The organism is Cetobacterium sp. NK01, assembly GCF_024506395.1.
In the GTDB taxonomy this organism is placed as follows: domain Bacteria; phylum Fusobacteriota; class Fusobacteriia; order Fusobacteriales; family Fusobacteriaceae; genus Cetobacterium_A; species Cetobacterium_A somerae_A.
Genome location: NZ_JANIBO010000005.1, coordinates 1 through 57671 on the forward strand (window position 1 = coordinate 1; position 57671 = coordinate 57671).

Genomic DNA, 57671 nt, shown 5'->3' on the forward strand with positions numbered 1-57671 from the left:
ATGAAAACAATAGCTTTTGTATGTAAAGGTAATTCTTTTAGAAGTATAATTTGTGAAAGGTTTGCAAAAGAATTGACGAATGACTTTATTGTTGTGAGTGCAGGAACATTTCCAGCTGATAAAGTAAATGAAGAGGGCGCTAAAATAATGGAAGACAAGAATTTATCTATGAAAGGATATAAGCCTCATTCTTTAGATCAACTACCTAAAGAAATTGATTATTTAGTTAAAATGGGCTGTGGAATAGAGTGTCCTTTAGTCTTAGCAAAAGAAACATTTGATTTTGCTATGGATGAATATCCTACAGATACTTATGAAGAAAAAAGAATAGTTGTAGAAATTTTAGAAGAGAAAGTTAAAAATTTTATTTATAAGATATCAAAATAAAAAAAGACTCTTTTATAGGAGTCTTTTTTAGAATTGAATAATAAATTAAATATATTATTTTATATTTTTAGCTTTTTGAGCTAGTTCTTTAGCAAATTCAGCAATATCCTTTTCAATCTCTTTCATTTGTGTTCTATTTTTTTCAATATCATATGTTTTTAATTTTTTATTTTCTACAACTATTTTACCATTAACAATTGTTGTATCTACATTAGATGAGTTAGCTTGGAAAACAAGAGTAGCAAAAGGATCATAGTTAGGCATCATGTTAGGTGATTTAGTTTCGATTATAATAATATCAGCTAATTTACCAGGTTCAATTGATCCAATTTTTTTATCTAGATTTAAAGCTTGAGCTCCACCAATTGTAGCCATTTTAACAACAACATCTGGAGTCATAATAGTTCTATCATTATACTTTAATCTTTGCATAGAAGAGGCATAACTTAAAGTTCTAAAAAGGTCTACTTGATTAGAACTCATAGGCCCATCAGTTCCAAGTCCAACTTTTATATTTTTATTTAACATTTCATAAGCGCTTGCTATTCCTGTTGCTCCTTTTGCATTAGCCATAGGATTATAAGCAATAGATGCATCTCTTTCTTTGATTATATCCAAATCTTTTTTATTTAAGTGTATAGCATGAGCTAATAAAACTCTATTATTTAAAACTCCAATAGAATCCATATATTCAATAACAGATTTATTTTTCAAATTTAACCTTTTATCTTCATCATCAAACTCTCCTACATGAATCATAATAGGGACATTATATTTTTTAGAAAGTTTGTTTATTTCCTGCATTTTTTCTTTAGAAACAGTATAAGGGGCATGAGGACCGAAAGCAGGGATAATTAAATCATCATTTTTGTATTCTTCAATAAAATTAACAGCATATTCGATACCACCATAAGGTTCTTTGGCATCAACTACAGGGAATTTAATAACAGTTTCGCCAAGCACTCCTCTAATTCCAACAGCTTTAGTGGCTTTGGCCATTTCATCCATATGATAATACATATCAGCATATGTTGTAACTCCAGAGAGTGCCATATCAATAGTTCCATGAATAGTAGCTTTATAAATTAAATCTCTATTTAGTTTCTCTCCTTCTAATGGGAAAAAGTAAGCGAATAATCTATTTTTTATTCCTTCTTCGCCAAGACCTCTAAAAGCAATCATAGGAAGATGGTTATGTGTATTTATCATACCAGGCATAATTATACCTTCTTGAGCATCTATTATTTTTTTAGCAGAATAACTTTTCAAAAGCTCTTCATTTCCAACAGAAATAATTTTGTTATCTCTAATTATAACCACTCCATTATTTATAACACTATTATTAGTATTCATAGTTAAAATTGTACCATTTTTAATAATGATACTTGCATTTTCCTTTTTTTCGCTTAAAGAACTGCAGCCAAGTAAAAATAATGATCCCAGTAAGATAGTATTTTTCAAATAATTTTTCACAAAATCCTCCCTAAAAAAATAAACAGTAAGCAAAAGCTCACTGTTTTTAGTTAACTTTCACTTATAGTACCAAATTTACGGTTTGGTGTAGAAACTTTTGGCCATATTCCAAATATATATAAGTTTTATATTTTTCTAAGAGAATTTTATCACATTTTATTTAAAGATTAAAGAGAAAACATTTTTTTATTTTTCATAACATTTTTTTTAATAGCTCAGAGTCATTGACTTTTATTATAAAAAAGATTATATTCTTTTCAAGATTTCTTCAAAGATAGTTATAACATCAGCAAAAAAAATATCGTTATTTGATACAAGATTTATATTAGAAAGAGATTCTACTGTAGTATCTTTTTTTCCAATAAAACTTATGCTTTTTATTTTATTTTTATTGGCTATCTTAAGAATATCAATAACAGATTCAGTTTCACCAGATTGAGAAAGAGTGATTAAGATAACATCTTTTGCAAAAGATGTTTCAAGTAATTGTATGTGTCCATTAGAAATACCTCTAATTCCAATAAGTGCTAATCGCTCATTCATATAAGAAGATATATTATTTGCTATTCCAGTAGATGTAAACATAAAAAGTTTATCTTTATTTTCTTTAAATAAAGTAATTGCTTTTTTAAATGATTCATTTTCTTCAAAAGAATATCCCTTAGAAATTAAAGAGCTATGATTTGTTTTTAAAAAATAGATAAAATTAGAATAACTTGTATACCCAATTTTATTCATGCATTTATAAATAACAGATGTAGAAGTAAAGTTCTCTATAGCTACATTTCTAATAGAAATTTTCTTTTTGTTTTGAATGTTTTCAACTATAAACTCTAAGATACTTTTTTCTAAAGTTGATAGTTTGTGTTTTTTACAAATATAATTTACATTAATCATTAATAATCACCAATAATATTATATATCATAAAGGAGAAAAAATGGAAAAGAAATTTTTACAAGACCCTTGGGCAAGAGTAACAACAAGAAATGGATTAATAGGAGATGAGGTTATTTCAGCTCTTCAAAAATCAATAAGAAGAGGTAAAGTTGAAGCAGCATGCGAATTTGCTTATGAGATGTATATAACTTCTCCACAAATGGAAGAAAAATTATGGAGAAGATTGGTTGCAATTTCTGTTGAAGATATTGGAATGGGAGATCCAATGGCAGCTATTTTGATAAATAACTTAAAAGAAATGAGAAAAGAGTATGCTTATGCAGATGGAGATAGACCAATATTTTTTATTCATGCAATTAGATATCTTTGTAATTGTGAAAAAGACAGATCAAGTGATTTATTAAAAAATATTGTTATTAAAGGATTTGCAATGGGATATGTTCCAGAGATACCTGATTATGCTTTAGATAAGCATACAACTAGAGGAGCAGAAATGGGAAGAGATTCTTTCCACTTTTTAAATGAAGCTAGTATGGTTATTCCACAGAAAGAAGTAGATAACGATTATAAAGAACAATATAATGAAATTTTAAAGAAGTATGACCCTAAAAAAGTAGTAGTATCAGCATTTAAATATAATCCGTGGCAAGAATAAGAGTTTGGGGGAAAAATGGAGAATAAATTTTTAAATAAATTAGAAAAAGTACTCTTACCTATAGGGGATAAGATTGGTAATCAAAAACATTTAGCTGCAATTTCAACAGGAATGATGATGACACTTTCTTTAATTGTTGTAGGGTCATTATTCTTAATAGTAGCTAATCCACCGATAAATGTAAATTTAGTAAATCCTGAAACACAGAATATAATTTTAAAGTTTATGTTAAATTGGAAAAAATTTGCTATAGAAAATTATGCAATATTGACAAAGCCCTTTAATTTTACAATGGGAATAGTAGGGTTAATGACATCATTTACTATAGCTTATGCATTATCAGGAAACTATAATCTTAATAAGTCAACATCAGGTTTAATATCAATGATTATATTTTTACTAGTAGCTGCACCAATTGAAAATAATTCTATCGTAATGACTTATTTAGGTGCTGATGGATTATTCATTGCAATTATTTTAAGTCTTTTAACAGTTGAAATAACAATGCTTATTGAAAAATTAGATTGGAAGTTTAAGGGTGAACATATTCCACCAGCAGTCCTATCTTTTATGAATGCATTAATTCCATTATTAGTGAATATAATTATAATTTATGGTTTAAGCATTGTAATTTTTGTATATACAGGAAAAGATATTCCAAGTTTAATAATGCTGATATTGACACCAGCATTAACAATTGGAAATAATATATGGGGTTATGTTGCAATTGTTGTTTTTGGAAATCTATTATGGTTGTTTGGAATAAATGGAACATCAATAATTTTTCCTCTTGTATTTTCTCTAGGAATTGCAAATACAGGAATCAATGCAGAACTAATAAAATCTGGACAAGAACCTCAAATGCTTATGAATTTGCAGATGTTTAGAGTGGCAATATTAGGTGGAGCAGGAAATACAATAGGATTAGTTATTCTTATGATGAGAAGCAGATCTCAACAACTTAAATCAATAGGAAAATTATCGTTTATTCCAGGAATTTGTGGAATAAATGAACCAGTAATTTTTGGGACACCAATTATATTAAATCCAATACTGGCTATTCCATTTTTATTTATGCCAATAGTTAGTTTATCATTAACTTATGTTGCTCAAAAAATAGATCTAATATCTATGGGTTACATAGTAGATCCATCATTTGCACCATTTTTTATACAAGGATATCTATCATCTATGGATATAAGAAATTTAATATTTACAATATTTATAGCTGGATTAAGTATTGTAATCTATTATCCATTCTTTAAAATCCATGAAAAGCATATGTTAGAAATTGAAAATTCTATATAAATAAAAAAATCTCAATCTAAAAAGATTGAGATTTTTTACAATTATTATATATTTAATGCAAGAGCTATACAACCTAATAATCCAGCATTGTCTCCAAGACCTGGATAAACAATATAATCATCAATATTATCTAAAATTTCTTTAGTCTGAACATAATTATTTAACATCTCTTTTACATTTCTTCTAATTAGAGGGAATAATTGAGATTGTTTCATAACTCCACCACCAAGAATTATTTTTTCTGGTGAAATAGTTAAAATATAATTTACAAGAGCTTGAGCAATATAGTATGCTTCAAGTTCCCAAGCTTTATGGTCAGCAGGAAGCTCATAAGCTTTTATACCCCATCTTTCTTCAATCGCTGGACCAGAGGCTAATCCTTCAAAACAATCTTTATGGAATGGACATTTTCCAATATATGAATCACTTTCATGTCTTCTAACAAAAATATGTCCCATCTCAGGATGAAGCATTCCATGCACTAATTTTCCTGAAACTAATGCTCCACCACCAATCCCTGTTCCAATAGTAAGATAAAGACAATTTTTTAAGCCTTTTGCAGCTCCCCAAGTAGCTTCTCCTAATGCTGCACCATTAACATCCGTATCAAAAGCCATGGGAATATTTAAATTTCTTTGCAATTCACCAATTAAATTGAAGTCACTCCAATATTTTTTAGGAGTTTTAGTTATATATCCATAAGTTTCAGAATTTGGATTTGGATCAATTGGACCAAACGAGCCAACTCCAATAGCCTCAACTCCCTTATTTTTAAAAAAATCATAAACTTTTTGTAAAGTGATTTCAGGTGTTTCAGTAGGAAAATTAACTCTTTCTAAAATATTACCATCTTCATCAGCAATTCCACAAACAAATTTTGTTCCTCCAGCTTCAATAGCTCCTAGTTTCATAAAATCCTCCAATTAAAATTTATAAAATTCTATCTTAGGTATAGTAAACAATATTTTACTTTTAATTTCAATACCTAAGTTGTTTTTATTTAGGTAGAGAGTTTAAATAAAGGCTTCTTCTCTATTTTTTATAAAAAATTAATTTCTACTTTTGAAGAAATACAATATTTTTAAAATTCAAAAAATAGAATTTGAATTTTTAGAAAGAAAAAGTGTAAAGAGGTTGAATAGTTGATAAATGAATTTATTAATATGGGAGGAGAAATTATGAAAATAATAAAATATCTTTTTTTGTTTTTATTGATGTATTTATCTAATTTTGCACAAGATAATAATTTTTTAGGAAGTCAGACTCTTTATGTAAAAGTAGATGAAAATTATACAAAAGTACCAGAGGGATTTATACCATTCTACATAAATCACTTAGGAAGACATGGAGCAAGATATTTGAGTAGTTCTAAATCTATAGATAAAATTCTTAATGAATTAATAGAAGCTAGTGAGAGAAAAGAGCTAACACCTTTAGGTGAGGAGTTATTAAAAGATGTTTTACAATTGAAAAATTCTGAAGAGGAAAAATATGGTCTTTTATCTCAAATAGGGAAGGATATGGAGTTTGGAATAGGAAAGAGGATGTATAAAAATTATCCTCAAGTATTTAAAGAAAATAGAGAAATTTTAGCTGAAGCAACTTATGTAAAAAGAACTCAAGAAAGTATGAATGAATTTTTGAAAACATTTAAAGAGAATATTTCAGAAGATAATGTAAAAACAAAAATAAATGAAAAAGCAGATCCAATTTTAAGATTTTTTGATTTAAACCTTGAATATATAGAATTTAAAGAAAATGGAGATTGGAAAACTATGTTAAATAGTTTTCAAAATAGAAGTAAAATATATCTTGAAATAACTAATAGAATTTTTAAGAGTAAAGATATGTTAAGTGCTAAAAATAGTTTGAAATTTACTACAGATTTATATGGGTTATATACAAATCAATATGATATAGGAGAAAATGTAGGGTTAAGTAAATACTTTACACAGGAAGAATTAAAATATTTTTGGGCTAATAAAAATTTATCAATGTATTTAGAAAAAGGACCAAGTAGTGTAGGACAAAATTTACCAATGGATATTTCTTTTGCTCTTTTAGAAGATTTTTTGTCAACATCAAAAAATGCTATTAAGAATGAAAATATAGCAGCAAATTTAAGATTTGCTCACGCAGAAACAGTGGTCCCTTTTGCAAGTTTATTAAAAATTGATTTTGCATCAAAGCAAACTAATGATTTAAATAACGTTGAAAATATTTGGAAAGATTATGAAGTTTCTCCAATGGGAGTTAATATTCAGTGGATTTTTTATAAAAATGAAAAAAATGATATTTTAGTAAAAATGCTTTACAATGAAAAGGAGATTAATTTTCCTATAGAAAGCAATATGAAACCATATTATAAATGGGATGATGTAAGAAAATATTATGAGAAAGTAATAAATGATTTAAAGATAAAAAAATATGATACAATAATCGATGAAGTTAAGTATTTTAAAGCATCATAGAATATAGAAAAAGGGGAGAGGTATGAGAACTGAAAGAGAAAAAATGATAGCTGGGGAAATGTATAATCCTAATGATGAACAGTTGGTGAAAGATAAAGAGGCTGCTAAGAGATTTTGTAGAGAATATAATTTAACAGATGATACAAACTATGATTTAAGAAAAAAAATGATTCAAAGCTTTTTAGGAAAAACAGGAAAGGATTTACATATTGAATCAAATTTTAGAGTTGAATATGGGTATAACATTGAAATTGGAGAAAATTTTTATTCAAATTATGATTGTTTACTCTTGGATATTTGTCCAATTATAATTGGTGCTAATGCTATGCTGGCCCCTGGAGTTCATATTTATTCTGCAACACATCCAATAGATCCAATGGAAAGAAATTCAGGAAAGGAATTTGGAAAACCAGTAAAAATTGGTGATAATGTTTGGATAGGAGGAAGATCTGTTATAGCTCCAGGAGTAACCTTAGGAAATAATGTTGTCGTAGCTGCAGGATCTGTTGTTACGAAAAGTTTTCCTGACAATGTTGTAATAGGTGGAAATCCAGCAAAAATAATAAAAAATATAGAGGTTAAATAAAAAAATAAAAAATTAATTTGACATAAAAATTTTCATATGTTAGTATACTTAAAAATAAATTTATAGGAGTGGTTGAGATGACGACATACAATTTAATATCAAAAACTACAATGATGAATATGATGATGCCTATGGGAGTTGGAACCAAAAATTAATTTTTAATTTTGGGACGAACTCATTTTTGCTTTACTAAATGAGAAGCTCCCAAGGAATAAAGTTGTTAACATAAAGCTTGGGATTTTAAATCTCAAGCTTTTTTTTATTAAATTTTCAAAATTCATAATATATTACAAGGAGGAACAGATGATACAACTAAAGAATATTATTAAAACTTATGAAAATAAAGGTCAAAGTATTGAAGCTTTAAAAGAGTTATCTTTTGATTTTAAGAAAGGAGAGATAACTGGAATAATAGGATATTCAGGAGCTGGAAAAAGTACTTTACTTAGATGTATAAATCTTTTAGAAACACCAAGCTCGGGAGAAATTATAATAGATGGAGTTATTTTAAATAAATTAGAATCTAAAGATTTAAGAGAAACTAGAAAAAAAATAGGAATGATATTTCAACATTTTAATCTTATGAGAAGTAGAAATGTTTTTAAAAATATAGCATACCCTCTTAAAGGTAGTGGCCTTTCTAAAAAAGAGATAGAAGAAAGAGTTGATGAACTTTTAGATTTAGTTGGATTAAAAGATAAAAAATACAGTTATCCATCTCAACTTAGTGGAGGACAAAAACAAAGAGTAGGAATAGCGAGAGCTTTAGCAAATAGACCAAATTTGATTTTATGTGATGAAGCTACATCAGCGTTAGATCCCGAAACAACAGTTTCTATTCTAAAATTACTAAAAAAAATCAATAGAGAATTAGGGGTAACAATAGTTCTTATCACTCATCAAATGGAAGTTATAAAAGAAATTTGTGATAGTGTTATTGTCATGGAAGAGGGTATTATCAAAGAAGCAGGAGATGTAATCAATATTTTTTCAAGACCTAAAGAGTCAATAACAAAGAGATTTTTATCATCTATTTTTAATACGGAGAAAATAAATAGTTACTTAGAAAATATGGCAGTTAAACAAAATGAAAAAATAATAAAACTATCTTATGTTGGAAATAATACAGAGGAAGCTTATATTTCAAGAGTTTCTAGGGAGTACAACATTGATGCTAGTATTTTATTTGGAAATATAGAGATTATAAAAGAGACTCCAATTGGAAACTTAGTTATAAAACTAGGAGGAGATGAAAAAAATATTATAGATTCAATAGAGTATTTAAATAAAAATCAAATATATGTGGAGGTTTTAAAAAATGGAAGAAAAATTATATAGTTATTTAGGAAATGTAATAAAGTATCAAGACGAAATGGTTCGTGCCATGGGAGAAACACTAACAATGGTTGCTATAGCAGGAACTGTTTCAACATTAATTGGAACAATTATGGGAATAGTTTTAGTTATAACTAGAAAAGGTGGAATTTTGGAAAATAGTTTAATTAATAATATTTTAGGAAAATTTATAAATATTTTTAGATCAATTCCATTTGTAATTCTACTGGCAGCTTTAATTCCTGTAACAAGGTTTTTTATGGGAACAACTATTGGTTTAAAAGGAGCAATTGTTCCTCTTATATTTGGGTCAGCTCCATTTGTTGCAAGACAAATAGAATCGGCATTATTAAGTGTTGATTCAGGAGTAATAGAAGCAGCCTACGCAATGGGATCTTCTCCGTTTGAAATAATTTATAGAGTATTATTGAGAGAAGCATTACCAGAGATTATTTATGCTCTTATTATAACTACAGTTAGTTTAATTGGATTTTCAGCTGTAGCAGGAACAGTTGGTGGTGGCGGTCTTGGTGACTTTGCTATTAGATATGGATATCAACATTTTAAAACAGATATCATGGTAGTAACAATTATAATTTTGGTAAGCTTGATAACTTTTATACAATGGTCGGGAGAAAAAATATTAAAAAAAATAAAACGTTAGAATAAAAAATTAAAACTATAGGGAGGAAAGAGTTATGAAAATATTAAAGATTTTAAAGGTAGTTATATTTTTGGTGTTATCAACAGTAGGATTTTTAGGATGTGGGAACTCATCAGATGATTCCTCAACAACAGAGAAAAAAGTAGTAAAACTAGGAATTAATGGAGATGAAAATGTAATCTGGGAAAATGTAAGAGACCAACTTGCAAAAGAGAATATAGAACTAAAGTTTATAAATTTTGCAGACTATATAAGACCAAATTTGGCTCTTCAAGATAAGGAAATAGATATAAATGCATTTCAAACAGAGATATATTTTGACAATTTTAAAAAGGAACATAAGTTATCAATAGTTAATTTAGGATATACAGTATTAGCTCCAATGGGGATTTATTCTAAAAAATTAACGGATTTATCTCAGTTAAAAGATGGAGCAGTAGTAGCTATTCCAAATGACAGCTCAAATGGTGGAAGAGCACTACTTTTACTTCAGGATGCAGGGCTTATAAGTGTAAATAAAGATGCAGGAGCTTTTCCAAGAGTTAAAGACATTATAGAAAATCCAAAGAATATAAAAATAGTTGAGTTAGTAGCAACTCAAATTCCAAGATCAATAGAAGATGTAGATGTTGCGGCTATAAATAATGGTGTTGCTGTTCAAGCTGGATATTCACCATTGGTAGATTCAATCTTTATTGAAGATTTTAAAAATGAGAGATTAAAGCCATATTTTAATATAATAGCTTCAAGAGATGATAATCAAAATAAACCAGAGATAAAAAGAGTTTTAGAAGTTTATCAAACTGCTGAAAATAAAAAAATAATAGATGATTATTATAAAGGGTCTTCAATAGCTGTATTTTAGAGTTAAAATTAAAAAAGATTAGATAACTTTTGGAGGGAATAAGATGGAAAAGAAAATAATAGATTTTTTAGATAGTAATAGAGATATTTTTATAGATCTTAGTCAAAAAATACACCAAAATCCTGAGATTGGAAACGAAGAGTATTTTGCAGCGGATTTATTAACAAAGTTTTTAGAAGAAAAAGGATTTGATGTTGAAAGAAATATAGCAGGACATGAGACGGGGTTTATAGCTAGAAAGCAATCTAAAAATGGAGAGTATCCTAAAATAGCTTTTTTAGCTGAATATGATGCACTTCCAAATCTAGGTCATGCTTGTGGTCATAATATAATAGGAGCAATAAGTGTTGCTGGAGCAGTTGGCTTAGGTGAGTTATTAGATAATGTTTCGGGTGAAGTTATCGTTTACGGTTGTCCTTCAGAAGAGGGAGGAGAGAATGGAAGTTCTAAGGGTTCTTTTGTTCGTGAAAATCTTTTTGAAGGGGTGGATGTTGCAATGATAATACATCCAGGAAGCGAGCATTCAATAACAAAGAAGAGTTTAGCAGTAAATCCTTTGGATTTTGAATTCTTTGGGCAATCATCTCATGCTGCAGGTTCTCCTGAAAATGGTAAAAATGCTTTAGATGCATTACTACATTTTTTCAACGGAATTGCAACACTTAGACAACATGTTAAATCAGATGTAAAAATTCACGGAATAATAACTCATGGAGGGGATGCACCAAATATAATTCCAGATTACACTAAGGCTAGATTTTATATTAGATCTTCGACAAAAGAGGGTTGTGATGAAGTTACAGAAAAAGTAGAAGCTATAGCTCATGGTGCAGCACTTATGACAGGATGTACTGTAAAAATTTCTAGTTTTCAAAATAGAGTTGATAATCTTATACCAACGAGATATTTTGATGAACTTTATGTAGAAACTATGAAAAAATTAGGAGTAGAGGTTTCTACAGATTCAAAAAAGGGGATGGGATCAACTGATGTGGGGAACGTGAGTCACATAATACCAACAATTCATCCAAATATAAAAATTTGTGATTGTAATGTTTTTGGTCATACCCATGAATTTGCAAAAGCAGCTGGGTCTATTAAAGGAGATGAAGCTGTTATATTAGGAGGAAAAGCTTTAGCTTTATTAGGGTTAGATTTAATTTTAAATAAAGAAAAATTAGAGAATATAAAAGAAAATTTTTTATCAAGATAAAATAAAAATTAAAAAGGGATATTATTATTTTAATAATATCCCTAAAATTTTAAGGTAAAAAACTTCTTAGATAATCAATATAAGCTTTTTTAGCTAAATTTCTAATATAATACGTATATGTTGGATATGCTTGTACAGAATTCATAACTTTATAAAATTTTACTTTATTTCCAATCATTAGTTGTAAGAAACCAATAATTTCACCAGCCCGTTCACCAATACATGTAGCGCCGACAATATTAAATCTATTATCACAAATAATTTTTAGAAAAAATGCTTTTTCAAATGTAATTAAACTTCTCTCATTATTTAAATCTAGAGAATATATATATGTTTTTTTATATTTTTTGTGAGCATCCTTCTCATTTAAACCAACTTTAGAAACTTCAATATCTCCAAAAAGTGTCCAAGGAATAAATGAATAATCTATCTTTTTCATAATATATGGGAAAAGAATATTTCTCACAACAATTTCTCCTTGGTAACCAGCCACATGTGAAAATTTGAAAGAAGAGGCTATATCACCAATTGCAAATATATTTTTTTCAGATGTTCTCATAAATTCATCTACAGAAATTCCTTTTGTATCATACTTAATTTTAGTTTTATCTAAATTAAGATTCTGTATATTTGGAGTTCTACCAGCAGAGATAAATATTTTTTCACTTAAAAAATCACCATTATTAGTTTTTATTAGAATATTATTATCTGTATTTTCAATCTCCATAGATGTGCAATTTAATATTAAATTGATTCCTGCTTCTTTTAATTTATCAAGATAAAAATCTCTCACTTCAGCTTCCATCATAGGTAGAAAAATATCGGATTTTTCAAGAATAGTTACATCTATATTTAATTTTTTAAGAGGAAAAGCTAGTTCTAAAGAGATTATTCCAGCACCAATTAAAGTAATACTTTTATAATCACCTTTTTCATAAAAGAAGTTATGATTTGCCAAGTACTTAACTTTATCTAATCCTTTTATATTAGGAATAAAAGGTGAACTTCCTGTAGAAATAACAATATATTTTCCAATATATTGTTGTCCATTAACTAAAATAGTATTTTTATCAATAAAAGCTCCTTCACCTTTTACAAAATCTATATTTTTGAAGTTAGAAATATGAGGGAGTTCACTATCGCCAATAGCATGAACATTTTTAAGAGCCATTTCTAGAGCTTCTGTCAAAGTTGAAGCAGTTTTAGATGCAGAGATAAAACTTTTAGATGGAACACATCCACCCCAAGTACATTCTCCACCTAAGTGATCTTTTTCAATTAAAAGAACCTTTTTTCCAGCAGAAGCAAGACCAATTGAAGTTGTAAGTCCACCTGCTCCACCTCCAATTACAATTGTATCATACATACTAACCTCCTCTATTGTTTTAATATAGTATATACTATGAATGTCGTATAATTGCAATATTATCTATAAGTTATTTATATATTTTATAAAGTATGTTATACTATAAGTCTAAGAAAATATTATGGAGGAAAATTTTATGAACGATATATTAATTAAAATTTCAGAAAAATATATAAAAAATTTAAAAAACCAAAGTCCAGAGGATAAAGAGAGTAATATAATATATGGAAAAATACTAAATATTTTAGAAAAAGATCCAACGCTTAATTTATTTGGACTTTTAACAGAGTTAAATAAAGGAAAAACATTTTATGAAAAAAATAAGGTTAGAAATAGAAGAGATAGACTTACAAATTTAGATATTTTAATTAAAAATGCTAATACAATTGTGGATAATCTTTTGGAAGATGATGAAGAGAGTTTAAGAAAAATAGAAAGAAGCTTAAATAGATCTGATATTTATAGAGATAGAATGGTTATGAATATACTTTTAGCAGAGTTTCCATCACTGCAATTTCATGATGTTTACTATACAATTAAAAATGATCAGTGTAAGAAGTTTTTATTAGAAGTTATAGATGAGATAAGAAAAAGCAAATAAAATAGGAAATCCTTATACAATTTTTGTATAAGGATTTTTTTTATTCGTATGTTGCTCTCATAGTAATTTGGCCTGTATATTTTCCAGGAGTTTGGTCAGCATCTAGTGTTGTAGAAGCAGCAATATGTAGAGTTGACTTTCCCATTGAAGTTAGGTTAATAAACTTATTTTCTTGATTTACTTTTTCATCAGAGTTAGTGCTACAATTGAAATATACCATAAAAGACTCATTAGAAGATCCATCTAATTTTAAAGGAACTTCAAAGTTATCTCCATCAGGTTCTAAACCATCAAAAGTTATTTTAACTTTAGAATATTTTTCACCATCAATAGTAAAACTAGATCTAGAAGTACCGATAGTACCTGGTAAAAGAGTTCCAAATTCCAAAGGTCCATTTGATTGAACTGTTAACGGTTTAATAATAGTAGCAGTTATATTCATAGTAGCTTCAGCGTCGTAACCTTCTTCAGATGAATAACTAAAAGATGATATTGCAAGTAAAAAACTACAAATTAAAATTTTTTTCATATTTCCTCCCCATATAAATAAAAAAACCAGATACACTAAAAATTAGTGCAACTGGCTGTCATTTTAAAGACCCTATAGCTTTGCGTCATAAAGTTTCCCTTATTTTGCCTCAGTTATTTATTTTATATAAAAATAATATAATAAAAGTTAAAAAAAGTCAACTATTCTTTAATTTGTATTAAAAATTTTATAAAAAGCAAGGAAAATTTTTTTTTAATGGTAAATAGTGTTAAATAGTATATGAAGTTATAGAAGGAGGAGAGCATTATGATTATTGCATTTATAGGTGGAATTGTTTTAGGTTTTTTATTTTTTTATAGTTTAGATTTTGGTGTTAATGAAAGTAAAAAGTTTAAAAATCCTTCATTGTTTATTTTCGTAACTTCTATCGTTAGAATTTTACTTTTATTAGTTGGATTTTATTATTTAGCTCAAAATAGTGGACAAAGATTTTTTGCCGCTTTAATCGGTGCAATTTTATCAAGAGTTTATATTGTTTATTTTTATAGAAATAAGAAAAAATAATATCAATATAATATATAGAAGATGTTTGAAGTATTCTTTTTTTATAAAATGATTGAAAAAAAAACATGTTAGTGATAATATACCCCTGTAATGGTTCTAAAGATTAAAAGGGAATTAAGTGAAAAGCTTAAACGGTCCCGCCACTGTAAAGAGGATGAAAGTATTAAAACCACTAAATTTTAAATTTGGGAAGGGATGCGAGTAGGATGAATCTAAGTCAGGAGACCTGCCATTATGAAAAATCTGCGAGGACGGAGAAGGGGAAACTCTTCTTCCAAATTTAAATTATATTTGGGAGGGTTATTTCTATGAAAAAATTATTATTGTCACTATTTTGTTTATCTACAGCTTTAGTTTTAGCACATGGAGAAGAAGCTTTTGAAGATGCAGAGTTTTATACGGGAGGAAAAAGTGCTGTTATAATGACACACTTTGGAACAACACATCAAGATACGAGAGCTAAGACTATTGATGCAATCAATCAGAAAGCTATAAAAGCTTTTGAAGGAAAAGCAGACGTATTTGAAGCATATACATCTAGAATTGTAACTAAAAGAGTAGCTGCAAATGAAAGTATAAAAAAATATAATCCAAGTGAAGTATTATTATCTTTAAAAAAACAGGGATATAAAAATGTTATTATTCAACCAACAAATATAATTGATGGTGTAGAAATGGAGTCAATAAAAAAAGAAGCTCAACTTCATACAAAAGATTTTACAAATTTAAGAGTAGGAGATGTACTTCTAAGTGATCCTCATCATTATGAAGATGTAATTAATGCTGTAATGAGAACAGTTGGACCTTTAAATAAAAAAGAAGCTGTAGTTTTAGTAGGACATGGAACATACAATTCAGCAACTTCTGCTTATGCAATGTTTGATTATATGGCTAAAGATATGGAGAAGCCAATTTATGTTGGAACAGTTGAAGGTTATCCAACTTTTGAAAATGTTGTAAAACAATTAAAAAAAGATAATAAAAAAGAAGTTACTTTAATGCCAATGATGTTTGTGGCAGGAGATCATGCTAAAAATGATATTGCAGGTGAATGGAAAGAGAAGTTAGAAAAAGCTGGATTTAAAGTTAATGTAAAGTTAGTTCCTCTTGGTGAAATATCTGAAATTCAAGATATGTTTGTAGGTAATGCAAAGTTTCTTGAAAAGCATAGAAGTATAGATATTATAGAAAAGAAAGCAGGATATGCAAAAAGTAAAGAGTTATAAAAAGTGGAAAACTACATCTCAAAATAGAGATGTAGTTTTATTTTATTCTATTTAAAGTTAGAGGTGGTTAAAATGGAAAATGTAAAAAATATCTATTTAGCAGGAGGATGTTTTTGGGGTGTAGAAGCCTATATGGAAAAGATCAAAGGTGTAATAGATACTGTTTCAGGATATGCTAATGGTAAAACACAAAATCCATCATATGAAGACGTTATTTATAGAGGAACTGGTCATGCAGAAACAGTTCGTGTAACATATGATGCTAATAAGGTTAATTTACAAACGCTTTTAAGATATTATTTTAGAATTATTGATCCAGTAAGTTTAAATAAACAAGGAAATGACCGTGGGACTCAATATAGAACAGGAATCTATTACGAAAAAAATGAAGATAAAGATATTATTGAAAAAGAGATTACTTTTCTTCAAAAAAATTATTCTAAAAAAATAATGATAGAGGTTTTACCTTTAATACGATTTGATGTAGCAGAAGATTACCATCAGGATTATTTGAAGAAAAATCCTCATGGATATTGCCATATAGATTTATCAAAAGCAGATTATATAATAATTGATGAAAATAAATACCATAAGCTATCAGATGAAGAATTAAAATCAAAATTAACAGAAAAGCAATATAAAGTAACCCAATTAGCAGATACAGAAAGTGCTTTTAATAATGAATATTGGAATTTTTTTGAACCTGGAATATATATAGATATAACAACAGGGGAACCTTTATTTTCATCGAAAGATAAATTTAAATCCCAATGTGGATGGCCAAGTTTTTCAAAGCCAATAGTTCCAGAAGTAATAAAATATCATAGAGATAATAGTTTTAATATGGAAAGAATAGAAGTTATAAGTAGAGTTGGAAAATCCCATTTAGGACATGTTTTTGATGATGGCCCTAAAGAATTTGGCGGACTTAGATATTGTATTAATAGCGCGGCCATAGAATTTATACCCTTAAAAGAAATGAAAGATCGAGGTTATGAAGATTTAGTGTCATCAATATCTTGAAATTAATAGAATATAATAAAAACTCCATCAATTAATTTTTAGATGGAGTTTTTTATTAAATAAATTATTCAGCTCTTAGGGCATCGATTGGATTGAGCTGTGAAGCTTTTTTTGCAGGAGTAACACCAAATATAACACCAATAAAAGTAGAAACACCTAAAGCTAAAGATATTGAAAAAATCGAAAAAACAGGAGGGATATTTACGAAATAACCAATGATTAGAGCTAAGGTAACACCAATTAATACTCCTACAACTCCTCCGATTCCTGTTAAAATAACTGATTCCATTAGAAATTGTATAAGAATATCTTTGTTAGTAGCTCCGATAGCTTTACGAATACCAATCTCTTTAGTCCTTTCAATAACACTAACAAGCATTATATTCATAACTCCAATTCCACCAACAAATAGTGATATACCAGCAACAAAAGTAATAAAAAGATTAAGAGTACTTAAAATATTATCAAAAGATGCGGCAGCGTTACTCATAGTTTCCACTTGATAAAGTCCTTTAACTCCAGTTATATCTTCTAAAATTGTATTAGCATTTTTCATATCAGCAGCGAGATTTTCAGGATTTTTAGATTCAACAATAATAGAGTTATATCCACCCTTTGAGAGATTATAAACTTTATCATAGGTATTTAAAGGAGTTCTCATAAATCTAGGAATTCTTCTTCCGCCCATAACTTTAATAAGTTCTTCAAGTGGATTTTTAAAAACACCCACTATCTTATAGGTGATAGGACTATTTTTTCTTCCAACTGCAAAAGACATCTTGTTTCCAATAGCTTTATCAGCACTTCCAAAGAGATCTTTAGCTGTTAAGTTATCAATAACTAAAATCTTTTCACCCTTTTCATATTCGAAAGGTAAAAATTCTCTACCAAAAATATACTCCGTTTTATCAATTTTTTCGTAGTCAGATGTAGTAGCAACAAGTTGAACAATCTCTCTTCTTTTTCCGAGTTCTAAAAATACACGAGTGCTTATATTAGCACTAACATTTTTGAAAATATTTGTTTCTTTTAAAGAGTCAACAATTTCAGGTTCTAAAAGATATTTCCATCTGAATTCCTCATCATCTTTATCAATAGATATAGTAAACTTTCCATATCCGCCTTCCTTTAAATCTCCAGTTATATTCTGTTGTCCACCCTTTCCTATGGCAGACATTGTTATAACAGATGAGATACCAATAATAATACCTAGCATTGTTAAAAATGATCTAACCTTGTTTCCTTTCAAGTTTTGGATGGCTCCTTTTAAGCTTTCTAAAAAATTCATGAATTTCTCACATCCTCTATTATTTCTCCATCTTTAAATCGAATAATTCTTTTGCAAGACTTACCAACTTCAGGTTCGTGAGTTACTATAACAATTGTTTTTCCTTGGTTATTTAATTCTTTAAAAAGTTCCATGATCTCTTTTTCAGAAGCACTATCAAGATTCCCTGTAGGTTCATCAGCTAAAATTATAGCAGGTTCATTGACAAGAGCTCTAGCTATGGCAACTCTTTGTCTTTGGCCTCCTGAAAGTTCGTTTGGTTTATGCTCTAATCTATCTCCAAGTCCAACTTTTTCTAGAACTTTTTTAGCTTTATATGCTCTTTCTTTATGATGAACACCTGCATAAACTAAAGGGAGTTCTACATTTTCTAAAGCCGATAGTTTTGATAATAGATTAAAAGATTGAAAAACAAATCCTATTTTTAGATTCCTTATTCTAGATAATTCTTCATCTTTAAGTTTTGAAATATCAATTTTATCAAGAATATAAGTTCCAGCAAAGGTATGATCTAAACATCCTAAAATATTCATCATAGTTGATTTACCACTTCCACTACTTCCCATAATTGCTACAAACTCACCTTTTTCTATAGAAAAATTAATATTTTTTAAAGCATGAAGTTTCATTTCTCCATTTATATAATATTTATTTAAATCTTTAATTTCTATCATAATTTGTTACCTTTTTTTTGTGAAGAGTTATTAGTAGATTCAGATATTGTAATTTCAATATTATCTCCAGATTTTAAATCATTATTAGGGTTAGCTATAAAAAATTCACCCTGAGAAAGTCCTTTTGTTATAATAATCTTGTCTCCTTTTAAATCTTTAAATTCAACAACTCTTTTTTGAATTTTACCTTTTTCATCACTAATATAAATAAAGTAATTAATATCATCAAAAAGTAAAGAAGTAGAAGGAATAATAATACCAGGTTCATCATTACCTAAATATATTCTTGCAGAAACTTTAAATCCAGGGACTATATGAGGAATTTCTTCAGTTGGCTTAACCTCAACTTGGAGTATATTTTCAGAAGTATTTTTAGAAACCTGTGAAACTCTAGAGATTTTAGTTATGATACCAGGATAAGATATCTTTTTTTCAAAAACTTCAGGTTTTATAGTTAATTTTTGATTAAGTTTAATATCTTTAACTTCGTATTCAGGTACTTCTAAAACAATTTTTATATCAGATAAATCTGTAAGCTCTAAAAGAGGATCATCAGTGTTAACAGAATAATTTTCTTGAGCATATAAAGTTGTAATTGTACCACTAACTGGGCTTTCAATTTTTTCTGCTGTTTTTTCTAAATCTTCTTTATAATAATCAATATTAATCTCTGAAGTTCGAATCTCTTCACTTAAATCTTTAACTGAGTTTGCAGAACTTCCTCCAATTTTATGTAACTCTTTTTCAACAGTATAATTTCTTTTTAATTTGGATAAATTAAGCTGCTCTTTTTCAAGATTTCTTTTTATATTATTTCTTTCTGTCTCATCAAAAGTCATTAAAATTTGACCTTTTTCAACAAAGTCTCCCTCTTGAACGAAAACTTTTTTCACTTTTAATTTTTTGTCTACGAAGATTTTTTTAGTATCGTTGGCTTCTACACTTCCATCTACGTCTATAAATCCGCTTCCTTTATCTAATTTTGCTTTTTCAGCAGTATATATTGTTTGTGATTGACTATTTTTATTTTTTTGTTCACAAGCTCCTAAAAAAAATAGTGCTATAAAAATTGTTAGTATTGAAAATTTCGTTTTCATTAAATTTCACTCCTTACTATAATCTGATAGATGTAGGCATTTAAAGAGTTTCTAGCTTTCTCTTTTGACACTTCAAGTTCTAGATAATTATCAAAAGCTTCCATGACTTCTGTATAACTAACTTTTCCAAGAGTATTTTCTAATTTTTTTATTTCATATTTAGATTTCTCTAAATCTGTTCTATTTTCTAAAACAAGATAATCTTTTTGTAAAGTATAATAGTTATCTTGAACTTTATATCTTTCTGCAATTACTTCATTTGCTTTTTGTTTGTAAATTACCTCTTTCTCCATAAGAGAACTTTGTTCGTTGGAAAGATCAATATCTTTATAAAAGATATCTTTAGAAAATTTAAAAAATACTCTATTTTCGTCATTTAAACTATTTCTTTCAACTCCTACAGAGATTTCAGGAACTTTATTGTCATATTTTAAATATTTAATATTTTCTTTTGTAATCTCTTTTTCAAGATTAAGCTTTTTCAAATCTTTTTCTCCAACTAAAGATATATATTTATCTAAATCACTTTTATTTGGAGCTAAGTCTGCTAAATTGGTTCCTTGAAGCTTTAAACCATAATCATAATAAAATCTTTCAATAATTTTATCTAATATATTTTTGATTTTATCAATTTCTAAACTAATACTATTGTAACTTACTAAAAGACTATCTAAATCAATTTTAGGTATGGATCCCATTTGATAAGATTTTTCTAAAACCTTTTTTTCTTTTTCTAAAGTTTGTAAAGCATTTTGTTTAAGTTTAAGTTCAAATTGATTATCTTTGTAATCTTTATATAGATTTATTAGAGATAATTTTTGAGTTTCAATTCCTTGCTTTAAATCAATTTTAGTTATATCTCTTGTCACTTTTAATTTATTTAATTCACTATCATCTTTGGAAAAAACTAAATCCTTTAAACTTCTTTTGGCTCCATAAATAACTTTATTTTCATCATTTTTAACTTTTTCACCTTGAACATAAAAATCACCATAGCCTATACTACTTTCAAATGTGTATCGATTTTCTTTGTCTTTATACTCAGTTCCACCATCAATTTTGACACCATTATATCTCCCTGTTTTATAATAATCCTCTTTAAAATTATTTTGATTATTTTTAATATTATATATTTGATTTTCATAAGAGGTTTTATTGATTTCATTAAGTAAATTATCTAAGCTAACCTCTTGAGAGTAAATGAGTTTACTCAGAAGTAGAGCTATCAATATATATTTTTTCATTCTCATCTCCTTGTAATAAAATTTTAAAAATAACAACTTTTTCATCAGTTTCGTAGTAAAAGTTATATTTTAAATTAAGATTTTTTAGTATTTCTGAAACAACAGAGAGTCCTAATCCAGTGCCACCATATTTTCTAACTTTTTTATCATTTTTTTTTGAAAAAGGTTTAAAATATTCCTCTAAATTATCACTTTTTAAAATTTCGCTACTATTTTTAATAATGATTTCTTTTGTATTTAAAATTATTTCGATATATTTTTCTGCATTGACATACGCAAGTGCATTAATAATTAGATTATTAAGACAACGATCTAAAAGTTTTTTGTCGCTATAAATTTCAACTTTTTCTAAAGAAGTTTTTAAATTTATATTATTTAATTTAAAATCAATATCATATCTTTTTAAAATATTTTTTATGGTTTCTTTTAAATCTATATAGTCCTTTTTTATTGGAATATATCCAGATTCCATTTTGCAATAAAAAAGTAGCTCTTGAATTAAAGCGTTCATATTAGAAGCTTCTAGATTAATATTTTTACAAATACTTGGAATTTCTTGAGGTTCTATAATACCATCTAGAATAGCTTCACTATAGCCATCAATTATGGCCACGGGTGTTTTTAATTCATGAGTGACATTGGATATAAAATTCTTTCTAAATGCTTCAGATTTTTTCTGCTTTTCTAACTCGTTTTTTAATTGAGCATTAAGTTCTAAAAGTTCAGATTCAATAGGACGCCCCATTTTTATTGAAAATTTGTAAGCAATATATAGATTTATTGGAATACTTAAAAAAATTATATAAATAAAAAATTTTAAAGTTGATTTTATAACATCAGTAATAGGAGCAATAGATGTAGTTACAATTAGCATTTTATTATCACTTAATTTTTTAGCTAAAACAATTCTTTTTATATTATCTCTTCCCATCTGAATATTGAGAACTTCTTTTCCATTTTTAACTTTATCCCAAAGTTCGCTTTCAACAATTTTCATAGGATGTGGCTTTATGTTCCTTTTATCACCAATATTTTTCTCTTTGTAGATTGAAACTTCTTTTATAAAAATAGCATTTATCTGTGCTTCTTCTTTAAGTTCCTCGTAATTTTGAGTTTTATATTCTTGAGCTAAAGAAGTAATCTCTTTCTTTTTTAAACTAATTTGATAATCTTCTAAGAAAAGATAATTAATAAGAACATATAAAGCTATAAATCCATAGGTTAAACAATTTAAAAATAAAAAAATTTTATATGATATTTTTTTCATTTTCTACCTCCTGAAATTTATAACCAATGCCTCGAATTGTTTTAATATAACCTTCACCAATTTTTTTTCTTAGTATTTTTATTTGTGTGTCAACGACTCTTTCATCAACTTCGAAATCTAGGGGCCAAATGTTATTTAAAATTTTTTCTCTAGTTAATACTAAATCTTTATTTAAAATGAAATACATCAAAAGAGCAAATCCTTTATTACCTAAATTTAATTCTTCTCCATTTTTAAGAACTTTATAATTTTCTTTGTCAATTTCTAAATCTCCAATTTTTTCTAAAGAACAGATTTTTTTTCTTTTTATCAGTGAATTAATTCTAGCTACTAAAACTTTAGGTTTAAATGGTTTTCCAATATAATCTTCGACACCTAATTCTAATCCTTTAACTTCATCATCTTCATCACTAAGAGCAGTTAGCATTATAATGGGAGTATCAGATATTTTTTTTATTTCCTTACATACTTCCCATCCTTGTATTCCAGGCAACATAACATCAAGTAAAATAAGTGAAAAATTATCTTCAGAAAATTTTTTCATTCCAACTTCTCCACTACTTGCTTCAACAACTCGGTACCCTTCTTTTTCAAGATATCTTTTTAAGATATCTCTTAAAAAATCTTCGTCTTCTATAATTAAAATTTTTTCCATAAAATCTCCTATAATTAAATTAAAATATCACTATATTTTATCTCAAATTATGAATATAATCTATTTTATTTTTTTTATGTGTATTTTATGTGTAATAAAAAAAAGTCTGTTAAAAACAGACTTTTAATATTATATTAAGATGATCCTTTAGTAAGTCCTGAAATAAGGTAATTTCTAAAAATAAAAGAAAATATCATAGGAGGAATTATGGTTAAAATTCCTGCTGCAGCCATTTGACTATAAAGTATAAGATCTTTTGAAGAAAACTCTGCAATTAAAATTGTCAGAGGTTTAATATTTCTAGAAGCTGCTAAAACTAAAGGAAGCTGATATTGGCTCCATGATTTTAAAAATATAATTAACATACTAGTTATTATTATAGGATATACATTTGGAATAATGATATATATTATAACTTTAAATTTTGTACAACCATCTATAAGAGCCATCTCTTCTATTTCAATAGGAAACTCTTTAAAATAATTCATAGTTATCCAGGTTACTAACGGAAGAAAGGATGAAGTATAGACTATACCTAACCAAAATAGATTATTTAAAAGATTATATTCTGAAAAAATTGTATATAATGGAATAATTGTTGTAAATAAGGGAATTATTAGCGTAGAAAATAATAATCCCATAAATATAGAGATAATTTTATCTTTAAATCTAGCTAGAGCATATCCAGTTGAAATAGCTAGTGGTGTACCTAAAACTACCGTTATAAAGCTTGTTAGAAGAGAATTTTTCATAGCTAAAAGAAAATTGTTACCCTCTTTTGTAGAAATATCAAGAAGTTTCTTATAGTTTACAAAGCTATAAGAGGAAGGAAAAAAAACATTTTTATTGTTGAAAATATCTTTTTCAGAACTAATGCTAATAATAAAACACCAGAGTATAGGACCCAATGTCAAACAAAGAAATATGGTCACACTTATCCAATAAATAATATTTTCTTTTTTATTTTTCATATGACTTCCACCTCTTGCTAAGATAAGTTATGTAAATAAAGCCTAAAAATCCACAAAGCATTGTTATAGTATATGAAATAGCACTTCCATAACCAATATTGAAAAATAAAAAAGTTTGATTATAGTTATATATCATAAAAGGTTCACCCAATTTACGAAATCCTATAAGAGCAACAACTTCATCAAAAACATTTATTCCTATCAATATAAGATTAGTTATAATTATAAGGAATGTAGGAAAAAGCATTGGTAGCATTATATTTTTTATTTTTTGAAAAGTTGAAGCTCCGTCAATCTCAGCAGCTTCAAATATTTCTTCTGGAATAGCTTTAATATTGGCAAGGAGTAGAATACAACAAAATGGAACTGCCCTCCAAGTTATAATAATGCCAAGTATTATAAGTGAACTGTAGCGAGAGTTTAACCAAAGTACAGGGTTATCAACAAAATTAAAGTAATAAAGAAATTTATTAATAAGTCCAAAATCAGGATAGAACATAAATTTCCATATAAGTCCATTAACAACAGGCGGAAGAGCCCAAGGAATTATAGCTATTGCAGTTAATAAGTTAGTTAGTTTATTTTGCTTATCAAGTATTAGAGCTATAAGAAAACTAAAAATAACTCCTAAAATTAATATAACGATAATGATAATTGAGCTATTGATAATAGCTAAATAAAACTCAGAATCTTTAAAAATATTTATATAATTTTGAAGCCCTATAAACTTTCGATCATAGGGCTTTGTAAGCTTATAATATTCTAAGCTATAAAATAAAGTTAAAACAATAGGATACAAAACTGTAGAAATCATAATAAAAAAAGATGGCAAAATTAAATAATAAGGGAATATTTTATTTTGTTTAATTTTTATTTTCATTATTTCTTTAAAAGGTCCTTAATTTTAGAATCAATTTCTTCTACAGCAACTTCAGGAGTGATATTTCCACTAGCCATTTTATTAACAGCATTATAAATTATATTGCTCATCTCAGCATAGTAAGATGGAACTCCATTTGGAAAAGGAGATTTTACTAATAGAGCAACTTCTTTCATAGCGCCTGGATTCTTTATTTCTCCAGCATCAATAACCTCATTTAAAACAGAAGTTCTAGTAGGAATAGCACTAATTTCTTTAAAGAAAGCTCTTTGAGTTTTCTTTGAAGTGTACCATTCTACAAATTTTTTAGCAGCTTCTTTATTTTCAGAAAGAGATGATACTCCAACTGCTTCAGTAAGAGCCATAGTTTGAGTAGCTTTTCCATCTTCTCCTGGAGGAAGAATAACCTCAATTTCTCCAATAACTTTAGATTGATTAGGATCAGTAGCTCTTGCAATAAACGAAGTTGGCCCAACCATAAATGCAGCATCTTTAGAAAGTAGTTCTCTATAAGTATCAATGGCACTCATTGTAAGATTAGCAGGATTAATAAGTTCTTTTTTAACCATATTATCTATAAAGTTCAATGTTTTAAGGGCATTTTCTTTATTAATAGTATTATCATTATTAAAAACTTTTCCATCTCTTAAGTAAGTTAACCAAATAAAAGATGTAGTTGTTCCTTCGTTAGCATTTAAAGGGAATGTATATGGATATTTAAGAATATTTTTTTCCTTTAAAATTTCCATGTTTTTAGCAACATCATTCCAAGTTTGGGGTTCTTTTAAATTAGAATTCTCATATAGTTCTTTATTATAATAAGCTATACGAAAATCATTTGCATAAGGAACAGCAAGTGTTTTCCCATTGACAATAAATGTAGATAAACTAGGTATATCATTTATATCTTCTTGAGTTAAATTTAAAGGCTCTAACCAATTAGCACTATTAAATTCTCCAACCCAAGACCAATCAACTTCAAAAACGTCTGCAGCAGCTTTTTTTCCATTAGCAGCAATAGCGATTTTATTTCTAATATCATCCCATGATACAGTTTCTATATTAACTTTAATTCCAGATTCATTTTGAAAGTCATCTAACATAGATTGAGGTGGAACTCCCCAATCTGGAATCATGAAAGTGATTTCTGTAGATTTAGGATTTTGTATATTCTTTTCAGAAGACTCTTTAGAACATCCTGTAAAAAATGAAATACTAGTCAAAGTGATAAGCGTTGTAGTTAAAATTTTCTTTTTCATAAGTTTAATCTCCTAATAGTTTAGTATTTTAGTTAAAATTTAAAAATTAAAGCATCTCAACAAAAGCTTCTAATCTTGTTCGTATTTGACCTTTATCTGATGTAGAGTAATCAGTTTCAATTGATATAAAAGGTATTTCAAGGTTATTTACATGTCTTTTTATATTTCTAGTTTCAATAGCATAAGTATGACAAGATTGTAAAATTATTTCTACAACACCATCAACTTTATATTCTTTAATAAGATTTGAAAGCATATCTTCTCTTCCTTTGTTAGGACTCATAACTGAACAAGGAATAGAAAGATATTTATCAGCAATAGCTTTCATAGGATCTTCATTTTCATCAACTAATTTTTCAGTGTTTTTTGTTCCACCACAATTTTCATATACAACTACAACAGCACCAACCTCTTCTAGTTGTTTTATAATTTTATCTGCAACCCCTCCAAGAGGACAACCAGTTATTAAAATTCTAGGAGCAGTTTTAGAAATTTTACATTCGTTGTTAGTATGTAATTCTCTAAGATTTTTTGTAATTTCATTAAGCTTTGCAATTTGTTCTTCTTTATCAAAAATATATAAAACGCCATTTAAAATTGTAAACATATCATATCCTGAAATAGGAGGAGGAATAAGTTTTCCTAATGAATAAAAATTTGAGAGACTTATTCTTTCTCTATTACATAAATTTATACTTTCACGTAGTTTTTCCTCTGTTATAGAAGTAGAAAATTTTGATTCAAGTTTTTCTTTAAATTTTATAACTTCATGCTTCCACATATTTTTAGCATATTCAGAATCTTGTGAGTGAGGTAATTGCATTACATATGTATCTTTTATTTCACCAAGCAATTCATACATTTTCTTTTTTCCATCACAAGTAGTCTCTCCTACAACTAAATCTGAAAAATACATATAGGGACATTTATCTGATATAGCATATCCATAGCTAGATTTGATTAATGGGCAAAGATTTTTAGGTAAATGAACTTCAGCAGCAGGAATTGTATCATTACTTACACCACAAAGCGTGACTGGAATAGCACCAGCAGCATAAACAATTTCTTTAGGTGTATATGTACAAAATGTACCGACTATATTAGCGCCTTGATCTTTTAATTCTTTTACTCTTAAGAAACCATTTCGTCTAGCTTCAGAAAATTCTTCAAAAATTTCATCCAAGTTTATTTTCATTTTTTTCTCCTTACAAATATTCTCTATAAAATTTTTACATACTAGATAATTATATACTAAAAATATGCTTAGCGCTAATTAAATTTAATACATTTAAGATTTATTTTCTAAAATAATATCTAAAAATATGATAAAATATTTTTGATAAAATTTATATAAATATGGAGTTGAAAAAATGTGTATAAGAATAGGAATTGATATTGGATCAACAGCTACAAAAATAGCAATATTTAAAGGAGATATATTAGAAAAGGTATTTTCAGTTCCAAGTGGTTGGAGTAGTGTAGAAACTTCTGAAAAAATAAAAAGTGATCTTGAAAATGAAGGATATAATTTTGAAGAATGTAAAGTAACAGCTACAGGTTATGGAAGAATTTCAGTTCCTTATGCTAATAAAACAGTTACAGAAATAACATGTCATAGTAAAGGAGCTCAGTATATTACACAGAAGAAAAATTTTACAGTTATAGATATAGGTGGACAAGATACTAAAATTATAGAGGTTTTCTCAGGAAATGTTGAAAACTTTATTATGAATGATAAATGTTCTGCAGGAACGGGAAGATTTATTGAAGTAATGGCTAACATTTTAGGGGTAAAATTAAATGAGCTTTATGAATTAGCTAGTCAAGGTAAAAAAGTGGAGATTTCTTCTATGTGTACTGTTTTTGCTGAAAGTGAAGTTATTAGTTTAATGGGAAGAGGAACTGCTAAAGAAGACATAGCTTGTGGAATTGTTGATTCAGTGGTTAATAAAGTTGCTGGTCTTGCTAGTAGAAGTAAATTAGCAGAAGAATATTTTCTTTCAGGAGGATTATGTTCAAGCTCATATTTTATAGAAGAACTTTCTAAAAAATTGGGAACAAAAATATCAACAGATGATTTGGGACGTTTTGCAGGAGCTATTGGTGCTGCACTAATGCAAAAAATATAAAACTATACTTTTTTACAAATATAAGATATAATAATATAAGGATTATTTTTTGTCAAAGTGTATATTTTAAAAATATAAAGTCTTTAAATGATTTATCATACAGCCTTGTAATTTGAACAAGGCTGTTTTATTTTTATTTGGTTATTTTATAAAATTTAAATCGGAGGTTTTATGAATTACGTAAAGAAACAAGAGTTAAAAAGGCAGTATAAGGTTGAAATATTTAAAGGGATACAAGTTATAAACAATGAAAACTATGACTTTATAGATTCAAGACAATTTTTTCCTACTCCAGAAGACGCAAGTAAATATATTGAAAAATTGAAATTAAAGCTAGAGAGTAACTGGGTTATTAGATATTTTAAAAGAAGCGAAGAAGATTGGGAGTTATTAGAGGTAATTAACTAAGGTTAAATTTATCTTGAAATTATTTTTATATAGTGATATTCTTAAAATAAATTTAAAAAGGATGTAGCTATGATTAAAAAAAAATCTGATTTAAAAACTAAAGAAATAGAAGCTTTAAAAGGTGGTAAAGGAAAGTTAAGAATGGTTGAAATACTTACTGAACAAGAACTAAAAGATGAAGGTAAACTTTTTAGTAGAGTGATTTTAGAGAAGGGATCATCAATAGGACTTCATAAGCATATAGATGATTTTGAAGTTTACTATATCTTAAAAGGAATTGGAAAAGTTTTAGAAAAGAATGGAACCTATTTAGTAAATGAAGGCGATGTAGTTTATACATCTCATAACGAAGAGCATTCTATTGAAAACCTAGGGGATGGCGAATTAGAGATGCTAGCAGTAGTAATCAATCATAAAAATTAGTAATTAAAAGATGAGATTAATTTAATTTCATCTTTTTTTTATTGAAAAACAAGGAAAATTTATAGATTTTTTCTATATAGTTCTAAATAAAGATTTTTAGGAGGAGCTTTTATGAAAGAAAAGAAAAAAGAAATTTATAATCGTGATTTAAGTTGGTTAGAATTCAATAATAAAGTTGTTTATGAAGCAAAATTAGGAAGGAATCCACTTTTAGAAAGAGCGATGTTTTTAGCAATAGCTTCAACTAATTTAGATCAATTTTTTATGGTTAGAATACCTAAAAAAAGAGAAAAGAAAGAAAGAGAAAAAATTTATAATAGCATAAAAAAAATGGTAGATAATATTTATACTGAATACAGTTTATATTTAAAAGATTTAAAAAAAGAATTAGATGTTGATATAAAAGAATATATAAATTTAAGTAAAAAAGAGAAAGAAATTGGAGATGATTATTTTAAAAGATTAATTCAACCAGTTCTTGAGATAATTGAAATTGACCCATTTCATCCGATACCAAGAATAGCATCTGGAAATTTAGTTTTATTAGGAATGATAGAAAGTAAAAGAACAAAAGATAAAAAAGTTATTATGATTGAATTAAGAGGAGAATTCGAAAGACTTATTAAAATTTCAGATGAAAAAAATCATTTTATTTTAATAGAAGAATTAATTAAAGGAAATTTAGAATCTCAGTTAATAGATTTTGAAATAAAGGAAGTTGGAATTTTTAGATTAACAAGGGATGAAGGAATTGAAATTTTAGAAGATTCAAAAGTAAATGAAGATATTATAAAAGAAGTTGAAGATCAGTTAGAAGAAAGAGAATGGGGAGAAGTAATTCGTGTTGAATATGATAAGAAATTATCTAAAGATATGAAATGTTTTATAACAAAAAATTTTAGTATTTTAACAACAGAAATCTATGAAATATCAGGACCTATAAATTTAGATTTTTTATGGGCTATCGAACAACTAAATGGATATGAAAAATATAAGTATGAACCATTAAATGAAAAATTTTTAAAAAAGATGAAGGGAGAAAATATATTTGAAACTTTAAAGAAGAAAGATAAATTGTTGCTTCATCCATATGAATCATTTGAAGCGGTTACAGAATTAATTGATACTGCAGCAGATGATCCAGATGTACTCGCAATAAAGCAAACTTTATATAGAGTAAAACATCATGATTCGCCGATAATCGATGCATTAGAAAAAGCTTGTAAAAAAGGAAAACAAGTTACGGTATTAGTTGAAGCAAAAGCTAGATTTGATGAAGGAGATAATATCGAGTGGGCTAAAAAATTAGAACATGTTGGATGCCATGTTATTTATGGAATAAAAGATTTAAAAGTTCATGGGAAAACTCTTCTTATTCTAAGAAAAGAGGAAAATAAAATAAAAAGGTATGTTCAATTAGGAACAGGAAATTATTATAAAGCTCCTTATGTTGATATATCTTTATTTACTGCTGATGAGGGAATCGGAGAGGATATTTCTAATTTATTTTCTAATTTAATAAGCCCTCAAGAAACTAATAAATGGAAAGAAATAGGAGTAGGTCCACAAGATCTAGAGGATAAATTTAAACAATTAGTGGATCGAGAGATAAGCAATGCTTTAAAAGGAAAAAAAGCTAAAATTATAGCAAAAATGAATGGTCTAACAGATACAAGTATGATAGAAAAATTATATGATGCTTCTAATGCTGGTGTAAAAATAATATTAATTGTAAGGGGAGCTTGCTGTTTGTTACCTGGAGTAAAGAATATGAGTGAAAATATAGAGGTTTATAGTATAGTTGGAAGATTCTTAGAACATAATAGAATTTATATTTTTGAAAATAATGGCATGAAAGAGTATTTTTTATCAAGTGCAGACTGGATGACACGGAATTTAGAGAGAAGAGTGGAGCTTATGTTTCCTGTCAAAAATAGTAAAAATAAAATTCAGTTAGATTCTTATTTTGAAAATATATTAAAAGATAATGTTAAAAGATGGAAAGAAAATGAAGATGGAACGTATTCTTTAGTAAAAACTTCCAAAGATGAAAAAGAGTTCTCATATCAAGATTATTATTTAAATAATAAATTCTGAAAAAGGAGGACTAAATATGAAGTATAAAAAAGCTATAATTTCATCCTTTATTGCAGGAAGTGCAGGCTTTGTTTTAGGTTACGATATGGGAGTATCAGGTGGAACTATAAATAATGTAGCTACACACTTTAATCTTAATTCAGCTTGGGAAGGATTTGCATTATCTGTTTTTATAGTAGGGGCAGTTTTTGGGAGTCTTTTTACTAAGAGAATAAATGATGATATGGGAAGAAAAAAAGCGTTAATTATAGGTACTATACTAATGTTAATTGGAGCAATTGGAGTATATATATTTGGTGATAAATTTAAACTATTTCTATTATATAGAGGGATAGCTGGAGCGGGAATGGGATTATTATTTTCTTCAGAACCATCATATGTAACAGAAATTGCACCTCCTAGTATAAGAGGAGGATTAGGATCGATACTACAATTTACAACGGGATTAGGAATAATTGTTGGTTATTTTATGACATTTATTATGTTAAATCATCAAAGTTTATCTCAAGATAACATTTGGATGTGGAAAACAATATATGGAACTGAGGTTATTGTAGTTATAATTTATTTAATTTTTTTATTTTTTATAGTAAATAGTCCAATTTGGTTTTTAATGAAAAATAGAGATGATGAAGCGAAAAAGCTTATGGAAGAAATATGGCCTGATATAGATAGTGATAAATTTATAGAGACACATAGTAAATATAATAGGAATGATGATGAAACAAAGAATATAGAACATCAAATGGAAAAAAGTGGAAAATTAAAAAAATTGATATTTATATCATTTTTTATGGCTGCTTTAACGGAACTTTGTGGTATTAATCCATTGATTTATTATTCATCAGATATTTTTAGAAAAATAATGCCCGAAGGTCCTGATACAGCTTTTTATCAAAGCATAATAAATGGGATATTTTTTACAATAGGCTCTTTAATTTCTATGCTTACAGTAGATAAATTTGGAAGGAAGACTTTGTTATTTATAGGTACATTTATTATGTCAGCTTCTTTATTTATAATAGGAATCCATATCTATATGGATGCTTATTCTATGCTTCTTGTTTATTTAGTTTATCTATTTATATTTTCTTATAACTTTTCAGCAGGAGCTATAAGATTTTTATATATAGGTGAATTATCTCCAACTCCATTAAGAGCATATAGCCTTGGTTTTGCGGGGATTATAAACTGGATGAGTGATTTTTTAGTATCATGGACGCTTCCTATAATAGCGAATAGTATTTTTTTAAACAGGATTTTTAAAGGATCTTCAATATTTTTTATTTATTCAGTTTTTGGATTTATTTTTTTTATTTTAGTTTTTACAATTCCTGAAACTAAAGGAAAATCACTGCATGAAATTTCAGAATACTGGAGTTTAAAAGATGGATAGGAGGAAAAAGTTATGGATAAAATCTCAAATGATGATTTATTGAAAAAATTAGAAACTGATGGAAAAAATGGATTATCAACTGTAGAAGCTCAAAAAAGATTGTCAAGAGATGGAAAAAATGCATTAGAAGAAAAAAAAGAAACTCTTTTAGAGAAATTGATGCCATATTTTTGGGGGCCAATTCCTTGGATGATTGAAGCTGCAATTGTACTATCATTAATAACAATGGATATAAAAGATTTTATAATTATATTGTTATTACTTTTACTAAATGCTTTTATTGGATGGAGACAAGATAAAAGTGCTCAAGATGCACTAGCAGCATTAAAAAATGATTTAGCATTAAAAGCTAATGTTTTAAGAGATTCTAAATGGCAAGAAATTCCAGCGTCAGATTTAGTTATGGGAGATATTGTTGCAGTAACTTTAGGAAATGTTGTTCCTGCTGATGCTCAAATTTTAAGTGGAGACTACTTAACAGTAGATCAATCAGCTTTGACTGGAGAAAGTTTACCTGTAACTAAAAATATACAAGATGTTATATATTCAGGTTCTATAGCTAAAGAAGGAAGTGTAATAGTCGTTGTAACTGCAACAGGAGTAAATACTTATTTTGGTAAAACAGCAAAATTAGTAGCCGAAGCTGGTGCTAAAAGTCAATTAACAGGTGAAATAACATCTGTAGGTAATTTTTTAATAATTGGTGCAATAATTTTATCTATAATTCTTGTAACATTCCAATTAATATTAATAAGACCTTTAGATCAAACTACTATTTTACGAATAGTAAAAACAGTATTAGTTCTAATGGTTGCAACAATTCCAGTAGCTATGCCTGCTGTAATATCAGTAACAATAGCATTAGGAGCTTTACAATTGTCTAAAATGAAAGCGATAGTATCTAAGTTAAACTCTATAGAAGCTTTAGCTAGTGTAGATGTTCTTTGTAGTGATAAAACTGGAACATTGACACAAAATAAATTAAGTGTTGCAGGAGTTTTTCCTGTGGGAAATAATACTACAGATTTGATGACTATATATGGAGTTTTAGCATCAGACCCAAAAGGAGAAGATGTTATTGATTTAGCTATTGAAAATACTTTAAAATCAAAAGATCAATTAAGTCAATACAAAGTTGATACTTTTATACCTTTTAACCCTGTTATAAAAAGAGTAGAAGCTATTGTAGAAAAAGACGGGAAAAAATTTCATATAGTAAAAGGAGCTCCTCAAGTTATTGTTGAAATGTGTAAATTAGTTGGTGATACTTTAAAAGTAATTCAAGATAAAATAGATGAATTAGCTTCTCATGGATTTAAATCTTTAGGAGTTGCAATAGGTGATGGAGAGACATGGAGTTATGTAGGAACATTCTCTTTAGCAGATCCATTAAGAACAGATAGTAAATCAACTGTTCAAGCTTTAAAAGCAGAAGGAATAAATGTTAAAATGATAACAGGAGATAGTCAAAATATAGCTAAGGAAGTAGCTAATCAGCTTGGAATAGGAGATAATATTTTACTAGCAACAGATGTCTTTGGAACAGATGATAAAAACATACAAATAAACTCAAATATGCAAAAACAGGTAGAGTCAGCTAGCGGATTTGCAGAAGTTTTTCCTCAACATAAATACGAAATAGTTAAAGTACTTCAATCAAAAGGGCATGTTTGTGCTATGACAGGAGATGGAGTTAATGATTCTCCAGCTTTAAAACAAGCTGATTGTGGAATTGCAGTTTCAGGTGCTACTGATGCAGCAAGAGCTGCTGCTGCATTAATTTTAACCAATCCTGGACTTAGTGTAATTGAAAATGCTGTAAATGAAGCTAAAAAGATTTTTTCAAGAATGATGAGTTATATATATTATAGGATAGCAATGACTATTAATATTATGATATTTTCTGTAGCTGTAACACTAATAGGAAAGTATTTAATTCATAGAGTTATACCAGAGGAAGGAAATTCATTTTTTCCATTAACAGCAATAATGCTTGTATCCTTGGCATTACTAGATGATATTCCTATAATGACAATTGCTTATGACAATGCTGAGATAAGTTCAGGACCTTCTGTTTGGAATAAAAAGAAAGTATTTTCTGTAAGTTTTGTTTTAGGAATTATATCTGTTATTCAAAGTATTGCTCTTGTTATATGGGCAGATCGAGATTGGAGTCAAATAACAAGCTTTAGCCAACTGCAAACTCTAGTTTTCTTACAATTAGTTGTTGGTGGACATTTATTATTATTTATAACGAGACGTTCTGGATGGTTTTTTACAAAGCCGTTTCCTCAATGGAAATTATTTTTAGCTATAGTTTTAACACAAATTTTTGTTGTATTTATGACTTATTTTGGATGGTTAGTAGAATCTATAACGATAAAAGATATTTTATATGTTTGGGGTTATAATATTGTATGGATGTTTCCGCTGTCATTTATATCAACTATTTTAAAAAGAATGAAATAAAAATAAAAAGCTGAAATAAATTAATTTTATTTCAGCTTTTTAAATAAATAAGTATAGTTAGTTGGAAAAATATACTTTTTTTCTAATAATTTAATATTCTGATTAGAAAAAATTTTTTCAATTTCTTTAGCTGAATAAATTTTATAATCTCCTGTTTTTAAAAAGGGTAATATAAAATTAACTAAATTTCTTAGAAAAATTGGAAGCCAAATTTCTCCTAAAATAATAATACCGTTTGGTTTTAAAGTTCGCTGTATCTCAGAAATAGCTTTTTCTGGATTAGAATAATGGTGAAATGAATTTATGCAAGTTATAATATCAAAATAAGAATCTTTAAATTCTATATTTTCACTATCTCCAACTTTAAATTCAGCTAAAAGATTTTTTTTATTAGCCTGTTCAATCATTTTAGGAGATATATCAATACCTATTAAATTTAAATTTTTATTATTTTTTGAAAAAACTATTATTATTTTTTCTATTAAATCTCCTTTTCCAGTTCCTAAATCTAAAAGTGTATTCATGGGGAATTTTTTTATCCAATTAATAACATTATCATAATGTTTAAATGAATCTCCATGTTTTTTATTAGACATTTTATTAAAAAAATTAATTGTATTCTCTTTATAATTTATAAGTTTTTTTAATTTCAAATAAATCTCCTTTTTATTTTTTTATAGAAAACCAATGAGTAATAGCAGGAACAGATCCAGGATTACGATATTTATGAGGTGTATTTTTCTTTATATAAATTGAATCTCCTTTTTTTAATTTATAGATTTTTTTATTTGAAAGATTTATTTCTAATTCTCCCTCAATAATAATTCCAACCTCATCATGTGAATGGCTCCATCTTATATTTTCAGAGGTGTGCTTAGGACTTATAATAACACAACTACCATTAAGTTCATAATTATCAGGAATTAAATTATAATATTTAGTTCCCTCTTTATTTGAAGTGAAAAGTAGTGTTCTATTTTCTGATTTTAATATAGTTACAGGCTCTTTTTCTTCTTTTAAGAGATCAATTAAGCTTATATCTAATACTTTACAAATAAGTTGAAGATTAGCTATTGATGGACTATTAATATTTCTTTCTAAATTACTAATAAAACCAACAGAAAGACCTGTTTTTTCAGAAAGTTCTTTAATAGATAAATTACGATCTTTTCTTAAATTTTTTATTTTTTCTGATATTTCCATTTATATATCACCCATCTTTTATATACTTTATAATAATTATATCATAAAAATCATATTATCACAAAATTCAAAATAATGAATAAATTATTCATTATTTTATTGAAAAAAATATGAAACTATGTTACTATCTCAATGTTGATATCAATATTAAATACAAAAAAAGTAGAAAGGACTAAAATTATGTTACTAAGTTTTATATTTTCATCACTAATCATTGCAGCAACACCAGGGATTGCAACAATTTATGTTTTAAACAATTCAGCTTCTTTAGGAAGAAAAGAAGGAATTTTATCAGCATTAGGAATTATGACAGGAGGAATGATTTACAATATAATTGCTGCTGCTGGACTTTCATCATTATTATATGTTTTTCCAAGCTTATTAAGTGTTATAAAAATTATAGGAGGTTTATATTTACTTTATGTAGGTATTATAAGTTTAAAAAATAAAGATATAAATAATTTAGAAAATACTAAAGTAGTAAAAAATAATTGCTATCTTAGAGGTGTTATTACAAATTTAGCTAATCCTAAAATCTTATTATTTTTTGTTACTTTCATCCCTCAATTTGTGATAGACACACAAAACTATGGAAAAGAAGCTCTAATATTGGGAAGTATTTATTTAATAGTTGAGATTATCTGGTTTGTATGTTTAGCTAGTTTTGTATCGCATTTTATAAAAAATATTAAAGGAAATTTTCAAAAGTATATGAATTATGTTTCAAGTGGTGTTTATTTAGCTATGGGTTCATTATTAATAATAAGTTTATAATATCTAAAAAAACAATAAATTACAAATAATAAAAAATAATTATTTTTTACATAAAACAAAAATAACTTTTTTGAAGTTATTTTTTGTTTTATGTATAGTCTCGTATTATAGTAAATTTTATCTCGCAAAATATAAATTTATTTTATATATATAAGATTATAGCAATATAATCAAAATAACCAATCTCGTATTATACATATAATACGAGATTGGTTATTTTAATAAAAAAGTCCATCTCCTAAGTTTTAGAAGATGGACTTTTTTATTATATTTTTTTTCTGTTTGAATTAAATTTATTTGGAGCCTTGTCTGATTTTTTATTAGTATTAAAATTTTTCTTGTTATTTTCATTATATACTTTTATCGGTTTTTTTGATAATGATTTCTCATTACCATGAATTTGAGTAAATTCTATTTTATTTACTTTTAAAATTTCTGTTAATATTTTTTTATCATCTATTGAAGAGAATGATATAACTTTTCCACTTTTATTTGCCCTTCCTGTTCTTCCACTTCTGTGTGTAAAAGCTTCAGCTGTTTTAGGTAAATCAAAATTTATAACATGAGTAACTTGAGGTATATCGAGTCCTCTCGCAGCGATATCTGTTGCCACAAGTATATTATATTCTCCACTTCTAAAGCCTGATAAAGCTGCATCTCTTTGATTTTGAGATAAGTTACCTTGGAAGTTTACAGCTTTTAATCCTTTATTTTCTAATGTTTTACTAAGATGTCTAGCTTTATGTTTCCCGTTTGTAAAAACAATAACTGATTCAATTTCTGAATTATCTAATAATTCTAAGAGTTTAGCTTTTTTATCATCGTGATCTATATAATATAATTCATGCTCTATTAACTTAACAGGATCTTTATATTCAATTTCAACAGTTTTGTGGTTTTTTTGTAAAACTTTAAATGCAAGTGTTTTTATTTCTTTAGGCATTGTAGCTGAAAAGAAAAGAGTTTGCTTTTTTTTAGGTGTGTATTTCACAATTTTTTCAATATCTTTTAAAAATCCCATATCTAACATATGATCTGCTTCATCAAGTACTAAGAATTCAAGTCTCGTAAGTCCTAAATTGCCTTGATTTATATGGTCTAATATTCTTCCTGGACAACCTACAACAATATCAACTCCTGTCTTTAAAGCGTCCGCTTGTTTTTTTACTGATGTTCCACCATAAACAGTTAAACTTTTAATATTAATTTGTTTTCCAAGCTGTAATACAGTACTATTAATTTGTTCAGCTAACTCTCTTGTAGGAGCTATTATAAGAGCTCTTACTCCTTTACCTTTACCTTTTGTTGTTGCTATTTTTTCTAAAATTGGTAAAACAAATGCAGCAGTTTTTCCTGTTCCAGTTTTTGCTAGTCCTAAAAGGTCAATTCCCTCTAATATCGTAGGAATAGCTTGGCTTTGAATAGGTGTAGCTTCTTTATATCCAACAGCTTCTATTTGTGCCATTATTTCTTTCTTTAAATTAAATTCTTTAAAATTCATATTTTCTCCATTTAATATTTTTTGTGTATTAAGTATTATACCATGATTTTAAAGAATATCATATATTTATTTAATAACTTACTACGATAGTTCCCTTTCCATTTTTTTTTGCAGTATAAAGAGCCATATCAGCTTTTTTATATAGTTCTTTTATATCCATTAAATTCACATTTTTTTCTACTAATCCCGCACTTATACTTTTATTCAATTTTTTAAAATCTTCTAAAATAGATTTGGCTATGTTTAATGCATTTTCTTTATTCTCTTTAAGCAATATTAGAAATTCATCTCCACCCATTCTTATTCCATAACTTTCACCATTAGTATTCTTCCTTATTATCTCAGAAAGTTCTTTTAAAATACGATCTCCTTCTATATGACCTTGTGTATCATTTAAACTTTTAAAGTTATCTATATCAAATAAAATAACACTTAAAGTGTTAAAATTAGAGTATATTTTTGATATTTTTTCTTCATAAAAATTTCTATTATAAAGACCAGTTAAAAGATCTTTATAGACTTTTTTATTTACCTCTTCTATACTTTGATAATAAATATAAAATTCTTTAACTTTATCATGTTTTATAGGAAATACTTCAATTAAAACTTCACCTTCTAAGGAATTTAGAATTGGCTTCATACTAATTCCAAAAAATTTTTTTAATTTTTGTTTCTCTTCAGTAAGATAAAATTCTTTTTCAAATACAACTATTTGAAGCGCTTTTGACACATTTTCTAATGAATTTCTAAGTGGACATTCTGGACAATTTTTTGTTTCCCCACATTTTTGACTATTTTCTTCAGTATGAATACAAGTAAATAAATTTCCAAAAAGTTCTCCTAAATGTAAAGTATTTAATTTTTTTTTCTTTATAACACTTGTCATATATTGATTTAAAAATTTTACTTCCGCTTTATTATTTAAAACTACAACTCCTGTTGAAAGAGTATTAAAAATTGACTGTAACTCTTCTAGCATATATATCCCCCAATTATTTTGATTAAATTTTTATTTTCAAATTTTTTTACTCTTATTGCTTTAGTATAACTTTTGTTCAAGAAAAAATCAAACTAATTTTTATTTGTTATGATTATAAACAAATATGAACTAATTATAGTTGCAAAATTGTACCAAAATTTTTATATCAAAATTTCAAATATACAATTATTAAAAACAGGTGTATAATTTTATTCTAAGAATTTACAACTAAAAGGAGTTTTATAATGAAAAAAATTTTACTTACATTATCAATATTAACAATATTTACAGCGTGTGGAAATGACGATAAAAATTCACTTAAAACAGATGAAGTTGTTATTGAACAAACTACTGTTGTTGAAAAAATTCCAACTAACAGTACCGTTGAAGCTCTTGAAGAATCAGTAGCTGCAGATGTAACAGAAGAAACAAGTGGAGAAATTGTAATTCCTAATTCTGAAGTTATCAATACAGAGGAAATTATAGAAACTGTTGCTAATTAATATTTAAATTTAACGTTAAGAAATTTCTTAACGTTTTTTTATTAATGTAAAGGAAATCTAATTTTTTAACTGTACAATATTGTATGTCTACTTTAAAGAGGAGGTGAAAAAAGATATTTTTAAATATCTTTTATAAATAATGGAAGTTAAAGATAATGAAAAAGTTTTAACAGTCAAAGACTGGATTATAATTCAAATTATAATGATGATACCTATTGTTAATATTATAATGTGGATTAAATGGTTAGTTTCTAATAATACTAATCAAAATTTAAAGAACTTTCTTATTGCATCGTTAGTTATGATAATTTTAGGTTCTATAATATGGTTTCTTTCAATGTCTTTATTTATGACTACAAATATGTAAAAGAGGTATTTAATTTATACCTCTTTTTTCATTTATATGCTTTTATATTTAACAGTTCTTCTAAATTTACGAACTCAAACCCTTTATTTTTATAATAAGGAATCAATTTTTTCAACGCTTCGTAAGATGTTGTTTTATCAGGCTGGGTATGCATAAGTATAATGCTTCCATTTTTTGTTTCTTTTTCTTGAGTAGTTATAACTTCATCTAGTTTTCTTTTAGCGTTCCAATCTTCTCCATCAACATTCCATAAAACAATATTCATATCTAATTCTTCTACTGCTTTTTTTACATTTTCAGTAATAATTCCATATGGTGGTCTATACAAGGCTGGTTCAACTCCTAAGATCTCTTTAATTATATCATTAGTCTCTTTAATTTCAGTTCTTACAGCTTCTTTAGAAGAATTTCCAAAATTTCCATGACTATAACTATGATTTAAAATTAAATGCTCCTCTTTATAAGCTCTTTCTACCTCTTTCTTTTTGGAAGGGATATCTTTTCCTATAAAGAAAAATGTCGCTTTTATATTATTTTCTTTCAGTAAATTTAAAACTTTAGGTAAAGAACTATCATTTGGACCATCATCAAAAGTTAAAGCTATTTTTTTATCATTTTTATCTCCATGAGAAAAAATCTTAACTGTAGAAAAACATTGAAAATATATTGAAAAAAATATACATAAAATTATAAATAATTTATTCATAAAACTCCCCCTTATTTAATTTCTTATGTATTTTTATACTTAAAATATGATGCTTTTCTTTTAAAAACTTAACAATGTAACTCTTTTATTTGTAGCATCTAATTCAACTTGAGAACCAATTGGTAGCGTTAACATAGGATGAGTATGTGAACAATCAAATTCAGCTAAAAAAGGTATTTTTTTATCACCAAGAACTTCTAATAAAATCTCATAAGGCCTTTTATTGCTATTTTGATTATTAAATAGTTCATGTTTTCCTAAAATAACTCCACTTATTTTATCAAAAACTTTATTTAATTTTAAAAATGAAAAACTTCGTTCAATATCAGCAGCAGTTTTTAAAGAATCTTCAATAAATAATATATCTCCACTTTTTATTTCAGGCATATATTCACTTCCCCAAATTCCATAAATAGTATTTAAATTTCCACCAATAAGTCTTCCAGAGATTTTTCCAGGAATAACTGTTATTAAATTATTTTTATACATTTTTTTGCATTTTTTTTGATCCTCCCAATTTATAAATTCATCTGTAAATTGTTCCGGAGTTTTTAATAGATAAGGAAATTTTATATTTTCTACTAAAATATTTGAAAAGTAAGAAAAAGTCTCCTCAACTAAAGGAGGAAATTCACCAAAACTAGAAACTAAAGCAGGACCATAATAAGTTATAATCCCTGTTTTTGCATAAATGGCTAATAAAATAGCAGTTACATCTGAATATCCTATAAATATTTTTGGATTTTTTTTAATTTCTTCATAATTTATATAAGGCAAAATGGAGTTAGAATTATTTCCACCAATTGTTGATATTATACATTTTATATCTTTATTTTCAATAAGAGTATTTAATTCACTAGCTCTTTCCAGTATGTTTCCTGATCTATAACCTTGATTTTTTCCAGTAAGATTTCCTGCTAATAGTTTAAATCCTTTTTGTTGTAAAAATTCTATAGCCCGTTCATATCTTCTAGGAGCAAAAAAAGTAACTGGCGAAGATGGTGAATAATAGCCAATTATATCTCCTTTTTTTAATTTAAGCATATACTTTCCTCCTCTATATTTATATTAACTATAAGTATAACTTTATAACTTATTCTTGTAAATAATTTAGTTCAAAAATTTAATTAATTTAATTAACTATTTATAATCTTTGTTAAATTTTTTTATTTAGTTTTTTATGTTATTATTCCTCTTGAGTAAACTTAAAAATTTTTTAGAGGAGATGTATCATGAAAAAAGAAACTGTTTATGAAAAATCATTAGAACTTCACGAAAAAAATAAGGGAAAAATTGAGGTTATTAGTAAAGTATCTGTAACTTCAAAAGAAGAGCTTAGTTTAGCTTATTCACCAGGAGTTGCTGAACCTTGTAGAAGAATAGCAGAAAATAAAACTGACGTTTATAAATATACTTCTAAAGGAAATATGGTCGCTGTTATAAGTGATGGGTCTGCTGTATTAGGACTTGGAAACATTGGAGCTGAAGCTGCTTTACCTGTTATGGAAGGAAAATCTATTCTTTTTAAAGAGTTTGCTGGAGTTAACGCATTTCCTATATGCTTAGATACTCAAGATACTGAAGAGATTATAAAAACTTGTAAAATATTAGCACCTAGCTTTGGTGGAATAAATTTAGAAGATATTTCCGCTCCTAGATGTATTGAAATTGAAACTAGATTAAAAGAGGAGTTAGATATACCTGTATTTCACGATGATCAACATGGAACTGCCATTGTTGTAACAGCAGGAATTTTAAATTCATACAAACTTTTAAAAAAAGATATAACTAAAGCTAAAGTTATTGTTTGTGGAGCTGGAGCTGCAGGATCATCTATCATTAAAATGATTAAAACTTTAGGAGTAGCAGATATTTTAGCTATAGATATTGATGGTATCATTGCTAGAGATGATAAAAATAGGGAATATAACTTTCTAACTAAAGAGTTATCTGAAATTACAAATAAAGAAAACTTAAAGGGTGGATTAAAAGAAGCAATAAAAGGAGCAGATATATTTATTGGAGTGTCGGCACCAAGACTTTTAAAACCTGAAATGGTAAAAGAGATGAATAAAGATTCAATTATTTTTGCAATGGCTAATCCTACTCCAGAAATTATGCCAGAAGAAGCTCTAGCTGCAGGAGCAAAAATTGTTGGTACAGGAAGATCAGACTATCCTAACCAAATTAACAATGTTTTAGCATTCCCTGGACTATTTAAAGGTGCACTTGAAAGTGGAGCAAAAAAAATAACTGAAGAAATGAAGTTTGCAACTTCTCAAGCTATAGCCAATCTTATAACTGATGAAGAATTAACAACTGAATATGTAATACCTAGTCCATTTGATCCTAGAGTTGCAGAGGCTGTAGCAAAATCTATTTCAGATTTAGTTAAAAAATAATCTTTAAAATAAAGAATAAGTGAGGTTTTAATGTGTTAGATACGATATTAAATTCTATTGTACCAGTATTTTTTGTAATCGCTTTAGGGTGGTTTTCTGGAAAAAAGAAAATTGTTTCAATAGAACATAAAAAGGCTTTTGCTGACTATGTAATGATGTTCAGTTTCCCGCTACATCTTTTTATTGGTAGTGCTAAAGCTAATCCTAAGACTCTTTTAGATATTAGAATAATATCTTCATTTGCTTTAGCTTTAATGGGACTTTATGTAATTTCATTTCTTATTCAAAAGCATATTTTTAAATATGATTCAAGAAAAGCTGCACAAGGTTCAATTGTATGTGCATTCCCTAATATGGCATTTATGGGGATTCCAGTATTAACATCTTTAATTGGACCGGAAGCTTTAATCTCTGTTGCAATTGGTAACGTTATAACAAGTGTTTTTATGATTCCTATAACTACAATTATATTAGAATCAAAAGATGCTACAGCAAGTCCTATAAAAATAATTAAATCAAGTTTAATCAACTGTATGAAAAAGCCATTAATTATAGCTCCCATATTAGGATTACTTTGTTCTGTATTTCATATTGAAGTACCTAAGGTTATTTTTCATTCTTTTGAGCTTATCGGGAAAAGTACATCAGGAGTTTCATTATTTTCTTTAGGATTAATTATGGCTAGTTATAAAATTGTTTTATCAGGACAAGTTTATTTCAATATATTTATGAAAAATATATTACAACCTATTTTAATGAGTGGTTTAATTGTTTTATTTCATTTAAAGGGTATTATGGCTAAGGAAATTTTACTACTATGCGCTATGCCAACAGCTACAATTTCAACAATGTTTGGATTAAAATATGGAGTTTCAGAAGTTGAAAGTTCTAGTTCTGCAATAGTTGGAACAATTTTCTCTATTGTAACACTTAGTTTTTTAATATCATTTATACTTTAAATCAAAATATTAATTTTTATACGCAAAAAACACTAGAAATAAATTCTAGTGTTTTTTAATTTTGATATTTATAAAAATTTTCAGGTCTTCCAATCTCTCCATAAGATGTATTTATAATCAATTTATTTATAGAAACCAAATATTTTAAATATTTATTTAAAGTTACCGTACTTATATTAAGATGCTCAGAAAGTTTATTAGCATTCCACCATTTTTTCCTGTTTTCATTTAAAAAAAACTCAATTTTATCTAAAGTTTTTTTATTTATCCCCTTTGGAAATTCTAATTGATTTGAGTCAAAGGCAAAATATTCATCATACTCTTCTTGAATCATTACAGATTTTATAAGTATCTCATTTTTTTTAAAAAATTTTATTATAGCTGAATCTAATCTATTTTGACTATATGGTTTTATTAAAAAATCTATAGCACCAAATGCAATTGCCTCTTTTATTTTATTAGACTCATTTAATGCCGTAATAAAAATAATATCTGTTAATATATTTTTATTCCTAATTTTTTTTAATATTTCAATTCCATTGCTTTCACCTAAATAAACATCACAAAGAATTAAATCAATTTTAGTTTTTTCTAAAACTTCTAATACAGCTGCCTCACTCTTAACTATATCTATAACTTCTAAATTGCTATATTTCTCTAAAAATATTTTATTTATAGATGCAACCATAGGATCATCTTCAACAATTAATACCTTGTATATCATTACTATTCTCCTTGTTTAATATAATTGTAAAGTATTTTCCTCCCTCTACTTCTTCTAAGATAAATCTACCATTATAAAGTTCAATTTTAGACTTTACAAGAGATAACCCTATTCCGCGATTCTCTCCCTTAGAAGATACATATCTTTCAAACATTTTTTCTTTTATGATAGGATCAATTTTTAAACCATTATCAAATACAGTTATCTGAATAGAATCTTCATCTTCTAATAAAAGTAGTTCAATCTGCTTATTTTCTGTTTTACTTTTTTCCAAAGCTTCAATTGCATTCTCTAAAAGATTAGATACTATAGTTATTATATCTAAAGACGTAATAGAACCATGCTCTCTAAATAAAACTGAATCTTGGTCAATAGTAAATAAGATACCTTTTTCTTTTATAACACTGAATTTTCCAATTAAAATTCCTAATATATAATAATCTGATATATTAGCAATTTCAGTTAAAATTTTCATATTACTATTTTCTAAATTTTTCATATATTCTTGAACTAAATCATATTTTTTTAATTGAATTAAACCTGATATAACCTGAAGTTGATTTTTAAATTCATGGTTATTTTCACGAAATCCGTTAATAACATTATTTATACTTGTTAATTCTTTTGCCAAGTTAATAATTTCAATATGTTTATAAAATGTTATGATTACTCCTAGATGAGTTTTTTCTTCTAAAAGATGTATTATACATACAAAAACCTTTTCATGACCAACTTTTATCTCTTTAAAATAAATATTTTTTTTCTCATAAAAAATATTGCTAAATTTTTCTATAAAAGAGTTAATTTCAAATTCATGAAGAATTTCGAAAACTTTTTTATTGATGTTTATTATCTCAAAAGTTGAATTTAAAACAACAACTCCCTCATGAATATTATCTATAATAGCTGCTTGTTGTTGAACAAGACTTTTGGTATTTATATATAATTTTGTGATCTCTTCTGGTTCTAAATCTAACATTTCTTTTTTAATCTTTTTAGCAAAAATTTTTGAACTTATAAAAATAAAAATTGAACTTATTAACGATAAGACTAAAATTTTTAATAAAATTAAAAATATCGTATGTTTAAAAATATTAAAAAGCTTTCCAACCATAACAAAGCCAATAATTTTATCATCTTCTACAATAGGCTCAAACCTTCTATAGGTTAATCCTTGAGAACCTTTAGTTATTATAAAATAACCTTTTTTATTTTTTAAAACATTTTCACTATCTTTGGTTCCAAAAGTTTCTCCTATTTTACTAGGATCTAAATGACTAAATCTAAGGTTATTCTTATCTGCTATAACTACTATATCTACATCTTGATTATTATCAACAAAAACCTCTGCATATTTTTGAAGATTAAACTTTTTAGAAATTATAGATTCTTTTACAAATCTTGTATCAGATATTTCAAGAGCTACTTCATTTAAACTTCTTTTTACTTTGTTAGTTTCATTATTAACTTCAGTATATGTAATTATTCCTATGAGAAGTATTAACAATGGAGTTGTTATTAAAATAGACAATTTTATAACTCTTTGCTCAAATCTACTTTTCATCCTTGCCTCCTTAAAATACTTAAGGAATAATTATAACATATTTTTTAACAAAACTCTTTAAAATTATCTATAGTATTTATATTTCTTAAATATTTTAAGTACTCTTCAGTTAATTCTATGTGTTTTACCTTATTCCCTTCTTCTAAAAATGCAATCTTATATTTTTTTTGCTCTACTAATTTTTTTACAGAATTAAAAATATTTTTAGAATAAATTCCTACTAAATAATCTATTCTACCATTTATTTTAGGAACAATTATATCCCAATTTTCTATTTTTAATTCATTTATAAGCTCTTCAATTAATCTTTCACTTAGAAAAGGTAAATCACATGGTAATATTATAGCAAATTCATTTTTTATTTTAGGGAGTACTGTAAAAAATCCTCCCATTGGTCCTATATTTTTTATTTCATCTGAGTACACATTAACTCCTAAATAATCAAGCTCATTTGAATTTGAACTAATTAAAATTTCGTCAATTTGTTTTATTTTTTTTATATTTTCTAAAATTATTTCAATAAAAAATTTTCCATCTTTTTTTAGAAGGGCTTTATTTTTATATTCCATTCTAGATCCTTTCCCTCCGGCTAAAATTATACAGCTTATCATAAATCCTCCCAGTAATTTATTTTTAGTATATTATTGAGAAATTTCTTCTATTATCCTTTTTTATTTGTAAAGGAACTCTCATAATTTAAGTGTATATATAGTTAAATATCATAAGAAAATCTAAGGAGGGACATTGTGGTCAAAGTAACATTAAATAATAATATTATTGAACTTGATGAAACACTATCAGTATTAGATGCCTTAAATAAAATAGGAATTGAACTACCTAATTTTTGTCATGATAGCAGACTAGATAAAAATTTTGGTGTTTGTGGACTCTGCACAATAAATATCAATGGTTCATTAAAAAAAGCATGTCAAACTAAAGTTGAAGAAAACTTAATTTTAAATACAGATAGTGACGATGTTCTAACTTTTAGGAAAAATTTGCTTCAAGATTACATTGATAATCATCATGAAAATTGTCTCATTTGTCCTAAAACTAGTGATTGTAGATTACAAAAATATTGCTTCCAATATGAAATAGAAAAAAAGATTCCCACTACTAATCTATTACCTATAGATTCTAGTAATCCATTTTATTATGTTGATCCAAATAAATGTGTCGCTTGTGGAAGATGTTTTCAAATTTGCACTAATCTTCAATGTAATCATGCTATAAAGATGGGAAGTACTAATGGTAAAAGACACTCTATATTAGATCAAACTAAATGTGTGTCATGTGGTAATTGTATTAGTAAGTGTCCCACTGGAGCTCTTATGGCTAAATCAAAAATTAAATTTAGAATTTGTGACACAGAAAAAACTAATACCACATGTATTTATTGTGGGGTTGGCTGTCAAATTGAATTTAGAACAATAAATAATAAAGTTGTTGGGGCTACTCCAAGAGATATTTCACCTAATAATGGCTTATTATGTGTCAAAGGAAAGTTTGGATTTTCATTCATTAATCATAAAAATAGATTAAAAAATCCATTAATTAGAAAAAATGGTGTTTTAACAGAAGCAACTTGGGATGAAGCGTATAAATTAATCACTAATAAATTTAGAGAAATTAAGGATAAATTCGGCTCAGATGCTATTGGAGGATTCTCTTCTGCTAAATGTACAAATGAAGAAAATTACCTTTTTCAAAAATTTATGAGAGTTGCCATTGGAACAAATAATATAGATCATTGTGCAAGATTTTGTCATTCAACAACAGGAAGTGGTCTTGGGCTTAGTTTAGGAATTGGTGCTATGACTAATAGTATTGAAGAAATTTCTAATAATAAAACTATATTTATACTTGGATCTAATGCACGAGAGACTCACCCTGTTATTGGTACTATGATAAAAAGAGCTAAGCAAAGAGGTGCTAAATTAGTTATAGTAGACCCTAGAAAAATAGATATGAGTGAAATTGCCGATTATTTTTTACAAATTAATTTAAAGAGTAATTCTGCTCTTTTAAACGGAATGATTAATGTTATTATTAGTGAAAATCTTTACAACAAAGATTTTGTTTCTAAAAATACAGAAAAATTTGATGAACTTCTAGAAAGTTCTAGAAAATATACTCCAGAATATGTATCAAAACTTTGTGGAATATCACCAGAAGATATTAGAGCTGTTGCTAGACTATATGCCGATGGTCCAACAGCTACTTATTTTACAATGGGAATAACTCAACATACTAATGGAACTTATGAGGTTCAGGAATTAGCTACATTAGCTCTTTTATGCGGTAATCTTGGAATTAAAAACGCTGGGTTAAATCCTCTTAGAGGTCAAAATAATGTCCAGGGAGCGGGGGACATGGGAGCATATCCTAATAAATATCCTGGAAATCAAAAAGTTGATGATTCTGAAATTAGAAAACAATTTGAAGATTTTTGGGGTGTTAAACTTAATGAAAAAATTGGAAAATTTGGCCCTTCAATGATTGAAGCTGCTGGGAATGGTGATATTAAAGCGTTATATATAATCGGTGAAAACCCTGTTTTATCTGATGCTGATTTAAATCATGTAAAATCTTCTTTATCTAAAATAGACTTTTTAGTTGTTCAAGATCTTTTTTTGACTGAAACAACTGAATACGCAGATGTTGTTTTACCTGCATGTAGTTTTGCTGAGAAAAATGGAACTTTTACAAATACTGAAAGACGTATTCAACGAGTTCGAAAAGCTATTAATCCAATTGGAAATTCAAAATCTGATTATGAAATACTATTAGATTTATTTAAATTTATGGACTTTCCTCAAAACTATACTTCGCCTGAAGACGTGACTATTGAAATTGGAAAAATAGTAAAAAATTATTCAGGTTTAAATTATAAATTAATTGAGAATATAGGAATACAATGGCCTATTATAAATAATTGTGGTACTGATATATTACATAAAAATGGTATTTCTCGGGGGAAAGGACTTCTATTTGAAAATGATGAGCTTATATCTGGAGAAAATAAAACTGAGCAATTTCCATATCTCTTAACTACTGGCAGAGTTTTATATCAATATCATACTAGAACTTTAACTGGTAAAATTGATGGTCTTAATGAAAAATCACCTCATAGTTTTATAGAAATTAACCCCATTACTGCAGCTGAATTAAATATAATTAATGGAGAACGAATTAAAGTTTTATCTTTAAGAGGAGAAATTGAAACTTATGCAGAAATTACAGATAAAGTTAAAGAAGATATATTCTTTATGCCATTTCATTTTATTGATGGTGCTCCAAACTATCTAACGGATGCATCTCATTTAGATAATGTTGCTCATATGCCTGAATTTAAAACTATCGCTGTTAATATTCAAAAATTAAGCTAAAATAAAAAAGAAAATATTTTTTAGGGATGGTTTAAAACCATCCCTTTTTAAATCTCTAATTTTATTTTTTAAAAGAATTTTTTAATACTTTGACAAATTATTTATTAATTTTTTTAAATAATTATAAATTCTTTCAGTAGATGATATATCTAAATATTCACTAGGAGTATGAACTTCTTTAATATTCGGCCCTATACTTATAATATCCATATTAGGGTACTTTTGTGATATTGCTCCACACTCTAATCCTGCATGAATAACTTCAACTTTCATGTCTTTTTTATATAATTCCTTATAAGTTGAAATTGCTTTTTCTCTTAAATTAGAAATTGGATTGAATCTCCATTCTGGATATCCTGCAGAAAAATCATAATTTGCACCAAATTCTTCAACAATATTTACAATCTTATCTTGTAACTCTTTTAAAATATTTACTTCAGAACTTCTTAAAGAAACTATTATTTCAATTGAATCAACAGATGTTTTTACAATAGCTAAATTATCAGATGATTCAACTATATCAGGGTATTCTTTAATCCAAGTATTAACTCCTGTAGGTATATTTTTAATTAAACCTAAATAATTTTTAAAAGATTCTTTATCAATAACTTTAGTGATCGTATCTACTTCTATCATTTCTACCTGGATATTGGGTTCAAAAGACCTATATTTTTCTAAAATTTTATTTATAGAATTTTTTATCGTTGTAGAAATATCTTTTTTAGAAGAAATAGTAGCAGAAGCATTTCTAGGAATAGCATTATCTTTACTTCCACCTGAGATTTCAACTAGAAAGATTTCTTCTTCAAAGTTAATATCACTTAAAATTTCAGATATTATTTTATTTGCATTACCTTTTTTCTTATGAATTTCAACTCCAGAATGACCTCCAGATAAATTTTTGACTTCAATATTCCAAGAAAAAGAAAGATCTTCGTATACTTTAGTAGTTGGTAAAGTGATATCTAATTCAATTCCACCAGCTGATCCCACTGTTATAATACCTTCATCTTCTGAATCTAAATTTATAAGCATACTTCCTTTTAAAATTTTAGAATCTATGGCCAAAGCTCCACCTAAATCAACTTCTTCAGATGTTGTTCCAAGAAATTCTATCGGACCGTGTTCAAAAGAATCATCTTCTAGAATAGCCATAGCTATCGCAACAGCTATTCCATTATCAGCACCTAAAGTTGTTTTATTTGCTTTTAATTTATTTCCATCAACAATTAAATCAATAGGATCTTTTGAAAAGTCATGGAAACTGTCATCTTCCTTCTCACAAACCATATCTAAGTGTCCTTGCATAATAATACCTGATGAACTTTCATAACCTAAAGAAGCTTTTTTTCTTAAAACTACATTATAAGAACTATCTTGGTAAGTTTCAAGTCCTAATTTTCTTCCAAAATCAACAATATAATCACTAATTGCTTTCTCTTGATAAGATTCTCTAGGAATTTTAGATATCTCTTCAAAGTAATAGAAAACTCTTTCTGGTTGTAATTTTTTTAATTTTCTCACTTTATACCTCCAGCTATATCAAAGCGTTTAAAACAAGCATAACAACTGAAAAAACTGCCATTATTCCCATTAAAGGAAGTATATACTTTAACCATTTATCAAAAGTTGTTTCTGCCATCTCTAGAGTTACTAAAATAAGACCAGTTGGTGTTATAAATGACATAAGTCCTTGTCCCCAGTTATATGCATTTATAACAACCTCTCTAGATACCCCAACAGTATCAGCTAAAGGTGCCATAATAGGCATAGAGAGAACAGCTAATCCTGAAGATGATGGAATAAAGAATCCTAATACTGAAAATACAACCATCTGTACAACTGCAAAAACTCCTCCATTCATTTGTGTTACAATCTCTGCTGAGTAATTTAATAATGTGTCAGAAATAAAACCATTATCCATAACAATATTTATAGATCTAGCAAGTCCTATTGTTAAAACAACTCCGACTAAATCAGCTGCCCCAGAAATAAATGTATTAACACAATCCTTTTCAGATAGTCCCGAAAAAATCATTATAAGTATAGCGTCAGCTAAAAATAAAGTAGACATCTCTTCAAACCACCATCCATCTCTTGCCACTCCCCAAATCATAATAGGAAATGCTAGTGCAAAAATAAGGAGAACAATTTTTCTTCTTATAGTAAATTCAACTTTAGATTCGATATCATAGCTTTTTAAAAATCTTTCATGAATAGCATTCTCATCCTCATAAACAAGTGAAGCTTTAGGATTCAATCTAACCTTTTTAGCATAGTAATACATATAGACAAGAGTTATTAGAGACCCTAATGAAAGAACAATAATTCTATACATTAAACCATTTGTAAAATTAATTCCAGCTGCATTAGAAGCTATTACCACAGAAAAAGGATTTACTGTTGAAAACATTGTTCCAATAGAAGATCCCATATAAATTGCTGCGATACAAGTAATTGCATCAAATCCACTTACAAGAAAAATAGGCATAAGAATTGGGTAAAAAGCTATCGTTTCTTCTGCAAGACCAAAGGTTGTTCCTCCTAAAGTTGTTAATAAAAAAACTAAAGTAACAAGCAAAAATTCTTTTCCTTTTGTTCGTTTTGAAAGTGCAGCTATACCAGCATCAAAAGCACCAATTTTATTAATAATTCCTATTATTCCACCTAAAATTAATACAAATACCATTATATCAACAGTATCAAATACTCCTTCAATAGGAGCTTTCAATATTTCTAAAATTCCTTGAGGATGTTGTTCAATTCGAGTATAAGTATTAGGAACAGCTATTGGTTTTTGTATAACTCCATCTACAAATTTATCTAAACTTAATTGTATTTTAAGCTTATTTAAAGTTTCTTGTGTTGCAGAAAGTGTTTCTACTGAATCATTAGGTTTAGTAATAATAAATTCATTTGCCTGAGAATCATAAGTTAATCTTGAGAATTTTCCTGAAGGAACTATATAAGTAAGACCTGCAGCTAAAATAAGGATAATGAAAAGCACAGTAAATGCCGTGGGAAAACTTCTTTTTTTCTTGTTTGTCATTTTCTATTTGTCCAATTGATTTAAATTAAACCTACTGAACTTCCTCCTTTTTTACAGATAATAATCTTATTGTTGATAGTTTGTACTTTTTACATTTCTAATCTCCTCCGTTATAATTTTATTTAACCTTTTATAAACATGATTATATTTTCAGTTTAAACAAAAGTCAATTTTTTTGTTTTTTTTTATTTTAAATACTACGTTATTAATACTTTAATTACAAAATTAAAACACTTTATATGCGATGATAAATTTTGAATTTTTCTAAATAAAGCTAAAAATTATTAAAATGATTTAAATGGAAAATAATCAAAAAGGAATGTTATGTTCCTTAAGTACGTTTGTAATTTCGGAACTTTTTCCTTTATATTGAATAAATTTAAAGAAAATTCCAACTTCAGAAATTGTTTCATATAGAATAGTTTGATCTTTTTTCTTATTAATTATTTTTATTATTTTAAAAAGAAATATATATATTTAGAGCCTCTATTCCCTCAGAGGCTCTTTTATTCTAACTTCCATTCTCCAAACTTCATCCATTTATCATTTCTTTTTTCATGAACTATAATTTTTTTACTTTTATCTAGCTGTTTTATTAAAACATTAATGTGGTTAAAAATTTCATCGTAATCTTCTATCTCTTTAGATAATAAAATTTGTTCATTTTCTAATAGAATTATTCTATACATTAACTCCTCCATTTCATCATTATTCTATATTATATTTTCATAATTTATCTTTAATATCCTTTTTCTATTAGAAAATTATTATACAAAAAAATTCTATAGAATAGACTAGCTTTTTTATGCATCTATCCTATAGAATCTATTTCATTAAAATTTTCCTTTTTTATTCTTTTACTAATTTATAAATTGTATCACATAAAACCTGGCATCCTACTTTTATATCAATTTTTTTAGTAAACTCTTCTTTACAATGACTTCTTCCATTTATACTTGGAACAAAAATCATTGCTGAAGGTATATATTCTCCTAAAATGCTTGTGTCATGATTAGCTCCACTATATAATTTTGTATAACTATACTCTCTTATTTTTATAGACTCTTCTATTATATCTAAAATATTTGAATTTGATTTAACCCCTTTTGCTTCTGCTATTTGTTCAATTTCGCAATAGAATCCTCTTTCTTTTAATTCATCTAGTTGACTTTCAATTATATCTACAACTGTTAATAAATTTTCTTCATCAATTCCTCTTAAGTCTATTGTAAATTCAATAAATTTTGAAATTATGTTAGTTTGATTTGGAAATACTGCAATTTTTCCTACAGTTGCCACCATAGAGTTATCATCCATAGATTTTACAATATTAGGAATTTCAGATATTAATTTGCATCCTTCTACAACTGGATCTAACCTATATTTCATTGGTGTAGCTCCAGCATGGTTAGATTCACCTTTTATTATTATCTTAAACCATTTCAATCCTACAATTCCTTTAACAATTCCTATAGATTTATTTTCTAAATCTAAAACTCTTCCCTGCTCTATGTGGAGTTCAAGCATAGCCTTGTATTTACTTGGTTCAAAAGAAATTGTATCTATATTATCTGGATTATATCTTGCCATTTTCATAACTTCGTACATAGAGTTTCCTTCAGAATCTTTAATTTTTCTGCTTTGTGCAGTAGAAAAATTTTTACAAAAAGCCTTGCTTCCTATTAAATTAGTTCCAAAATGAGGCCCCTCTTCTTCAATAAATATCGAAACTTGATAATCATGATATCTTTTTACTTCACTTTTAGACAATACCCTTGCAACTTCAAGTGCTCCAATTACACCTAAATTACCGTCATATTTTCCTCCATTTGTAACGGTATCTATATGTGAGCCACTCATTACAATTTTTTTATTTTCTCCATTTCCTTTTAAAAGTCCGTGTAAATTTCCAACGCCATCAAACCACACTTCCATACCTATTGCTTTCATTTCTCCCATTAAATATTCTTTAGCTCTTGTATCTTCAATAGTAAAAGAAAATCTAGTACATCCATTTTCTGGAGTACTATTAAATGCATTTAAAATTTCTAGGTCACTTATTATACGTTCAATATTAATTTTCAATTCTTCCCCTCCCAATATTTATTATTACTCTTTTTTATATTTTTATCCAATACCTCTCCTGAATGATATAATCTAAAGTCTATATTTCATATAAATCTTTTCTTCCTTTTGATTTGTTCCTATGATAATATTATATTAATTATTTAATGTCAATATATTTTAATTTGAGAACTTTTCAATTCTATTAGATTATGATAATATGGGCTTATAATAAATATATAAAGGAGTTATGATGAAAAATATTATTAAAGGAGTTCTTTTTGATTTAGATGGAACAGTTTTAAATACACAAAAAATGAATATAGTTCCATTACAAAAATTAATTTTAGAAGAATTAGGTAAAATAATTTCCTATAATGATCTTATTAAGTATTGTGCATATCCTGGTAAACAAACTATAAAAATGTTAGGATTTTATAACGTTGAAACTTCTTATGAGAAATGGGTTAAATATGTCAATGAATTTGAAGAAGGTGCTACTTTATATGAAGGATTTAAAGAAGTTTTTAAAACCCTTCATCAAAATGGAATTAAAATTGGAATTGCAAGTTCTAAAATGAAAAAACAATATGAAATAGATTTTATTCCTACAGGTTTAAATATATACATTGATTGTGCTGTATTAGCAGAGGACACTCTCTTACATAAACCAAATCCAGATCCATTACTTTTAGGAGCAAAACTCTTAAATTTAAATCCAGAAAATATAATATACGTTGGAGACACTATTGCTGATGAAGCTGCTAGCAAAAGTGCTGGAATGAAGTTTGCTTTAGCTTCGTGGGGAGCTTTTAATTTATCTGAATTTAATCCAGATTTTATTTTAAATAAACCACAAGATATTATTAAACTAATGGAGAAAAATTAAAGGAAATTAAAATTTCACTGAATATATTAAAGAGTAGTTTATTATATATTTAGGAGGTACGCTATGACTGCAAATAGTAAAATTATTGATATTAAGGTTGTAAAACCAAGAGTTTTAGTATATCCAGATATCACATATGCTCAACCTTATGATCCCTATTTTGGTATCTCATCTTTAAAATTGGATATTTTTAAACCTGAGATTAAAGAAAATAATTTACCTTTAGTTATATATATTCCTGGTGGAGGATTTATGAGATCTCCAAAAGTCAATTATCTTCAGCAAAAGTAGCAATAGCTGAGGCTGGATTTATTGTTGCTAGCTTAGAATATCGGGTACTTCCTACTAGTAAATTTCCAGATTCTTTAATTGATATAAAATCTGCTATACGTTTTTTAAAAGCGCATGCAGAAGAATTTAATATTAACAAAAATAAAATAATCGTTATGGGAGAATCTGCTGGAGGATATTTAGCTGCTATTACTGGTACAACAAATGGCTTTATTGAATTTGATAAAGGAGATTACTTAAATGAAAATAGTCTCATTAATGGGGTTGTCGACTTGTATGGAATTTCAGATTTAACAAAAATTGCTTCTGATTTTTCCTTAAGCATTCAAAAAACTCATAATTCACCTTCAGCACCAGAAGCATTATTTTTAAATGGAGTAGCTGTTTTTAAAGAAGGAGGATCTGTAAGTAGTGATTCTGAAAAAGTAAAAAAATCTAATCCAATGTCTTATATTTCTAATAATACTCCACCATTTCTATTAATGCATGGTGATTCAGATATTCTTGTATCTCCTAGTGAAACTGATATATTATACCAAGCTTTAATAAAATATGGAATAAAAGCTGAAAGATACCTTATAAAAGGTGTAGGACACGGTGATTATCATTGGTGTCAACCTGAAATTATAGATATAATAATTAATTTTCTAAAGAAAATTTAAAATAAAATAGAGAGGAAAATTTCCTCTCTATTTTTATTTATAAATTTATATATGAAATGCCTTCAGCTATAATTTCAACTGGTCCATCTATTGAAATTTCTCCATTTCTATAACAAACTTCTAACCAACCACCTGGTTGAATTATTTTTGCAAACTCTATATTTTTATATTCTTTTAAATAATATCCAAGTGCTGTTGTTCCAGAGCCACAACTGTTCTCCCAAACCCCATCAAATCCTTGAATCTCTACATATGGTGTCATA

57 protein-coding genes and 3 riboswitches (1 of these 60 running past the window's edge) are annotated in these 57671 nt (G+C 26.9%); of the genes, 28 read left to right on the forward strand and 29 right to left on the reverse strand.

Going from position 1 to position 57671, the window contains the following annotated elements; translation table 11 throughout:
* Positions 1 to 387, forward strand: a 387-nt coding sequence (locus NON08_RS13385) for a hypothetical protein (protein ID WP_256692123.1), incomplete at its 5' end; no start/stop codon positions are given.
* Between the two features lie 54 nt (positions 388 to 441).
* Here NON08_RS13385 and NON08_RS13390 read toward each other — a convergent pair.
* Both NON08_RS13390 and NON08_RS13395 read right to left on the reverse strand, forming a co-directional pair.
* Positions 442 to 1860: an amidohydrolase gene (locus NON08_RS13390; protein ID WP_256692124.1), complete on the reverse strand. Its 1419-nt coding sequence runs from the start codon at positions 1858 to 1860 to the stop codon at positions 442 to 444.
* A gap of 44 nt (positions 1861 to 1904) precedes the next feature.
* A riboswitch (purine riboswitch) is annotated at positions 1905 to 2002 on the reverse strand.
* Positions 2003 to 2106: 104 nt separating this feature from the next.
* The gene (locus NON08_RS13395; protein WP_256692125.1) at positions 2107 to 2757 is read right to left on the reverse strand and encodes a MurR/RpiR family transcriptional regulator; all 651 of its coding nucleotides are present in this window, start codon (positions 2755 to 2757) and stop codon (positions 2107 to 2109) included.
* A gap of 41 nt (positions 2758 to 2798) precedes the next feature.
* Here NON08_RS13395 and NON08_RS13400 point away from each other — a divergent pair, with 41 nt between their 5' ends.
* Positions 2799 to 3413 (forward strand): hypothetical protein, encoded by a 615-nt coding sequence (locus NON08_RS13400; RefSeq protein ID WP_256692126.1) that lies wholly within the window; start codon positions 2799 to 2801, stop codon positions 3411 to 3413.
* 15 nt (positions 3414 to 3428) lie between these two features.
* The gene (locus NON08_RS13405; RefSeq protein ID WP_256692127.1) at positions 3429 to 4721 is read left to right on the forward strand and encodes a PTS sugar transporter subunit IIC; all 1293 of its coding nucleotides are present in this window, start codon (positions 3429 to 3431) and stop codon (positions 4719 to 4721) included.
* 44 nt (positions 4722 to 4765) lie between these two features.
* On the opposite strand, the gene NON08_RS13410 is transcribed toward NON08_RS13405, so the two are convergent.
* Positions 4766 to 5632: an ROK family protein gene (locus tag NON08_RS13410; RefSeq protein WP_256692128.1), complete on the reverse strand. Its 867-nt coding sequence runs from the start codon at positions 5630 to 5632 to the stop codon at positions 4766 to 4768.
* Positions 5633 to 5899: 267 nt separating this feature from the next.
* On the opposite strand from NON08_RS13410, the gene NON08_RS13415 reads away from it, so the two are divergent.
* The 6 genes from NON08_RS13415 (at position 5900) to NON08_RS13440 (ending at position 11855) form a co-directional block, all read left to right on the forward strand.
* Positions 5900 to 7192: a histidine phosphatase family protein gene (locus tag NON08_RS13415; RefSeq protein ID WP_256692129.1), complete on the forward strand. Its 1293-nt coding sequence runs from the start codon at positions 5900 to 5902 to the stop codon at positions 7190 to 7192.
* Between the two features lie 22 nt (positions 7193 to 7214).
* A complete protein-coding gene (locus NON08_RS13420; RefSeq protein ID WP_023051962.1) occupies positions 7215 to 7778 on the forward strand; it encodes a sugar O-acetyltransferase in 564 nt (187 codons plus the stop codon).
* Between the two features lie 303 nt (positions 7779 to 8081).
* Positions 8082 to 9116 (forward strand): methionine ABC transporter ATP-binding protein, encoded by a 1035-nt coding sequence (locus NON08_RS13425; protein WP_256692130.1) that lies wholly within the window; start codon positions 8082 to 8084, stop codon positions 9114 to 9116.
* Positions 9097 to 9777, forward strand: coding sequence for a methionine ABC transporter permease (locus NON08_RS13430; RefSeq protein WP_023051960.1), 681 nt, complete (start codon positions 9097 to 9099; stop codon positions 9775 to 9777). The genes NON08_RS13425 and NON08_RS13430 overlap by 20 nt, the downstream gene beginning before the upstream one ends.
* 34 nt (positions 9778 to 9811) lie before the next feature.
* Entirely contained in the window at positions 9812 to 10642 is an 831-nt protein-coding gene (locus NON08_RS13435) for a MetQ/NlpA family ABC transporter substrate-binding protein (protein WP_023051959.1), read from the forward strand.
* Positions 10643 to 10685: 43 nt separating this feature from the next.
* Positions 10686 to 11855 (forward strand): M20 family metallopeptidase, encoded by a 1170-nt coding sequence (locus NON08_RS13440; protein ID WP_256692131.1) that lies wholly within the window; start codon positions 10686 to 10688, stop codon positions 11853 to 11855.
* Between the two features lie 49 nt (positions 11856 to 11904).
* Here the strand turns inward: NON08_RS13440 and NON08_RS13445 are convergent, their stop codons facing one another.
* Positions 11905 to 13221 carry a dihydrolipoyl dehydrogenase family protein gene (locus NON08_RS13445; protein WP_256692132.1) on the reverse strand — a complete coding sequence of 439 codons (1317 nt, stop codon included), beginning with the start codon at positions 13219 to 13221 and terminating at the stop codon, positions 11905 to 11907.
* 136 nt (positions 13222 to 13357) lie between these two features.
* Here NON08_RS13445 and NON08_RS13450 point away from each other — a divergent pair, with 136 nt between their 5' ends.
* Positions 13358 to 13822 carry a hypothetical protein gene (locus tag NON08_RS13450; protein WP_256692133.1) on the forward strand — a complete coding sequence of 155 codons (465 nt, stop codon included), beginning with the start codon at positions 13358 to 13360 and terminating at the stop codon, positions 13820 to 13822.
* Between the two features lie 40 nt (positions 13823 to 13862).
* On the opposite strand, the gene NON08_RS13455 is transcribed toward NON08_RS13450, so the two are convergent.
* A complete protein-coding gene (locus tag NON08_RS13455) occupies positions 13863 to 14351 on the reverse strand; it encodes a hypothetical protein (protein WP_256692134.1) in 489 nt (162 codons plus the stop codon).
* A gap of 43 nt (positions 14352 to 14394) precedes the next feature.
* Positions 14395 to 14470: riboswitch (cyclic di-GMP riboswitch) on the reverse strand.
* Positions 14471 to 14618: 148 nt separating this feature from the next.
* On the opposite strand from NON08_RS13455, the gene NON08_RS13460 reads away from it, so the two are divergent.
* From NON08_RS13460 to msrB, 3 genes are all read left to right on the forward strand, one after another.
* A complete protein-coding gene (locus NON08_RS13460; protein ID WP_256692135.1) occupies positions 14619 to 14876 on the forward strand; it encodes an ATP synthase subunit I in 258 nt (85 codons plus the stop codon).
* Positions 14877 to 14950: 74 nt separating this feature from the next.
* A riboswitch (cobalamin riboswitch) is annotated at positions 14951 to 15125 on the forward strand.
* Between the two features lie 59 nt (positions 15126 to 15184).
* Entirely contained in the window at positions 15185 to 16102 is a 918-nt protein-coding gene (locus NON08_RS13465; RefSeq protein ID WP_256692136.1) for a sirohydrochlorin cobaltochelatase, read from the forward strand.
* A gap of 72 nt (positions 16103 to 16174) precedes the next feature.
* Complete coding sequence (msrB, locus tag NON08_RS13470; protein WP_256692137.1) at positions 16175 to 17125, forward strand: peptide-methionine (R)-S-oxide reductase MsrB; 951 nt, start codon at positions 16175 to 16177, stop codon at positions 17123 to 17125.
* Between the two features lie 64 nt (positions 17126 to 17189).
* Here the strand turns inward: msrB and NON08_RS13475 are convergent, their stop codons facing one another.
* The 10 genes from NON08_RS13475 to NON08_RS13520 form a co-directional block, all read right to left on the reverse strand.
* Complete coding sequence (locus NON08_RS13475; RefSeq protein ID WP_256692138.1) at positions 17190 to 18413, reverse strand: ABC transporter permease; 1224 nt, start codon at positions 18411 to 18413, stop codon at positions 17190 to 17192.
* Positions 18410 to 19090, reverse strand: coding sequence for an ABC transporter ATP-binding protein (locus NON08_RS13480; RefSeq protein WP_319941569.1), 681 nt, complete (start codon positions 19088 to 19090; stop codon positions 18410 to 18412). Before NON08_RS13480 ends, NON08_RS13475 begins: the two co-directional genes overlap by 4 nt.
* Positions 19084 to 20184: an efflux RND transporter periplasmic adaptor subunit gene (locus tag NON08_RS13485; RefSeq protein ID WP_256692140.1), complete on the reverse strand. Its 1101-nt coding sequence runs from the start codon at positions 20182 to 20184 to the stop codon at positions 19084 to 19086. Before NON08_RS13485 ends, NON08_RS13480 begins: the two co-directional genes overlap by 7 nt.
* Positions 20184 to 21428, reverse strand: coding sequence for a TolC family protein (locus NON08_RS13490; RefSeq protein WP_256692141.1), 1245 nt, complete (start codon positions 21426 to 21428; stop codon positions 20184 to 20186). Before NON08_RS13490 ends, NON08_RS13485 begins: the two co-directional genes overlap by 1 nt.
* A complete protein-coding gene (locus NON08_RS13495) occupies positions 21391 to 22695 on the reverse strand; it encodes a sensor histidine kinase (protein ID WP_256692142.1) in 1305 nt (434 codons plus the stop codon). Before NON08_RS13495 ends, NON08_RS13490 begins: the two co-directional genes overlap by 38 nt.
* Positions 22676 to 23350 (reverse strand): response regulator transcription factor, encoded by a 675-nt coding sequence (locus NON08_RS13500; RefSeq protein WP_256692143.1) that lies wholly within the window; start codon positions 23348 to 23350, stop codon positions 22676 to 22678. The genes NON08_RS13495 and NON08_RS13500 overlap by 20 nt, the downstream gene beginning before the upstream one ends.
* A 134-nt stretch (positions 23351 to 23484) precedes the next feature.
* Positions 23485 to 24321, reverse strand: a complete 837-nt coding sequence (locus NON08_RS13505; protein WP_256692144.1) for a carbohydrate ABC transporter permease — start codon at positions 24319 to 24321, stop codon at positions 23485 to 23487.
* On the reverse strand, positions 24311 to 25201 hold the full coding sequence (locus NON08_RS13510; protein WP_256692145.1) for a carbohydrate ABC transporter permease: 891 nt from the start codon (positions 25199 to 25201) through the stop codon (positions 24311 to 24313). Before NON08_RS13510 ends, NON08_RS13505 begins: the two co-directional genes overlap by 11 nt.
* A complete protein-coding gene (locus tag NON08_RS13515; protein WP_256692146.1) occupies positions 25201 to 26460 on the reverse strand; it encodes an ABC transporter substrate-binding protein in 1260 nt (419 codons plus the stop codon). Before NON08_RS13515 ends, NON08_RS13510 begins: the two co-directional genes overlap by 1 nt.
* Before the next feature lie 46 nt (positions 26461 to 26506).
* Positions 26507 to 27655 (reverse strand): double-cubane-cluster-containing anaerobic reductase, encoded by a 1149-nt coding sequence (locus NON08_RS13520; RefSeq protein ID WP_256692147.1) that lies wholly within the window; start codon positions 27653 to 27655, stop codon positions 26507 to 26509.
* 175 nt (positions 27656 to 27830) lie between these two features.
* Between NON08_RS13520 and NON08_RS13525 the strand changes: the two genes are divergently transcribed.
* The 6 genes from NON08_RS13525 (at position 27831) to NON08_RS13550 (ending at position 35382) form a co-directional block, all read left to right on the forward strand.
* Complete coding sequence (locus NON08_RS13525) at positions 27831 to 28589, forward strand: acyl-CoA dehydratase activase (RefSeq protein WP_256692148.1); 759 nt, start codon at positions 27831 to 27833, stop codon at positions 28587 to 28589.
* Between the two features lie 171 nt (positions 28590 to 28760).
* Positions 28761 to 28997, forward strand: a complete 237-nt coding sequence (locus NON08_RS13530) for a hypothetical protein (RefSeq protein WP_256692149.1) — start codon at positions 28761 to 28763, stop codon at positions 28995 to 28997.
* A gap of 69 nt (positions 28998 to 29066) precedes the next feature.
* On the forward strand, positions 29067 to 29420 hold the full coding sequence (locus tag NON08_RS13535) for a cupin domain-containing protein (RefSeq protein WP_256692150.1): 354 nt from the start codon (positions 29067 to 29069) through the stop codon (positions 29418 to 29420).
* Between the two features lie 111 nt (positions 29421 to 29531).
* Positions 29532 to 31517, forward strand: coding sequence for a polyphosphate kinase 1 (gene ppk1 / locus NON08_RS13540; RefSeq protein WP_256692151.1), 1986 nt, complete (start codon positions 29532 to 29534; stop codon positions 31515 to 31517).
* 16 nt (positions 31518 to 31533) lie between these two features.
* Complete coding sequence (locus NON08_RS13545; RefSeq protein ID WP_256692152.1) at positions 31534 to 32913, forward strand: sugar porter family MFS transporter; 1380 nt, start codon at positions 31534 to 31536, stop codon at positions 32911 to 32913.
* Between the two features lie 12 nt (positions 32914 to 32925).
* On the forward strand, positions 32926 to 35382 hold the full coding sequence (locus NON08_RS13550; protein ID WP_256692153.1) for a plasma-membrane proton-efflux P-type ATPase: 2457 nt from the start codon (positions 32926 to 32928) through the stop codon (positions 35380 to 35382).
* 26 nt (positions 35383 to 35408) lie between these two features.
* Here the strand turns inward: NON08_RS13550 and NON08_RS13555 are convergent, their stop codons facing one another.
* Together NON08_RS13555 and NON08_RS13560 are read right to left on the reverse strand one after the other, a co-directional pair.
* On the reverse strand, positions 35409 to 36035 hold the full coding sequence (locus NON08_RS13555) for a class I SAM-dependent methyltransferase (protein ID WP_256692154.1): 627 nt from the start codon (positions 36033 to 36035) through the stop codon (positions 35409 to 35411).
* A 13-nt stretch (positions 36036 to 36048) separates the two neighbouring features.
* Positions 36049 to 36585 carry a helix-turn-helix domain-containing protein gene (locus NON08_RS13560; protein WP_256692155.1) on the reverse strand — a complete coding sequence of 179 codons (537 nt, stop codon included), beginning with the start codon at positions 36583 to 36585 and terminating at the stop codon, positions 36049 to 36051.
* A gap of 132 nt (positions 36586 to 36717) precedes the next feature.
* On the opposite strand from NON08_RS13560, the gene NON08_RS13565 reads away from it, so the two are divergent.
* Positions 36718 to 37359, forward strand: coding sequence for a LysE family translocator (locus tag NON08_RS13565; RefSeq protein WP_256692156.1), 642 nt, complete (start codon positions 36718 to 36720; stop codon positions 37357 to 37359).
* A 265-nt stretch (positions 37360 to 37624) separates the two neighbouring features.
* Here NON08_RS13565 and NON08_RS13570 read toward each other — a convergent pair whose 3' ends face one another.
* Together NON08_RS13570 and NON08_RS13575 are read right to left on the reverse strand one after the other, a co-directional pair.
* A complete protein-coding gene (locus NON08_RS13570; protein ID WP_256692157.1) occupies positions 37625 to 38860 on the reverse strand; it encodes a DEAD/DEAH box helicase in 1236 nt (411 codons plus the stop codon).
* Between the two features lie 70 nt (positions 38861 to 38930).
* Positions 38931 to 39839 (reverse strand): GGDEF domain-containing protein, encoded by a 909-nt coding sequence (locus NON08_RS13575; protein WP_256692158.1) that lies wholly within the window; start codon positions 39837 to 39839, stop codon positions 38931 to 38933.
* A gap of 245 nt (positions 39840 to 40084) precedes the next feature.
* Between NON08_RS13575 and NON08_RS13580 the strand changes: the two genes are divergently transcribed.
* Both NON08_RS13580 and NON08_RS13585 read left to right on the forward strand, forming a co-directional pair.
* Positions 40085 to 40342 carry a hypothetical protein gene (locus NON08_RS13580; RefSeq protein WP_256692159.1) on the forward strand — a complete coding sequence of 86 codons (258 nt, stop codon included), beginning with the start codon at positions 40085 to 40087 and terminating at the stop codon, positions 40340 to 40342.
* A 139-nt stretch (positions 40343 to 40481) separates the two neighbouring features.
* Entirely contained in the window at positions 40482 to 40709 is a 228-nt protein-coding gene (locus tag NON08_RS13585; protein ID WP_256692160.1) for a hypothetical protein, read from the forward strand.
* 28 nt (positions 40710 to 40737) lie between these two features.
* Here NON08_RS13585 and NON08_RS13590 read toward each other — a convergent pair whose 3' ends face one another.
* Both NON08_RS13590 and NON08_RS13595 read right to left on the reverse strand, forming a co-directional pair.
* A complete protein-coding gene (locus NON08_RS13590) occupies positions 40738 to 41415 on the reverse strand; it encodes a polysaccharide deacetylase family protein (protein ID WP_256692161.1) in 678 nt (225 codons plus the stop codon).
* Positions 41416 to 41475: 60 nt separating this feature from the next.
* A complete protein-coding gene (locus NON08_RS13595; protein WP_256692162.1) occupies positions 41476 to 42459 on the reverse strand; it encodes a S66 peptidase family protein in 984 nt (327 codons plus the stop codon).
* 188 nt (positions 42460 to 42647) lie between these two features.
* Between NON08_RS13595 and NON08_RS13600 the strand changes: the two genes are divergently transcribed.
* Positions 42648 to 43817 carry an NADP-dependent malic enzyme gene (locus NON08_RS13600; protein WP_256692163.1) on the forward strand — a complete coding sequence of 390 codons (1170 nt, stop codon included), beginning with the start codon at positions 42648 to 42650 and terminating at the stop codon, positions 43815 to 43817.
* Positions 43818 to 43849: 32 nt separating this feature from the next.
* Positions 43850 to 44776 carry an AEC family transporter gene (locus tag NON08_RS13605; RefSeq protein WP_256692164.1) on the forward strand — a complete coding sequence of 309 codons (927 nt, stop codon included), beginning with the start codon at positions 43850 to 43852 and terminating at the stop codon, positions 44774 to 44776.
* A 55-nt stretch (positions 44777 to 44831) separates the two neighbouring features.
* Here NON08_RS13605 and NON08_RS13610 read toward each other — a convergent pair whose 3' ends face one another.
* The 3 genes from NON08_RS13610 to NON08_RS13620 are packed head-to-tail and all read right to left on the reverse strand — an operon-like array spanning position 44832 to position 47675.
* Positions 44832 to 45500, reverse strand: a complete 669-nt coding sequence (locus NON08_RS13610; RefSeq protein ID WP_256692165.1) for a response regulator — start codon at positions 45498 to 45500, stop codon at positions 44832 to 44834.
* Positions 45475 to 47064: an ATP-binding protein gene (locus NON08_RS13615; protein WP_256692166.1), complete on the reverse strand. Its 1590-nt coding sequence runs from the start codon at positions 47062 to 47064 to the stop codon at positions 45475 to 45477. Before NON08_RS13615 ends, NON08_RS13610 begins: the two co-directional genes overlap by 26 nt.
* A gap of 44 nt (positions 47065 to 47108) precedes the next feature.
* Entirely contained in the window at positions 47109 to 47675 is a 567-nt protein-coding gene (locus NON08_RS13620; protein ID WP_256692167.1) for a molybdenum cofactor guanylyltransferase, read from the reverse strand.
* A gap of 135 nt (positions 47676 to 47810) precedes the next feature.
* Between NON08_RS13620 and fdhF the strand changes: the two genes are divergently transcribed.
* Positions 47811 to 50453 (forward strand): formate dehydrogenase subunit alpha, encoded by a 2643-nt coding sequence (gene fdhF, locus NON08_RS13625; protein ID WP_256692168.1) that lies wholly within the window; start codon positions 47811 to 47813, stop codon positions 50451 to 50453.
* Between the two features lie 81 nt (positions 50454 to 50534).
* Here the strand turns inward: fdhF and NON08_RS13630 are convergent, their stop codons facing one another.
* From NON08_RS13630 to NON08_RS13645, 4 genes are all read right to left on the reverse strand, one after another.
* Complete coding sequence (locus NON08_RS13630) at positions 50535 to 51977, reverse strand: aminoacyl-histidine dipeptidase (protein WP_256692169.1); 1443 nt, start codon at positions 51975 to 51977, stop codon at positions 50535 to 50537.
* Positions 51978 to 51990: 13 nt separating this feature from the next.
* Positions 51991 to 53502 carry a YfcC family protein gene (locus NON08_RS13635; RefSeq protein WP_256692170.1) on the reverse strand — a complete coding sequence of 504 codons (1512 nt, stop codon included), beginning with the start codon at positions 53500 to 53502 and terminating at the stop codon, positions 51991 to 51993.
* 506 nt (positions 53503 to 54008) lie between these two features.
* A complete protein-coding gene (locus NON08_RS13640) occupies positions 54009 to 54191 on the reverse strand; it encodes a hypothetical protein (RefSeq protein ID WP_256692171.1) in 183 nt (60 codons plus the stop codon).
* Positions 54192 to 54351: 160 nt separating this feature from the next.
* Complete coding sequence (locus NON08_RS13645; RefSeq protein WP_256692172.1) at positions 54352 to 55587, reverse strand: M20 family metallo-hydrolase; 1236 nt, start codon at positions 55585 to 55587, stop codon at positions 54352 to 54354.
* 232 nt (positions 55588 to 55819) lie between these two features.
* Between NON08_RS13645 and NON08_RS13650 the strand changes: the two genes are divergently transcribed.
* The 3 genes from NON08_RS13650 (at position 55820) to NON08_RS13660 (ending at position 57408) form a co-directional block, all read left to right on the forward strand.
* Positions 55820 to 56455: an HAD family hydrolase gene (locus NON08_RS13650; RefSeq protein WP_256692173.1), complete on the forward strand. Its 636-nt coding sequence runs from the start codon at positions 55820 to 55822 to the stop codon at positions 56453 to 56455.
* A gap of 63 nt (positions 56456 to 56518) precedes the next feature.
* Positions 56519 to 56746, forward strand: a complete 228-nt coding sequence (locus NON08_RS13655; RefSeq protein WP_256692174.1) for a hypothetical protein — start codon at positions 56519 to 56521, stop codon at positions 56744 to 56746.
* A 20-nt stretch (positions 56747 to 56766) separates the two neighbouring features.
* Positions 56767 to 57408, forward strand: a complete 642-nt coding sequence (locus tag NON08_RS13660) for an alpha/beta hydrolase fold domain-containing protein (RefSeq protein ID WP_256692230.1) — start codon at positions 56767 to 56769, stop codon at positions 57406 to 57408.
* Positions 57409 to 57445: 37 nt separating this feature from the next.
* Here the strand turns inward: NON08_RS13660 and NON08_RS15145 are convergent, their stop codons facing one another.
* On the reverse strand, positions 57446 to 57671 hold the 3' portion of the coding sequence (locus tag NON08_RS15145) for a hypothetical protein (protein WP_413774063.1). 146 nt of this gene lie beyond the right edge of the window; only the last 226 of its 372 coding nucleotides appear in the window; its start codon lies off the right edge, out of view — the gene reads right to left on this strand; it ends in the stop codon at positions 57446 to 57448.

Coding starts and splice junctions, on each gene's coding strand:
- NON08_RS13565 (WP_256692156.1), top strand. CDS start 36,718: ATGTTGATATCAATATTAAATACAAAAAAAGTAGAAAGGACTAAAATT.
- NON08_RS13430 (WP_023051960.1), top strand. CDS start 9,097: ATGGAAGAAAAATTATATAGTTATTTAGGAAATGTAATAAAGTATCAA.
- NON08_RS13525 (WP_256692148.1), top strand. CDS start 27,831: ATGTGTATAAGAATAGGAATTGATATTGGATCAACAGCTACAAAAATA.
- NON08_RS13610 (WP_256692165.1), bottom strand. CDS start 45,500: ATGATATACAAGGTATTAATTGTTGAAGATGATCCTATGGTTGCATCT.
- NON08_RS13640 (WP_256692171.1), bottom strand. CDS start 54,191: ATGTATAGAATAATTCTATTAGAAAATGAACAAATTTTATTATCTAAA.
- NON08_RS13500 (WP_256692143.1), bottom strand. CDS start 23,350: ATGGAAAAAATTTTAATTATAGAAGACGAAGATTTTTTAAGAGATATC.
- NON08_RS13535 (WP_256692150.1), top strand. CDS start 29,067: ATGATTAAAAAAAAATCTGATTTAAAAACTAAAGAAATAGAAGCTTTA.
- NON08_RS13530 (WP_256692149.1), top strand. CDS start 28,761: ATGAATTACGTAAAGAAACAAGAGTTAAAAAGGCAGTATAAGGTTGAA.
- NON08_RS13400 (WP_256692126.1), top strand. CDS start 2,799: ATGGAAAAGAAATTTTTACAAGACCCTTGGGCAAGAGTAACAACAAGA.
- NON08_RS13410 (WP_256692128.1), bottom strand. CDS start 5,632: ATGAAACTAGGAGCTATTGAAGCTGGAGGAACAAAATTTGTTTGTGGA.
- NON08_RS13580 (WP_256692159.1), top strand. CDS start 40,085: ATGAAAAAAATTTTACTTACATTATCAATATTAACAATATTTACAGCG.
- NON08_RS13560 (WP_256692155.1), bottom strand. CDS start 36,585: ATGGAAATATCAGAAAAAATAAAAAATTTAAGAAAAGATCGTAATTTA.
- NON08_RS13635 (WP_256692170.1), bottom strand. CDS start 53,502: ATGACAAACAAGAAAAAAAGAAGTTTTCCCACGGCATTTACTGTGCTT.
- NON08_RS13520 (WP_256692147.1), bottom strand. CDS start 27,655: ATGAAAATAAACTTGGATGAAATTTTTGAAGAATTTTCTGAAGCTAGA.
- NON08_RS13550 (WP_256692153.1), top strand. CDS start 32,926: ATGGATAAAATCTCAAATGATGATTTATTGAAAAAATTAGAAACTGAT.
- NON08_RS13450 (WP_256692133.1), top strand. CDS start 13,358: ATGAACGATATATTAATTAAAATTTCAGAAAAATATATAAAAAATTTA.
- NON08_RS13415 (WP_256692129.1), top strand. CDS start 5,900: ATGAAAATAATAAAATATCTTTTTTTGTTTTTATTGATGTATTTATCT.
- NON08_RS13620 (WP_256692167.1), bottom strand. CDS start 47,675: ATGATAAGCTGTATAATTTTAGCCGGAGGGAAAGGATCTAGAATGGAA.
- NON08_RS13545 (WP_256692152.1), top strand. CDS start 31,534: ATGAAGTATAAAAAAGCTATAATTTCATCCTTTATTGCAGGAAGTGCA.
- ppk1 (WP_256692151.1), top strand. CDS start 29,532: ATGAAAGAAAAGAAAAAAGAAATTTATAATCGTGATTTAAGTTGGTTA.
- NON08_RS13405 (WP_256692127.1), top strand. CDS start 3,429: ATGGAGAATAAATTTTTAAATAAATTAGAAAAAGTACTCTTACCTATA.
- NON08_RS13515 (WP_256692146.1), bottom strand. CDS start 26,460: ATGAAAAAGAAAATTTTAACTACAACGCTTATCACTTTGACTAGTATT.
- NON08_RS13570 (WP_256692157.1), bottom strand. CDS start 38,860: ATGAATTTTAAAGAATTTAATTTAAAGAAAGAAATAATGGCACAAATA.
- NON08_RS13510 (WP_256692145.1), bottom strand. CDS start 25,201: ATGAAAATAAAAATTAAACAAAATAAAATATTCCCTTATTATTTAATT.
- NON08_RS13615 (WP_256692166.1), bottom strand. CDS start 47,064: ATGAAAAGTAGATTTGAGCAAAGAGTTATAAAATTGTCTATTTTAATA.
- msrB (WP_256692137.1), top strand. CDS start 16,175: ATGGAAAATGTAAAAAATATCTATTTAGCAGGAGGATGTTTTTGGGGT.
- NON08_RS13655 (WP_256692174.1), top strand. CDS start 56,519: ATGACTGCAAATAGTAAAATTATTGATATTAAGGTTGTAAAACCAAGA.
- NON08_RS13490 (WP_256692141.1), bottom strand. CDS start 21,428: ATGAAAAAATATATATTGATAGCTCTACTTCTGAGTAAACTCATTTAC.
- NON08_RS13435 (WP_023051959.1), top strand. CDS start 9,812: ATGAAAATATTAAAGATTTTAAAGGTAGTTATATTTTTGGTGTTATCA.
- NON08_RS13440 (WP_256692131.1), top strand. CDS start 10,686: ATGGAAAAGAAAATAATAGATTTTTTAGATAGTAATAGAGATATTTTT.
- NON08_RS13460 (WP_256692135.1), top strand. CDS start 14,619: ATGATTATTGCATTTATAGGTGGAATTGTTTTAGGTTTTTTATTTTTT.
- NON08_RS13485 (WP_256692140.1), bottom strand. CDS start 20,184: ATGAAAACGAAATTTTCAATACTAACAATTTTTATAGCACTATTTTTT.
- NON08_RS13465 (WP_256692136.1), top strand. CDS start 15,185: ATGAAAAAATTATTATTGTCACTATTTTGTTTATCTACAGCTTTAGTT.
- NON08_RS13445 (WP_256692132.1), bottom strand. CDS start 13,221: ATGTATGATACAATTGTAATTGGAGGTGGAGCAGGTGGACTTACAACT.
- NON08_RS13585 (WP_256692160.1), top strand. CDS start 40,482: ATGGAAGTTAAAGATAATGAAAAAGTTTTAACAGTCAAAGACTGGATT.
- NON08_RS13425 (WP_256692130.1), top strand. CDS start 8,082: ATGATACAACTAAAGAATATTATTAAAACTTATGAAAATAAAGGTCAA.
- NON08_RS13595 (WP_256692162.1), bottom strand. CDS start 42,459: ATGCTTAAATTAAAAAAAGGAGATATAATTGGCTATTATTCACCATCT.
- NON08_RS13600 (WP_256692163.1), top strand. CDS start 42,648: ATGAAAAAAGAAACTGTTTATGAAAAATCATTAGAACTTCACGAAAAA.
- NON08_RS13495 (WP_256692142.1), bottom strand. CDS start 22,695: ATGAAAAAAATATCATATAAAATTTTTTTATTTTTAAATTGTTTAACC.
- NON08_RS13590 (WP_256692161.1), bottom strand. CDS start 41,415: ATGAATAAATTATTTATAATTTTATGTATATTTTTTTCAATATATTTT.
- NON08_RS13395 (WP_256692125.1), bottom strand. CDS start 2,757: ATGATTAATGTAAATTATATTTGTAAAAAACACAAACTATCAACTTTA.
- NON08_RS13455 (WP_256692134.1), bottom strand. CDS start 14,351: ATGAAAAAAATTTTAATTTGTAGTTTTTTACTTGCAATATCATCTTTT.
- NON08_RS13650 (WP_256692173.1), top strand. CDS start 55,820: ATGAAAAATATTATTAAAGGAGTTCTTTTTGATTTAGATGGAACAGTT.
- NON08_RS13505 (WP_256692144.1), bottom strand. CDS start 24,321: ATGAAAAATAAAAAAGAAAATATTATTTATTGGATAAGTGTGACCATA.
- NON08_RS13575 (WP_256692158.1), bottom strand. CDS start 39,839: ATGCTAGAAGAGTTACAGTCAATTTTTAATACTCTTTCAACAGGAGTT.
- NON08_RS13475 (WP_256692138.1), bottom strand. CDS start 18,413: ATGAATTTTTTAGAAAGCTTAAAAGGAGCCATCCAAAACTTGAAAGGA.
- NON08_RS13420 (WP_023051962.1), top strand. CDS start 7,215: ATGAGAACTGAAAGAGAAAAAATGATAGCTGGGGAAATGTATAATCCT.